This window comes from Aequorivita sp. Q41 (assembly GCF_039831855.1).
In the GTDB taxonomy this organism is placed as follows: Bacteria; Bacteroidota; Bacteroidia; order Flavobacteriales; family Flavobacteriaceae; genus Aequorivita.
Genome location: NZ_JBDPMS010000001.1, coordinates 519,043 through 576,713 on the forward strand (window position 1 = coordinate 519,043; position 57,671 = coordinate 576,713).

Annotated in this window: 53 protein-coding genes (2 of these 53 only partly in view); 34 read left to right on the forward strand and 19 right to left on the reverse strand. The window is 36.1% G+C overall.

The features are described from left to right. Positions 1 to 515 carry the beginning of a T9SS type A sorting domain-containing protein gene (locus tag ABJ955_RS02405; protein ID WP_347373008.1) on the reverse strand. The gene continues 1,039 nt to the left of window position 1, outside the view, so only the first 515 of its 1,554 coding nucleotides appear in the window; it begins with the start codon at positions 513 to 515; its stop codon lies beyond the left edge, outside the window. A gap of 162 nt (positions 516 to 677) precedes the next feature. On the opposite strand from ABJ955_RS02405, the gene ABJ955_RS02410 reads away from it, so the two are divergent. The 6 genes from ABJ955_RS02410 to ABJ955_RS02435 are packed head-to-tail and all read left to right on the forward strand — an operon-like array spanning position 678 to position 5,626. Beyond that, positions 678 to 1,430 carry a M15 family metallopeptidase gene (locus ABJ955_RS02410; protein ID WP_347373009.1) on the forward strand — a complete coding sequence of 251 codons (753 nt, stop codon included), beginning with the start codon at positions 678 to 680 and terminating at the stop codon, positions 1,428 to 1,430. Between the two features lie 30 nt (positions 1,431 to 1,460). Further along, positions 1,461 to 2,978 (forward strand): 2,3-bisphosphoglycerate-independent phosphoglycerate mutase, encoded by a 1,518-nt coding sequence (gene gpmI, locus ABJ955_RS02415; protein WP_347373010.1) that lies wholly within the window; start codon positions 1,461 to 1,463, stop codon positions 2,976 to 2,978. A gap of 3 nt (positions 2,979 to 2,981) precedes the next feature. Further along, a complete protein-coding gene (locus ABJ955_RS02420; protein ID WP_347373011.1) occupies positions 2,982 to 3,572 on the forward strand; it encodes a thioredoxin family protein in 591 nt (196 codons plus the stop codon). A 47-nt stretch (positions 3,573 to 3,619) separates the two neighbouring features. Further along, positions 3,620 to 4,027, forward strand: coding sequence for a hydrolase (locus ABJ955_RS02425; protein ID WP_347373012.1), 408 nt, complete (start codon positions 3,620 to 3,622; stop codon positions 4,025 to 4,027). Between the two features lie 4 nt (positions 4,028 to 4,031). After that, on the forward strand, positions 4,032 to 4,850 hold the full coding sequence (gene map, locus ABJ955_RS02430) for a type I methionyl aminopeptidase (protein ID WP_347373013.1): 819 nt from the start codon (positions 4,032 to 4,034) through the stop codon (positions 4,848 to 4,850). A 2-nt stretch (positions 4,851 to 4,852) separates the two neighbouring features. After that, positions 4,853 to 5,626, forward strand: a complete 774-nt coding sequence (locus ABJ955_RS02435) for a class I SAM-dependent methyltransferase (RefSeq protein ID WP_347374353.1) — start codon at positions 4,853 to 4,855, stop codon at positions 5,624 to 5,626. Here the strand turns inward: ABJ955_RS02435 and ABJ955_RS02440 are convergent. The 8 genes from ABJ955_RS02440 to ABJ955_RS02475 all read right to left on the reverse strand — a co-directional run bounded on the left by ABJ955_RS02440 (position 5,615) and on the right by ABJ955_RS02475 (position 13,164). Then, positions 5,615 to 6,622 (reverse strand): FAD:protein FMN transferase, encoded by a 1,008-nt coding sequence (locus ABJ955_RS02440; protein ID WP_347373014.1) that lies wholly within the window; start codon positions 6,620 to 6,622, stop codon positions 5,615 to 5,617. The genes ABJ955_RS02435 and ABJ955_RS02440 overlap by 12 nt on opposite strands. Continuing rightward, a complete protein-coding gene (locus ABJ955_RS02445; protein WP_347373015.1) occupies positions 6,619 to 6,981 on the reverse strand; it encodes a Na(+)-translocating NADH-quinone reductase subunit F in 363 nt (120 codons plus the stop codon). Before ABJ955_RS02445 ends, ABJ955_RS02440 begins: the two co-directional genes overlap by 4 nt. A 93-nt stretch (positions 6,982 to 7,074) precedes the next feature. Beyond that, complete coding sequence (gene nqrF / locus ABJ955_RS02450; RefSeq protein ID WP_347373016.1) at positions 7,075 to 8,385, reverse strand: NADH:ubiquinone reductase (Na(+)-transporting) subunit F; 1,311 nt, start codon at positions 8,383 to 8,385, stop codon at positions 7,075 to 7,077. A gap of 1 nt (position 8,386) precedes the next feature. Next, entirely contained in the window at positions 8,387 to 9,127 is a 741-nt protein-coding gene (nqrE, locus tag ABJ955_RS02455; protein WP_347373017.1) for an NADH:ubiquinone reductase (Na(+)-transporting) subunit E, read from the reverse strand. 76 nt (positions 9,128 to 9,203) lie between these two features. Continuing rightward, positions 9,204 to 9,851 (reverse strand): NADH:ubiquinone reductase (Na(+)-transporting) subunit D, encoded by a 648-nt coding sequence (locus tag ABJ955_RS02460; protein WP_347373018.1) that lies wholly within the window; start codon positions 9,849 to 9,851, stop codon positions 9,204 to 9,206. A gap of 3 nt (positions 9,852 to 9,854) precedes the next feature. Continuing rightward, positions 9,855 to 10,604, reverse strand: a complete 750-nt coding sequence (locus tag ABJ955_RS02465) for a Na(+)-translocating NADH-quinone reductase subunit C (protein WP_347373019.1) — start codon at positions 10,602 to 10,604, stop codon at positions 9,855 to 9,857. Positions 10,605 to 10,606: 2 nt separating this feature from the next. Then, on the reverse strand, positions 10,607 to 11,806 hold the full coding sequence (locus ABJ955_RS02470) for an NADH:ubiquinone reductase (Na(+)-transporting) subunit B (RefSeq protein WP_347373020.1): 1,200 nt from the start codon (positions 11,804 to 11,806) through the stop codon (positions 10,607 to 10,609). A 5-nt stretch (positions 11,807 to 11,811) separates the two neighbouring features. Further along, positions 11,812 to 13,164: a Na(+)-translocating NADH-quinone reductase subunit A gene (locus tag ABJ955_RS02475; RefSeq protein WP_347373021.1), complete on the reverse strand. Its 1,353-nt coding sequence runs from the start codon at positions 13,162 to 13,164 to the stop codon at positions 11,812 to 11,814. 288 nt (positions 13,165 to 13,452) lie between these two features. Between ABJ955_RS02475 and ABJ955_RS02480 the strand changes: the two genes are divergently transcribed. From ABJ955_RS02480 to apaG, 3 genes are all read left to right on the forward strand, one after another. Next, positions 13,453 to 14,712 (forward strand): DUF5103 domain-containing protein, encoded by a 1,260-nt coding sequence (locus ABJ955_RS02480; RefSeq protein WP_347373022.1) that lies wholly within the window; start codon positions 13,453 to 13,455, stop codon positions 14,710 to 14,712. Positions 14,713 to 14,774: 62 nt separating this feature from the next. Continuing rightward, positions 14,775 to 15,863: a DUF3667 domain-containing protein gene (locus tag ABJ955_RS02485; protein WP_347373023.1), complete on the forward strand. Its 1,089-nt coding sequence runs from the start codon at positions 14,775 to 14,777 to the stop codon at positions 15,861 to 15,863. Between the two features lie 4 nt (positions 15,864 to 15,867). Further along, positions 15,868 to 16,254 carry a Co2+/Mg2+ efflux protein ApaG gene (gene apaG / locus ABJ955_RS02490; RefSeq protein ID WP_347373024.1) on the forward strand — a complete coding sequence of 129 codons (387 nt, stop codon included), beginning with the start codon at positions 15,868 to 15,870 and terminating at the stop codon, positions 16,252 to 16,254. Positions 16,255 to 16,300: 46 nt separating this feature from the next. Here apaG and ABJ955_RS02495 read toward each other — a convergent pair whose 3' ends face one another. Continuing rightward, complete coding sequence (locus ABJ955_RS02495; RefSeq protein WP_347373025.1) at positions 16,301 to 17,008, reverse strand: NRDE family protein; 708 nt, start codon at positions 17,006 to 17,008, stop codon at positions 16,301 to 16,303. A 222-nt stretch (positions 17,009 to 17,230) separates the two neighbouring features. On the opposite strand from ABJ955_RS02495, the gene pruA reads away from it, so the two are divergent. Further along, positions 17,231 to 18,856 carry an L-glutamate gamma-semialdehyde dehydrogenase gene (pruA, locus tag ABJ955_RS02500; protein WP_347373026.1) on the forward strand — a complete coding sequence of 542 codons (1,626 nt, stop codon included), beginning with the start codon at positions 17,231 to 17,233 and terminating at the stop codon, positions 18,854 to 18,856. A 75-nt stretch (positions 18,857 to 18,931) separates the two neighbouring features. Here pruA and ABJ955_RS02505 read toward each other — a convergent pair whose 3' ends face one another. After that, positions 18,932 to 20,239 (reverse strand): Omp28-related outer membrane protein, encoded by a 1,308-nt coding sequence (locus ABJ955_RS02505; RefSeq protein WP_347373027.1) that lies wholly within the window; start codon positions 20,237 to 20,239, stop codon positions 18,932 to 18,934. A 161-nt stretch (positions 20,240 to 20,400) separates the two neighbouring features. Between ABJ955_RS02505 and ABJ955_RS02510 the strand changes: the two genes are divergently transcribed. Both ABJ955_RS02510 and ABJ955_RS02515 read left to right on the forward strand, forming a co-directional pair. Continuing rightward, positions 20,401 to 20,886: a TlpA disulfide reductase family protein gene (locus ABJ955_RS02510; RefSeq protein WP_347373028.1), complete on the forward strand. Its 486-nt coding sequence runs from the start codon at positions 20,401 to 20,403 to the stop codon at positions 20,884 to 20,886. A 25-nt stretch (positions 20,887 to 20,911) separates the two neighbouring features. Continuing rightward, positions 20,912 to 22,570 carry a DUF6029 family protein gene (locus ABJ955_RS02515; RefSeq protein WP_347373029.1) on the forward strand — a complete coding sequence of 553 codons (1,659 nt, stop codon included), beginning with the start codon at positions 20,912 to 20,914 and terminating at the stop codon, positions 22,568 to 22,570. 74 nt (positions 22,571 to 22,644) lie between these two features. On the opposite strand, the gene ABJ955_RS02520 is transcribed toward ABJ955_RS02515, so the two are convergent. Further along, positions 22,645 to 23,379 (reverse strand): T9SS type A sorting domain-containing protein, encoded by a 735-nt coding sequence (locus ABJ955_RS02520; protein ID WP_347373030.1) that lies wholly within the window; start codon positions 23,377 to 23,379, stop codon positions 22,645 to 22,647. 347 nt (positions 23,380 to 23,726) lie between these two features. Here ABJ955_RS02520 and ABJ955_RS02525 point away from each other — a divergent pair, with 347 nt between their 5' ends. Next, positions 23,727 to 25,412 (forward strand): Omp28-related outer membrane protein, encoded by a 1,686-nt coding sequence (locus ABJ955_RS02525; RefSeq protein WP_347373031.1) that lies wholly within the window; start codon positions 23,727 to 23,729, stop codon positions 25,410 to 25,412. Between the two features lie 51 nt (positions 25,413 to 25,463). Here the strand turns inward: ABJ955_RS02525 and rsmG are convergent, their stop codons facing one another. Further along, positions 25,464 to 26,093, reverse strand: coding sequence for a 16S rRNA (guanine(527)-N(7))-methyltransferase RsmG (gene rsmG, locus ABJ955_RS02530; protein ID WP_347373032.1), 630 nt, complete (start codon positions 26,091 to 26,093; stop codon positions 25,464 to 25,466). A 127-nt stretch (positions 26,094 to 26,220) separates the two neighbouring features. Between rsmG and ABJ955_RS02535 the strand changes: the two genes are divergently transcribed. The 4 genes from ABJ955_RS02535 (at position 26,221) to purT (ending at position 32,754) form a co-directional block, all read left to right on the forward strand. After that, positions 26,221 to 27,324, forward strand: coding sequence for an acyl-CoA desaturase (locus ABJ955_RS02535; protein WP_347373033.1), 1,104 nt, complete (start codon positions 26,221 to 26,223; stop codon positions 27,322 to 27,324). A 1-nt stretch (position 27,325) separates the two neighbouring features. Then, positions 27,326 to 28,513, forward strand: coding sequence for a pyridoxal phosphate-dependent aminotransferase (locus tag ABJ955_RS02540; RefSeq protein WP_347373034.1), 1,188 nt, complete (start codon positions 27,326 to 27,328; stop codon positions 28,511 to 28,513). A gap of 69 nt (positions 28,514 to 28,582) precedes the next feature. Next, on the forward strand, positions 28,583 to 31,495 hold the full coding sequence (locus tag ABJ955_RS02545; protein WP_347373035.1) for a GEVED domain-containing protein: 2,913 nt from the start codon (positions 28,583 to 28,585) through the stop codon (positions 31,493 to 31,495). Positions 31,496 to 31,593: 98 nt separating this feature from the next. Then, positions 31,594 to 32,754, forward strand: a complete 1,161-nt coding sequence (gene purT, locus ABJ955_RS02550; protein WP_347373036.1) for a formate-dependent phosphoribosylglycinamide formyltransferase — start codon at positions 31,594 to 31,596, stop codon at positions 32,752 to 32,754. Positions 32,755 to 32,948: 194 nt separating this feature from the next. On the opposite strand, the gene ABJ955_RS02555 is transcribed toward purT, so the two are convergent. Together ABJ955_RS02555 and trkA are read right to left on the reverse strand one after the other, a co-directional pair. Continuing rightward, positions 32,949 to 34,454: a TrkH family potassium uptake protein gene (locus ABJ955_RS02555; protein WP_347373037.1), complete on the reverse strand. Its 1,506-nt coding sequence runs from the start codon at positions 34,452 to 34,454 to the stop codon at positions 32,949 to 32,951. Beyond that, a complete protein-coding gene (gene trkA, locus ABJ955_RS02560; RefSeq protein ID WP_347373038.1) occupies positions 34,454 to 35,803 on the reverse strand; it encodes a Trk system potassium transporter TrkA in 1,350 nt (449 codons plus the stop codon). Before trkA ends, ABJ955_RS02555 begins: the two co-directional genes overlap by 1 nt. Positions 35,804 to 36,009: 206 nt before the next feature. Here trkA and ubiE point away from each other — a divergent pair, with 206 nt between their 5' ends. Together ubiE and ABJ955_RS02570 are read left to right on the forward strand one after the other, a co-directional pair. Then, positions 36,010 to 36,741 (forward strand): bifunctional demethylmenaquinone methyltransferase/2-methoxy-6-polyprenyl-1,4-benzoquinol methylase UbiE, encoded by a 732-nt coding sequence (ubiE, locus tag ABJ955_RS02565; RefSeq protein ID WP_347373039.1) that lies wholly within the window; start codon positions 36,010 to 36,012, stop codon positions 36,739 to 36,741. Between the two features lie 3 nt (positions 36,742 to 36,744). Further along, the gene (locus ABJ955_RS02570) at positions 36,745 to 37,455 is read left to right on the forward strand and encodes a porin family protein (protein ID WP_347373040.1); all 711 of its coding nucleotides are present in this window, start codon (positions 36,745 to 36,747) and stop codon (positions 37,453 to 37,455) included. On the opposite strand, the gene ABJ955_RS02575 is transcribed toward ABJ955_RS02570, so the two are convergent. Then, positions 37,442 to 38,170 carry an RNA methyltransferase gene (locus tag ABJ955_RS02575; RefSeq protein ID WP_347373041.1) on the reverse strand — a complete coding sequence of 243 codons (729 nt, stop codon included), beginning with the start codon at positions 38,168 to 38,170 and terminating at the stop codon, positions 37,442 to 37,444. The two genes, ABJ955_RS02570 and ABJ955_RS02575, sit on opposite strands and share 14 nt — an antisense overlap. A gap of 36 nt (positions 38,171 to 38,206) precedes the next feature. Between ABJ955_RS02575 and ABJ955_RS02580 the strand changes: the two genes are divergently transcribed. The 15 genes from ABJ955_RS02580 to ABJ955_RS02650 all read left to right on the forward strand — a co-directional run bounded on the left by ABJ955_RS02580 (position 38,207) and on the right by ABJ955_RS02650 (position 54,641). Further along, positions 38,207 to 40,804, forward strand: coding sequence for a BamA/TamA family outer membrane protein (locus ABJ955_RS02580; RefSeq protein WP_347373042.1), 2,598 nt, complete (start codon positions 38,207 to 38,209; stop codon positions 40,802 to 40,804). 93 nt (positions 40,805 to 40,897) lie between these two features. Next, a complete protein-coding gene (gene fbaA / locus ABJ955_RS02585) occupies positions 40,898 to 41,965 on the forward strand; it encodes a class II fructose-bisphosphate aldolase (RefSeq protein WP_347373043.1) in 1,068 nt (355 codons plus the stop codon). Between the two features lie 39 nt (positions 41,966 to 42,004). Further along, positions 42,005 to 42,880 carry an acetyl-CoA carboxylase, carboxyltransferase subunit beta gene (gene accD / locus ABJ955_RS02590; RefSeq protein WP_347373044.1) on the forward strand — a complete coding sequence of 292 codons (876 nt, stop codon included), beginning with the start codon at positions 42,005 to 42,007 and terminating at the stop codon, positions 42,878 to 42,880. A 106-nt stretch (positions 42,881 to 42,986) separates the two neighbouring features. Then, complete coding sequence (gene rpsO / locus ABJ955_RS02595) at positions 42,987 to 43,256, forward strand: 30S ribosomal protein S15 (protein ID WP_290254613.1); 270 nt, start codon at positions 42,987 to 42,989, stop codon at positions 43,254 to 43,256. A gap of 208 nt (positions 43,257 to 43,464) precedes the next feature. Next, positions 43,465 to 45,702: a polyribonucleotide nucleotidyltransferase gene (locus ABJ955_RS02600; protein ID WP_347373045.1), complete on the forward strand. Its 2,238-nt coding sequence runs from the start codon at positions 43,465 to 43,467 to the stop codon at positions 45,700 to 45,702. 269 nt (positions 45,703 to 45,971) lie between these two features. Further along, complete coding sequence (proC, locus tag ABJ955_RS02605) at positions 45,972 to 46,778, forward strand: pyrroline-5-carboxylate reductase (RefSeq protein ID WP_347373046.1); 807 nt, start codon at positions 45,972 to 45,974, stop codon at positions 46,776 to 46,778. A 15-nt stretch (positions 46,779 to 46,793) separates the two neighbouring features. Continuing rightward, on the forward strand, positions 46,794 to 47,564 hold the full coding sequence (gene proB, locus ABJ955_RS02610; protein ID WP_347373047.1) for a glutamate 5-kinase: 771 nt from the start codon (positions 46,794 to 46,796) through the stop codon (positions 47,562 to 47,564). A gap of 29 nt (positions 47,565 to 47,593) precedes the next feature. Further along, positions 47,594 to 48,793: a glutamate-5-semialdehyde dehydrogenase gene (locus ABJ955_RS02615; RefSeq protein WP_347373048.1), complete on the forward strand. Its 1,200-nt coding sequence runs from the start codon at positions 47,594 to 47,596 to the stop codon at positions 48,791 to 48,793. 157 nt (positions 48,794 to 48,950) lie between these two features. Next, positions 48,951 to 49,952 carry a hypothetical protein gene (locus ABJ955_RS02620; protein WP_347373049.1) on the forward strand — a complete coding sequence of 334 codons (1,002 nt, stop codon included), beginning with the start codon at positions 48,951 to 48,953 and terminating at the stop codon, positions 49,950 to 49,952. A gap of 49 nt (positions 49,953 to 50,001) precedes the next feature. Beyond that, a complete protein-coding gene (locus tag ABJ955_RS02625; protein WP_347373050.1) occupies positions 50,002 to 50,607 on the forward strand; it encodes a hypothetical protein in 606 nt (201 codons plus the stop codon). A gap of 18 nt (positions 50,608 to 50,625) precedes the next feature. Then, the gene (locus tag ABJ955_RS02630) at positions 50,626 to 51,171 is read left to right on the forward strand and encodes an RNA polymerase sigma factor (protein ID WP_347373051.1); all 546 of its coding nucleotides are present in this window, start codon (positions 50,626 to 50,628) and stop codon (positions 51,169 to 51,171) included. A 1-nt stretch (position 51,172) separates the two neighbouring features. Then, positions 51,173 to 51,784 (forward strand): hypothetical protein, encoded by a 612-nt coding sequence (locus ABJ955_RS02635; RefSeq protein ID WP_347373052.1) that lies wholly within the window; start codon positions 51,173 to 51,175, stop codon positions 51,782 to 51,784. A 126-nt stretch (positions 51,785 to 51,910) separates the two neighbouring features. Then, on the forward strand, positions 51,911 to 52,774 hold the full coding sequence (locus ABJ955_RS02640) for a sigma-70 family RNA polymerase sigma factor (protein WP_045080767.1): 864 nt from the start codon (positions 51,911 to 51,913) through the stop codon (positions 52,772 to 52,774). A gap of 220 nt (positions 52,775 to 52,994) precedes the next feature. After that, positions 52,995 to 53,654: a ribulose-phosphate 3-epimerase gene (gene rpe / locus ABJ955_RS02645; protein WP_347373053.1), complete on the forward strand. Its 660-nt coding sequence runs from the start codon at positions 52,995 to 52,997 to the stop codon at positions 53,652 to 53,654. A 6-nt stretch (positions 53,655 to 53,660) separates the two neighbouring features. Then, the gene (locus ABJ955_RS02650; protein ID WP_347373054.1) at positions 53,661 to 54,641 is read left to right on the forward strand and encodes a YpdA family putative bacillithiol disulfide reductase; all 981 of its coding nucleotides are present in this window, start codon (positions 53,661 to 53,663) and stop codon (positions 54,639 to 54,641) included. Here the strand turns inward: ABJ955_RS02650 and ABJ955_RS02655 are convergent. The 3 genes from ABJ955_RS02655 to ABJ955_RS02665 all read right to left on the reverse strand — a co-directional run. Then, positions 54,638 to 55,474, reverse strand: coding sequence for a zinc-dependent peptidase (locus ABJ955_RS02655; RefSeq protein ID WP_347373055.1), 837 nt, complete (start codon positions 55,472 to 55,474; stop codon positions 54,638 to 54,640). The genes ABJ955_RS02650 and ABJ955_RS02655 overlap by 4 nt on opposite strands. Before the next feature lie 121 nt (positions 55,475 to 55,595). Then, positions 55,596 to 57,059 carry a SusD/RagB family nutrient-binding outer membrane lipoprotein gene (locus ABJ955_RS02660; RefSeq protein WP_347373056.1) on the reverse strand — a complete coding sequence of 488 codons (1,464 nt, stop codon included), beginning with the start codon at positions 57,057 to 57,059 and terminating at the stop codon, positions 55,596 to 55,598. Positions 57,060 to 57,071: 12 nt separating this feature from the next. Beyond that, on the reverse strand, positions 57,072 to 57,671 hold the end of the coding sequence (locus ABJ955_RS02665; protein ID WP_347373057.1) for a SusC/RagA family TonB-linked outer membrane protein. Its footprint extends 2,613 nt past the window's final position; only the last 600 of its 3,213 coding nucleotides appear in the window; the start codon falls outside the window, past its right edge; its stop codon occupies positions 57,072 to 57,074.

Below are 57,671 nucleotides of genomic sequence, written 5' to 3' on the forward strand. Positions count from 1 at the left end.
AACATAATTTGTGAAACATCTGCTGGATTAGCACTTCCATACTCATCAAACTGTGTCCAAGAAAGGTATATATTATCATTGGTTCTGTCTACCACACTCCATTGCTTATCTTGTGCTTTACTCCCGTTTAGACCTGTAAATGTTCCACTACTCCAACTATTTCCATTATCTGTAGATTTTTGGCAAACAATACGGTCTATCCAATTACCGCTTGGCGGGTTGGATAAATGGAAATAATAAAAATTTCCATCGGTATCCACATCAAAGGTTGGATCTCCCCACACCCCGAATGGCGAGGTCATTGTTTGTTCGCTCCAAGTTAGGCCACCATCATTGCTATGGTATAGATTATTTAGATTCGCACCAGCCACTAAAATATTTGTATTCAGGGGGTTCATCATAATAGCGGGTTCATTCGGGTTGTTACTATTTGTAATCATAACATTCTGTCCAAACATGGAAGCCGTTATAAATACAGAAAACAACTTAAGTGTAAGTAATTTCTTTAAATTCATACTGTTACAGGGTTTTAGAGGTTGGTAAATGTATAAAATAACTTGAGATTTCTCATAATGAAGGTCGTTTTCAATTCATAAAATTGAATTAAAAAGAAAACAACACCCATCAACTAAATTATTTTTAACGAATTTAGTAAACTAAATAACATTATAGTACTAATGAGACGAAATGAATTTATAAAAATTACAGGTCTTGTAGGAGTTAGTATGGCGATAGTCCCACAAGTATCTTTTAAAATTTTTTCAGAAGAATTTACGCGAAATCAATTAATTGGTAAAGGGAACCCTGATATTATTGGCGAAAGTTATACCTCAAAAATGCATAAAGCCACAAAGGAAGCCTTTCAGAAAATGAAAGCTGCGGCAGCAAAAGAGAACCTAAACATCGAAATAGTTTCCTCCTACCGAAGTTTTCAACGGCAAAAAGAAATTTTTGAAGGAAAGTATAAAAAATTCACTTCCGGAGGACTTACTCCTGAAAAAGCAATTCAAAAAATAATAGAATATTCAACTATTCCCGGCACTTCACGCCACCACTGGGGGACCGATATCGATATAATTGATGCCAATGCGCCACGCCCAGCAAATGTACTAATGCCAGAAAATTTTCACGGAAGTGGCCCCTATTGTAATTTAAAAACATGGCTAAACGCTTATGCTGAAGCATTTAATTTTCATGAAGTTTACACCGATAATGGCAACCGCAAAGGTTTTAAATACGAACCTTGGCACTTTAGTTATGCCCCCGTTTCCATCCCAATGCTAAAAGCTTACAAAGAACAGATTGATGTAAAAAAGATGCTTTCTGAAGAAAAAATAATGGGAAACACACATTTTTCTAAAACATTCGTTTCAAAATATGTGTCAGAAAATATTTTGGATATCAACCCGAAGTTGCTTCCAGAAACTTAATTTCCCAACTACACTTCGTATCTTTGCACAATGAATAAAAAAGTCCTTTTAATGATTCTCGATGGCTGGGGAGTTTCTCACGACGCTTCTCTTTCTGCCATTTCGCAGGCCAATACGCCTTTTATAGATTCACTTTACAACAATTATCCACACGCCCAATTGCTTACTCACGGTATGAATGTGGGCTTGCCAGACGGCCAAATGGGGAACAGCGAAGTAGGACATATGAACCTGGGGGCTGGAAGAATTGTTTATCAGGACCTCGCAAAAATAAATTTAGCCGTTGAAAGTGGAACGTTAAGGAACGAAAAAGAATTGCAGGAAGCTTTTCAATATGCCAAAAATAACAATAAGAATGTACATTTTTTAGGCCTCGTTTCTAATGGTGGGGTGCATTCCCATATTAATCACTTAAAAGGATTACTAGCTGCTGCACAACAAGAAAACTTAAAAAACGTGTATGTACATGCCTTTACAGATGGTCGTGATGTAGACCCGCATTCTGGAAAGAATTTTATTGCAGAACTACAAAGCCACTTAGCAGAAACCGGTGGAGCACTCGCTACAATCATTGGGCGGTATTTTGCGATGGATCGTGATAAACGTTGGGAACGTGTAAAAAAAACCTATGATTTATTGCGCTTCGGAAAAGGAAACCCTTCCAAAAATGCGATAAAAAGCATTGAAGAAAGTTATGCCAATGGGATTTCTGATGAATTTATTGAACCCATTGTTATGACCAATTCTAAAGGAAAACCTATGGCAACAATTGAAGAAGACGATGTTGTAATTTTTTTCAACTTTAGAACTGACCGTGGCAGACAACTTACGGAAGCATTAACACAGAAAAACCACGAACAATTCGGGATGAAAACGCTTCCATTGTATTTTGTAACGCTTACCAATTATGATGATTCCTTCGGAAATATCCATGTGGTTTACAATAAGGAAAATCTCCATGATACCTTGGGTGAAGTGTTAGAGAAAAATGGCAAGAAACAAATTCGTATTGCCGAAACAGAGAAATACCCACACGTTACTTTTTTCTTTTCTGGCGGAAGAGAAATTCCCTTTGAAGGAGAGAAACGTATTCTTTGCCCTTCTCCAGCAGTAGCTACTTACGATTTAAAACCTGAAATGAGCGCCTACGATCTTCGCGACATGATACTTCCTGAAATAGAAAATGAAACCGCAGATTTTATTTGTTTAAACTTTGCAAACCCAGACATGGTAGGCCATACCGGTGTTTTTGAAGCAGCCATCACAGCCTGCGAAACAGTTGATATATGTACAAAAGCAATCGTTGAAAAAGCGCTAAAAAGCCATTATACAACAATTATAATCGCCGACCATGGCAATAGTGAAACCATGCGTAATGCAGATGGCACTCCAAATACAGCACACACCACAAACCCTGTCCCGATTATCGTTGTAGACCCTGAAATAAAAACCGTTAAAAATGGTATATTAGGCGATATAGCTCCCACAATTCTTGCTATTATGGGGGTTGAAATACCTGAAATAATGAGACAAAATTCTTTAATTTAAATTATGAAAAAACTAATAATCATACTTACTGCAACAGTTTTAGTTGCTTGTAATTCTTCAAAAGAAAAAAACAAAATAGATAAAAATCAGTCTAGCGAAATGGCTACTCAAAACGATAAGGAAAAACTAAATGACACCGTAGCGTATGAGGAATCAATAATGCTATTGGGAAAAGCAAATCGCAAAGGTTTTCAAATGGATGCTTTTAAAGATTGGTTTAGCACTGGTTATGAAAGCTACCCGCCAGATTCTGAGACCATTGAAGCATTAAAACCTCTATTAAAAGACGTGACCATTACTGTTTTTATGGGTACCTGGTGCGAAGACAGTCAACGCGAAACCCCACATTTTTATAACGTTATAGACGTAGCTGGTTTTGACGAATCGAAACTTACTTTAATAACAGTTTCCGATGAAAAAACTACGCCTCAAGGTTTTGAAGATGGTAAAAACATTACAAATGTGCCAACTTTTATTTTTTATAAAAACGACAAGGAATTGGGCAGAATTGTAGAATACCCAATTGAAAGTCTCGAAAAAGATATGCTTGCCATTTTAAGCGGAAAAGAATATAAACACGCATACGCGGAATAAAACTTTAGCATCGGTATAATTCTTTGTAATTTTACCAGTTGATAAAAATGATGATAAAAGAAACATTTACAATAGCGGTAGATTTTGACGGAACCATCGTTGAAGATGAATATCCACGTATTGGGCGACCCATTATTTTTGCTTTTGAAACTCTTAAAAGGTTACAAAATGATGGACACCGCTTAATTTTATGGACCTATCGCAAAGGAAAAGCACTAGAAGAAGCTGTAAAATTTTGCGAGCAAAACGGCATCGTTTTTTATGCCGTAAACAGAAGTTTCCCAGAAGAAGAATTTGACACCACACACAGCAGAAAAATTAATGCTGATATTTTTATAGACGATCGTAATATTGGTGGCCTTAAAAGTTGGGGGGAAATATACCTACAACTTGTTGGGGAGTCGTCAGAAAAACTTAAAACAAAGAAAAAAGGATTCTTTTCCTTTCTGAAATAACGTTATGATAATTCCAAAAACAAGAGAAGAAATAGAATTGATGCGCGAAAGTGCTTTGGTAGTATCCCGAACTTTAGGAATGCTTGCCAAAGAAGTAAAACCTGGGGTAACAACCAATCAACTCAATACAATGGCGGAAGATTATATTCGAAGCCAAGATGCAATTCCTGGATTTTTGGGTTTGTATGACTGCCCATCAACCTTATTAACAAGTGTTAATGAGGCTGTGGTTCACGGCCTACCAACCGATGTGCCTTTAAAAGATGGAGATATTGTTGCTATAGATTGCGGCGCCATAAAAAATGGTTTTTACGGCGATCATGCCTATACTTTTGAAGTTGGTGAGGTTTCTTTAGAAACTAAAAAACTTTTACAAATCACAAAAGAATCACTTTATATCGGTATCCGCGAGTTTAAAGCTGGCAATCGGGTGGGCGACGTTGGTTTTGCCATTCAAAACTATTGTGAAGCCGAAGGGTATGGTGTTGTGCGTGAGCTTGTAGGGCACGGTTTAGGAAGAAAAATGCACGAAGATCCTGAAATGCCAAATTACGGACGCCGTGGGCGTGGAAAAAAATTCATTGAAGGAATGACAATTGCTTTGGAGCCTATGATAAATATGGGAACGCATAAAGTTAAGCAACTTAAAGACGGCTGGACAATTGTTACTCAAGACGGACAACCAAGTGCACATTTTGAACACAATATTGCCTTAGTAAACGGAAAACCTGAGTTACTTTCTACTTTTGCATATGTGTATGAAGCTTTGGGTATCGTTAATGACGAAGAAAAGGAATTTAGGGAAAAAGAATTCGTTATATAACAATCCCACCCTTGTTCAAAAAAATATTAAATACCATTCCAAGACCATTACTTATACGGCTGAGTATTATTGGTCGTCCACTAATTGCCTTTTTTCTAAAGGGAAGTATGTATACAGACCCTATAAATGGTAAATCATATAAAAAGTTTCTTCCTTATGGCTATGAAGTAGTACGTGAAAACGTGCTTTCACCTGGAACACTTTCCTTAGAACGCCATAGATTATTTTGGCTTTACCTTAAAAATGAGACTTCTTTTTTTTCTGAAAAGATAAAAGTACTTCACTTTGCTCCTGAGCAAGCCTTTTATAAAAATTTCAGGAAAATGAAAAATCTAGATTATACAACAACAGATTTAAACTCTCCCATTGCTGATGTAAAGGCAGATATTTGCGATTTACCTTTTCAGAATAACGAATTCGATTTTATAATCTGCAACCACGTTTTAGAGCATATTCCAGACGACACTAAAGCAATGCAAGAAATATATCGTGTTTTAGCTCCTGGTGGAATAGCAATACTACAAGTTCCTTATAAAGCAGATTTGCAAAAAACATTTGAAGACGATACTATAACAGACCCTAAAGAACGCGCCAAAATATTTGGACAATACGATCATGTTCGGGTGTATGGAATGGATTATTTTACAAAACTTGAAGGTATTGGCTTTAAAGTTGAAGCCGTAGATTACACAAAAAAACTAACTACAACCGAAGTTGAAAAATACAGATTACCAAAAGGTGAGTTAATTCCTGTTTGTAGAAAATTAGTTTCCTAATCTTTTTTTAAACCCTTCAGTAACATAAACCTGATGCCTGTTTAGGGAATCGGTATAGGTTATATACGCATCTACATTGGGTAGGTTTTTTAAAAGCACTTTTGTTTTTTCTAGCCCCAAAGCCATAAATGACGTTGCATATGCATCAGCCACCGCACAAGTTGGCGCAATTACCGTGGCACTTGTTACATCGTTTTTTTCAGCCGAACCCGTTAATGGATTTAGAGTGTGTACATATCTTTTTCCTGTTGTAGAATCAACTCTAAATTTGCGATAATTACCCGAAGATGCCATCCCAACATTCGTTAATTTTACGGTTGCTTCAAAACTTCGGTCTTCCACTTCAGAATCTACCCCCTCAATGCCAACTACCCAAGCTTGTTGCTTTTCAATATTCTCACCCTTTGCGAGAATTTCTCCACCTAGTTCAATTAAATAATCCGTTACGCCTTTTGATTCTAAAAAACGTCCAATACAATCAATTCCAAATCCTTTTGCTACTGCATTAAAATCGAAATAGATATGCGGGTTCTCTTTAAAAATTGTTCCATCCCTATTTAATTTCACTTTATAAAAGCCTACATACTCCATCAAAGAATCAATTGTAGTGCTATCTATTTTTTTTAATGGTTTTACTGTTCCAAAACCATATGCATTACGTAGTACGCCTATCGTAGGGTCAAAATAACCATTGGTGCTTTTATTTACATCTTTCGAAATTTCAAACACTTCCTTAAATATAGCATCAACAACAATTGTAGCATCACCATTATTCACTTTTGAAATATCGCTCTCGGGTATATAAGTGCTCACGGAATGGTTTACAGCATTGATTACCGAATCCAATTGACTTTTAAAATCGATTTTTTTTTCGGAAAAAAACTGGATATTATATGTTGTTCCAAAAGCATCACCCTGTAAAAAAACTGGTGAAGTTTCCTGAGGGTCACAAAATACTAAAAGAAGAAAAAAAGGAATTAAGAGTAACTTTTTCATACTATTTCTTGTAAGCCTTTATAAACCATTGTGTAATCTTCATCTTTTAAAACGGGTTTGCCATAATCACTTCCATGTCCCAAACCTACTCCAGCGTAATAGGTTTTAGCTTCAAACTTTGTAGCGTGTTCTTTAATGGTTTGCATAAAAATAGGGTCATACGCATGCGCATCTTGCGGAAAACCCACAGCCCTAACAATTATAAAATGAAGAATTTTATCTTTTAAAGCCACAAATTGTGGATCTCTTTTTAATTTAGAATTGACGCCTAAAAACTCATAGCCGTCTTGCTCTAATTGTTTTCCTACAATGTTCATTGCGAGGTTGTGAAGTTCTTGTTTGGAAAGTTTTTCGCCCATAATTGGCTTAAAATAATAATTATTTTTTAATCTAAATAAAAAACCACTTTATTAAAATATAAAGTGGTTTTGAGTGCTATTTAGTGACATACATTATCCTCCAAAATCATCAAAACGAATATTTTCGTCAGGAATTCCGAAGTCTTCACCCATTTTTTGTACTGCTTGGTTCATTAATGGTGGGCCACAGAAATACAGTTCTATATCTTCAGGTGTATCGTGAAGGTTTAGGTAATTATCGATTACAACTTGGTGGATAAAGCCGACAAAACCATCTCCAGCTTCATCATGGATATCCTTTTTCACTTTCCAGTTATCCTCTTCCATTGGTTCAGAAAGTGCCAAATAGAATTTGAAATTTGGAAATTCATTCTCTAATTGTTTAAAGTGATCCAAATAAAATAGTTCTCTTTTTGAACGCCCACCGTACCAATAAGTTACTTTTCTACCTGTTTTAAGGGTTTTGAAAAGATGGTATAAGTGTGAACGCATTGGTGCCATTCCTGCTCCCCCACCTACATAAAGCATTTCTGCTTCAGAAGGGTTGATAAAGAATTCACCATAAGGCCCTGAAATAATAACCTTATCGTCTTTTTTACAATTGAAAATGTAGGAAGAAGCAATACCAGGATTAACAGACATCCATCCGCCTTTAGCGCGATCAAAAGGTGGCGTTGCAATACGTACGTTCAGCATAATTTCACGTCCTTCAGCAGGATATGAAGCCATTGAGTATGCTCTTTCAACTGTTTCATTGTTTTTCATTACCAAGGGCCAAAGTTTAAATTTGTCCCACTCCTCTTGAAACTTATCTGGACGCTCGTGCTCTTCTGGATGTGCAGTGATGTCCATATCTTCGAATTTCACTTCACATGGAGGAATTTCAATTTGAATATAGCCCCCCGCTTTGTAGTTCATATCCTCAGGAATTTTAACTACAAATTCTTTAATGAAAGAAGCAACGTTATAGTTTCTTACAACAGTAGCTTCCCATTTCTTTATCCCGAAAACTTCTTCAGGAATATGGATATTCATATCCTGCTTTACTTTTACTTGACAAGATAGTCGGGCGCCATCTTTTAACTCTTTCCGTGTAAAGTGTGGTGTTTCTGTTGGCAATGCTTCACCCCCACCAGATAAAACGTGGCATTCACATTGAATACAAGTGCCCCCACCACCACAAGCGGAAGGAAGAAATATTTTTTCACTACCCAAGGTAGAGAGTAAAGATCCACCTGAAGGCACTTCTATTACCTTTTCGTCATTAATAGTGATCTTTACTGGCCCTGAAGGAGACAGCTTTTGTTTGGTAAAAAGTAATAAGGATACCAAAAGTAATGTTAAAACCAAAAAGGCAATAACCGTTACTATAATAACTCCGAGTGTACTTACTGCTAAAAACATATTATTGCTTCGTTATAGTTGAAACTTCAACCGTTTGTACGGTTTCAATATTTTCTTGTTGAACTTGTTCGGTCTGCATCCCCACATTTTCTGGATTTCCTTCTAGTGAAGGAGCTGCATCGTCACCACCTGTTAACATACCACCAAAACTCATAAAACCAATTGCCATTAATCCTGTAATGATAAATGTAATTCCTAAGCCCCGTAACGGTGCTGGAACGTTAGAGTAGCGTATTTTTTCACGGATTGCCGCAATGGCTAGAATTGCTAAAAACCATCCTATTCCTGAACTAATACCATAGTTTAATGCCAAGCCTAAGGAAGGAATTTCTCTTGATTGCATAAATAATGATCCTCCTAAAATTGCACAGTTTACGGCAATAAGCGGAAGGAAAATCCCCAATGAGTTATACAAGGAAGGCGAAAATTTTTCAACTACAATTTCAACCAATTGCACCATAGTTGCAATGGTAGCAATAAAAAGTATAAATGAAAGGAAACCCAAATCATAGGAAGCGTATTCTTCGCCTAACCAAATTAGGGCGCCATCTCTTAAAATATATTGATCCAACAACCAGTTTATTGGCACTGTTACGGCAAGAACAAAAATTACTGCGGCACCTAGACCTACAGCTGTGCTTACTTTCTTAGATACTGCCAAGTAGGAACACATACCCAAAAAGTATGCAAACACCATGTTATCTACGAAAATCGATTTAAAAAACAATTCTAAATGTTCCATAATTATTTTTAGTATTCAGTTTACAGTTACAGTTTTACTAAGTTTTACGCCTACTTAAACTGCTTAGGGTGTACTTTTAATTTTCTTCTATTAATGCTTTGTTACGGCTGCGTTGCACCCAGATAATAATCCCCACTACTATCAATGCCATGGGAGGTAGCAACATAAAACCATTGTTCTCATATCCTAGCGCATAAAGCCCTGTTTTTTCAATAGGATCTCCTAATACTTTAATACCGAATAAAGTTCCACTACCTAATAATTCACGGAAGAAACCAACGATAATTAAAATCAACCCATACCCTGCAGCATTACCAATTCCATCAAGGAATGAGCGCCAAGGGCCATTTCCTAAAGCAAAGGCTTCAAAACGCCCCATAATGATACAGTTCGTAATGATTAACCCTATAAATACAGAAAGTTCTTTACTCAGTTCATAAGCAAAAGCTTTTAGAACTTGGTCAACTATAATTACCAAAGCAGCAACTACGATTAATTGTACTATAATTCTAATTTTTGATGGAATTATATTTCGCATTAATGATATTACTACGTTACCTATTCCAAGAACAGCCATAACAGAAAGCGCCATTACGAGTGATGCTTTTAGCTGCGCAGTAATCGCTAAAGCTGAACAGATTCCTAAAACTTGAATCGTAATTGGGTTGTCGTCTGCTAAAGGATCTAGAATTAGCTTACTGTCTTTTTTTGATAGCAATCCCATAATTTATTGATTTAATGATTTTAAGTAAGGTATGTACATTTTAACATCCTTTTTTATCATTGCCGTAACACCGTCGCCAGTGATGGTTGCTCCAGCAATAGCATCAACTTTATTGTCTGTTTTATTTTCGTTTATAGGGTCATTATTACCTTTTGCAACATTAATTCCTTTAAAAGAATCTTGGCTCATCACATATTCACCGGTAAAATCATCCATAAAATAACGTTGTTTTATCTCAGCTCCTAATCCAGGTGTTTCTCCTGCATGGTCAAAAAAGACACCTTGTACAACAAATGATTTATCTAAGGCTACAAAACCCCAAATTGCATCCCAAAGACCTTTTCCACGCATCGGAATAATGTATACCGTTTCACCGTCTTTCTCACCGATAAAAAGGGGTAATCTACGTTGATAGCCAGGGTCTTTTGCTTTAGTTTCTTCTTTTTTAATATCTATTAAATACGCCTCTGGATCTTCAGTTACTTTATCACCTTGAATAACTAACTGTTTCTTAATATTCGTAGCAAATGCTTCTTCAACTTTAGCTGTTGAAACAAAAGTAATGTCGCCATCGCCTTCATTGCCATTTACACCCATAGCATACAGAATGTTCTGCATTTTTTCGTACCGCTCATTTAGGGTTATCTTGCTTTTTAAACCTTGCGCTACCCCGGCTAATAAAGAGCCGACAACTATAACCATAACAATTGCAAAGATAATTGTATATGAATTTTTATCTGTGTTCTTTGCCATGATTACGCTGTTTTAACTTTTAAACGTTTCATTCTCTTTTTAATATTTCCTTGTACCACATAGTGGTCTATGGTTGGTGCAAATACGTTCATTAATAATATTGCAAGCATTACGCCTTCTGGAAACGCGGGATTGAAAACCCGAATCAGTACAGAAATAAAACCTATAAGAAAACCATAAATCCATTTCCCTTTATTGGTTTGTGATGCAGTAACAGGATCTGTTGCCATATATACGATACCAAATGCCAAACCACCAATTAATAGGTGATGCCAAAAAGTTTCACTCATCAAACCGTAGAAATTACTTCCGTTTTGAATCCATCCTGCATTTACCACTCCGTTAAAGATAAGCCCCATTGCTAATGAGCCCAAGATTGCAGAAACCATAATTCGCCAGCTTCCTATTTTTGTAAAAATTAAGAACAATGCACCTATTAGAATCAGAAATGTTGAAGTCTCCCCAACCGAGCCTGGAATAAAGCCCCAAAAGCTATCCCAAATACTATAAACAGGTTCGTGGTTTTGCGCTAAACTTCCTAAGATGGTTTCTCCAGAAATAGCGTCTGGTTTCCCAGCCATTTCTCTTGCGCCGTGCACCCATACTTTATCACCACTCATCCACGTTGGGTATGCGAAGAACAAAAACGCACGTATTGTTAATGCAGGATTCAAAATATTCATTCCTGTACCTCCAAAAACTTCTTTTCCTATTACTACTCCAAATATTACTGCAACCGAAAGCATCCAAAGGGGAATATCAACTGGAACAATAAGAGGCACAAGCATCCCTGTAACCAAATACCCTTCTTCTACTTCGTGGCCTTTTATTACTGCAAAAATAAATTCTACTAAAAGCCCAACCCCATAAGAGACGATTACTAAAGGCAATACAGTCCAAGCCCCCATAATAAAGTTATCCCATGTAAGAAAATTACCTAATGGATCTAAGCGCAATGTGTTGTCTATAGCTGCGTAATGTTGGTAACCAGCATTGAATATTCCGAAAATTAAACACGGAACAAGTGCCATAATCACCGTGTTCATGGTTCGCTTTAAATCATCTACCACGCGAACGTGGCTTCCGGAATGTGTTGTTTCGTTAGGTGTATACAAAAAGGTATGCAACGCATTAAATGCAGGAGCCATTTTGGTACCTTTGTATTTTTCCTTTAGCGTATGTAAATTCTGTTTCAATCCCATAGCGATTATCCTATTTCTTTATACATTAAATCAAGACCATTCCTGATGATTTGTTGATGTGGTTGTTTACTTACACAAACAAATTCGGTAAGCGCAAAATCTTCCGGAGCCACTTCATACATTCCCAAAGCTTCCATTTCGTCAAGATCTTTTACCATACATGCTTTTAGCATTTGCATTGGGTACATATCTAGAGGAAAAACTTCTTCATAAACACCCGTTACTACAAAGGCACGGTGTTCACCATTGGTATTTGTATTAAGGTCATATTTTTTATTTGGAGAAAGCCACGAAAAAGTTAATGCTCTTGAAGTAGACATTTTATTGAAAACGGGCTTATTCCAACCAAACAATTCATAATCATCACCTTCAGGGATTACAGTTACCACATTGTTGTAAAAACCTAAATGCCCTTTCGGAGAAATCTTTCTACCTGTAAGCACATCGCCATTTATTACACGACCGTCTTCATCATTCAGCCCAGAATCATACAAAAAGGTAGCTACCTCTGACCCTATACGTGTTCTATAATATTTAGGTGCTTTAACCTCAGAGCCAGACAGCGCGATAACTCTTTCCGCATTGAATTTTCCAGTTAGCAGTAATTCACCAATAATAACAAGGTCTTGTGGCGCGATGGTCCATACAATTTCACCTTTATTAACTGGACTTATTTTATTTATCTGCGTACCTACATTCCCGGCTGGATGTGGTCCTGAAACTGCATGAATAGAAACATCTTTTAATCCGTTAAGAGGAGAATTTCCGTTTTTATCAATTCCAACATGCACCTGCCCTTTCGTAAGTTTGCTAAGTGCAGTTACCGCAGCTTGCAATTCTGCTTCTTTTCCTCTTAATGAAAAATCAACATCATTGGCTAATGGAGCAGAGCTAAAAGCAGAAATAAAAATAGCCTTTGGTTCTTGCTCAGTATCTGCAATAACCGCATACGGGCGTTGCATAATAAATGGCCAACAACCAGACTCTAACAAACGGGCTTTTATAGCCTCCGCATTTGCAGCTTTTGGATCCAAGGACCCGAAATCTTTAAAAGCATCTTGCGAATCCGCTTCGATAGTTATTTCTGTGATTACACGTTTTGCACCGCGTTCAATTTTAGTGAGTGTTCCACTTACAGGAGAGACAAACTTAATAAGTTCGTTATTCTTTGAGTAGAATATGGTATCACCAGCCTGAACTTCTCCACCTTCTCTTACTACCATTTTTGGAGTAATAAGATGAAACTCTGAAGGTCTTATTGCGAAGGTTCTAGATCTCGGGGCGCTAGAAAGTGTTTTTTCTGCTTCACCCTTTAACTTAATGGTAAGACCCTTTTTAATTTTAATGTCTTTGGACATAATATGGATATTAATAATGCCTTTTTAGTACCCTTTTATCCCTGAAAACGAATGCTCGGAGAATAAGGGCGTGCAAATTTATAAATTAAAAATACCATTGCACAATAAATGATTATAATTTTCTTTCTGAACAAGGTTTAGATTGCTTCTTTAAAATGATTATAAATTAGGAAATAAATTTCGGAGCTAAATTTATTTGAAAAATAAATAAAGATTTCAGCAGCAAGAAAACCGCATCCTTATCAATAGGCACAAAATTTGTTTATCTTAGCTTTTTAAACTTGAATCATGTTAAAAACTCTTGTCACTACCTTTTTTTTATTACTAATTGTTTTTCCAACACTTGCTCAAATTGTTGAAAAAGTTGAACCTTCGTACATTAGCACCATTCAATTTCGAGGCGCAACAGACCTAAGCCAACTGCCAATTATTCAACTTGGAGATAAATTACAACTTTCATTTGACGCACTAAATGGGGAGGAAGAAGATTATTATTACACCATTACACATTATAATTTTGATTGGACACCCAGCGACCTTTCTAAAAGCGAATACCTTAATGGCTTTGATGATGTTCGCATACAAACGTATCAAAACTCTTTAAATACACTTCAAATATTTTCCCACTACCAACTTACAATCCCTAACCGAGATACGCGTGCTATTGAGAAAAGCGGAAACTATTTACTTAGCATTTCAAATGGTGACGGCGATCTTGTTTTTACGCGCAAGTTTTTGGTTATGGAAAACATTGCCAGCGTTGGCGTAGAGATTAAACGTTCCCGAGATTTAAAAACCATAAATGAAAAGCAAGTGGTACAGTTTTCAATAAATTCCCCCAATTTATTATTGATTAACCCAAAACAGACCGTAAAAACACTTGTACTTCAAAACAGCAACCTAAAAACTGCCATTACAGATTTGGTACCCCAATACACTATGGGCAATGAACTAATCTATAAATATGACAAAGAAGCTTCTTTTGGCGGCGGAAATGAATTTCTTTCATTCGACAACAAAGATGAACGCTCAGCCAGTAATGGAGTGCGCTCCGTGCAGTTAACAGATGTCTATGAAAACCAACTTTATACAAACATTCCAAGATACGACCGTCCTTACACATACAATCCAGACATAAACGGAAATTTTCTAGTTCGTAATGTAGATGCACAAAATCAAGACTTAGAGGCAGAATATGTTCGTGTGCATTTCAATCTTCAGTATTATGATGATTTGGGTGATGGCGACAAGGAATTGCATCTCTACGGCAACTTCAATAATTGGACTATTGATGGCAGCACATATATGAAGTACGACTCGAGTAGCGATACCTATAGAAATTCACGTTTGTTTAAGCAAGGTTTTTACAACTATAAATATGTGGTTGTTAATCGTGATGGTAGCATTGATGAAGGAGCTGTTAGTGGAGATTTTTGGCAAACGGAAAACAATTATACCGTTATTGTGTATTTTCGAGACTTAGGCGCAAGATACGATCGCATTATTGGTGCTGGTTATGCAAATTCAACCAATATTTCGAATAATTAATATCGTTTTAAAAAAAAAACAAATCCTATTTTTTAAACTAATTAAACATTGTTTTAGTTAAAATGAAACGCAAAAAAAAAGCGATTTCCACCAAAAGAAAGTCACTGCAATACCGCGGAACAAAATGCCTAAACTGCCAACAACCACTAGACATCAGTGATATCTATTGCCCTTATTGCTCGCAATTAAATAGCAATAAGCAACTTGCTGCAAAAGATTTTTTCGGTGAATTTATCAATAGCATTGTCGTGTATGATTCCCGCTTAAGAAACACACTAAAGGACCTTTTGCTTCGCCCAGGAACCATTACAAGAAATTATGTAGAAGGCAAACGATTGTCCTACGCAAATCCGTTTCGATTCTTTTTAAGTGTTTCTATAATTTATTTTTTACTAACTGGATTTATTGACATTTTCCAAAACAATAAAGAAACCCGAGCACTCACAACGACAGAAGACACTTCTTTTATAGATTCTTTAGCCGAAAATGTATCAACAACTACTTCCAATGCAATTAAAATTGTTGATTCCGTTAAGCAACACCTTCCCAAAACACCTCTAAAACATATTTCCGATGAAGCGTTAGACACACTACCTTTTTTAGAAAGTTATTCTAAGAGGTTTTCACTTTATACCGATTTTTACAAAACCTATAAAATTAAAAATGCAACAATAGCCCTGGATAGCCTCAACCACAGAAACTCTTCTTTTAACAGATGGATCTATTCAAAAAACACAACCGTAGATAAAATAAAAGACAACCCTACTGCATTTATAAATTATATAATCACCAAAATACCTTTTTTTCTATTTTTCTTTACGCCTTTTTTTGCCTTGTTTTTCTGGCTCATTTATTCTTGGAAAAAGTATACTTATGTGGAACATATGGTTTTTATATTTCACATATTCAGCTTTATCTTTTTGGCGATGCTCATAACCATCATTCCAGATTTAATAATTGGCAGTGAATTTCTTTTAGGGTGTCTTTTTATATTTATTGGCCCTTTTTACTTTTATAAGGCGCTTAGAAATTTTTATAAACAAAGTAGGTTGCTAACGTTAATAAAATTTGTATTTTTAAACACAGTGTTTATTATTAGTTTGTTCTTTGCTGCACTTATATTTGTAGCAGCAAGCGCAGCAGTTTATTAAAAAGATGGTGCAACAAGTAACACAAGGAATTAAAATTTCGGTAAAAACGGAGTTTGACGGCACATTTTACAAAAACCGTAAAATGCAATATGCCTTTGCGTACACTATAACAATTGAAAACCAAAGTAAAGACACAGTTCAACTTACTGCCCGCAGCTGGAAAATAAAAGATTCTCTTAGCAACACTCAAATTATTGAAGGCGAAGGTGTAATCGGTCAAAAACCGATATTACTCCCTGGCGACAAACATTCATACACCAGCGGCTGTCTTTTACTTTCTCCTTTTGGCGCCATGAAAGGACATTACAGCATGGTAAATTTTACTACAACCAGAAAATTTAGAGTTTCTATCCCGCTTTTTAATTTGAGCGCTCCTTTTTCTATGAATTAACAACTCATTGTCTTATAAACGTCTCTATGCGCCTTATGCAGCACGTTTAGGAGAAAAACGTAGTATTAATTGTTCCTAATTGCAAATCTTCGTAGCGCATTTCGACTGTTTCATTTAACCTGTTTAGTTGGGTAATGCTTTTTGTTTTTATAAAGCCACGATCCATTATAAGATTGCTTTTTAAATCGCCTTCTCCTGCAGTTTTATGAAATTCAAGGATTTCTTTATCTGATGGGCTTATGTTTTCAAATAAAAATTCAGAAAACCAGTGTTCGCGTTTCTTTTTTAAACTTTCAGGATATAATGGTGAGGAAGACCATATTTTTGGCGCAAGTGGCTCTTCAGAAAAGTGATACTTCAACCCATCCCAAACCAATTGAAACAACACCACTTCCCTTCTCCATTCAACAATAACAACCGTAAAAGGTTCTATTTCATGGAAATCATAACCACTAATTTCGTCTTTTAAATTTTCAGTTTTCAAAAGGTCTTTTACCACCAACCCCCTGCTTTTTATGTAAAAAGAATGCCGCTTATGCGCAACAAAACCTCCATTCATTAAGCAAACCACACGTTTTTTTTCGCTCACACCAATCCATGTTCCACCAGCAACCGCATCTTTTGGATACACTAATTTTAGACCTTCTTCTATATATAGTTTTGGCGAAAATGTTTCACGACCAGGCGCTTCATCACGGTTTGAAGTTAATACAAAATTGCCATTAGATTTTGGAACGAAGGTGATTGTACACATTTTTTAAGCAGTTTTAAAGATATGAAACTACAAAAGGAATTTTTAAAATACCAAATTTCAAATACCAAATTTCAAATAAATTACCAGTGCTAAAGGCGTTTACTATATTTCTAAACAATTAGCTTATAAAAAACTTACCCATTTGGAATTTGGATTTTCAAGGTTTGATGCTTCCATTTTTGTACCTTTGCAATCTTCATAAATAGAAAAAACAAAAATATTATGGGAAAAGGATTTTTTAAAGTACCAATCGCGGTAAATGAGCCTGTAAAGAGCTATGCTCCAGGATCCACAGAACGAGAAGAAGTACTTGAAACTTACAAAAAAATGTATGGTGAAAAAGTGGAAGTACCGCTATTTATCAATGGGAAAGAAATAAAAACAAACGATACAGCAACAATGTCTCCTCCACATGACCACAAACATGTGTTAGGGACGTATCACAAAGCCACAAAAAGCAATGTAGAAGAAGCAATTGCTACTGCTTTGGAAGCACGAAAAAAATGGGCTGCAATGCCCTGGGAGCAACGTGCAGGAATTTTTCTTCGCGCTGCAGAACTTATTGCGGGTCCCTATAGAGCTAAAATTAATGCCGCTACTATGTTGGCGCAATCAAAAAATATTTACCAAGCAGAAATTGACGCTGCTTGTGAACTTATAGACTTTTTAAGGTTTAATGTTCAGTTTATGACTGAAATCTATGCCGAACAGCCAGAATCTACTTCCGGAGCATGGAATCGAATTGAATATCGCCCATTAGAAGGATTTGTATATGCAATTACACCTTTTAATTTTACAGCAATTGCAGGAAACCTTCCAGCAAGTGCTGCATTGATGGGGAATGTAGTTTTATGGAAACCAAGCGATAGCCAGGTATATTCTGCAAAAGTTATTCAAGATGTTTTCCGAGAAGCAGGCGTGCCAGCTGGCGTTATAAATATGGTAATGGGAGACCCTGTTATGATTACCGAAACCGTTCTTGCAAGCCCAGATTTCACCGGAATTCACTTTACAGGATCAACGCATGTTTTCAAAAGTATTTGGCAGCAAATTGGCGTTAACATCCACAACTATAAAACATATCCACGAATTGTAGGAGAAACTGGTGGAAAAGATTTCATCGTCGCACATAAAACATCAAATCCAAAACAAGTAGCTACAGCAATGAGTCGTGGCGCTTTTGAGTTTCAAGGGCAAAAATGTAGTGCTGCAAGTAGATGCTATATTTCTGAAAGTATTTGGGAAGATGTAAAAAAATACCTTATTGAAGATATCAATTCATTCAAAATGGGTTCTCCTGAAGATATGAGTAACTTTATTACTGCTGTAATTCACGAAGGCTCATTTGATAAGCTTGCACAGTATATTGACGCTGCAAAAGCCGACAAAAATGTTGAAGTAATTGCGGGAGGAAACCACGACAAGAGTAAAGGTTATTTTGTTGAACCTACCGTTATAGTAACCCAAGATCCAAAATACACAACAATGTGCACAGAGCTTTTTGGCCCTGTTTTAACCGTATATGTTTTTGAAGACGCTAAGTGGGAGGAAACATTAGAAATCGTAGACAATTCAGGTGAATACGCTTTAACTGGCGCCGTTTTTAGCGAAGACAGATACGCCTTGGAAGTAGCAATGAAAGCCCTTGAAAATGCAGCAGGAAACTTCTATATCAATGACAAACCTACAGGAGCAGTTGTTGGCCAACAACCTTTTGGAGGTGCACGTGCTAGTGGAACAAATGATAAAGCAGGAAGCAAACTAAACCTATACCGTTGGATTTCTCCAAGAATGGTAAAAGAAACGTTTGTTTCTCCTGTAGATTATAGATATCCATTTTTAGGCTAACACATAAGCTACCTCATAAAAAAACCCATCTTGAAAATTTCAAGATGGGTTTTTTAGTTTTGAAGAGATCTAATTCTATTGGTAATCTTTACTTTGACCTATTTCAGCATGCTGAGAGTTTTTTGCAGCGTTATCTGCTTTAACAACCATAACTGCAAGGCTTAAATTGGCTGCATTATAATCTGAAGGCACATTAAATGAATATGACTTTTTAAATTCTTGGTATGCAGGAGTATCAGGAATAGGATCTCCAAATAAATCCGAAAGTGTATTTCTCAAACCTTCATTATGCTCGAAGTCCTTAATCGGGTTTCCAGCTCCTTGATATGGATGCCCTGATACATTATTAAAGTAATTTACTTGATCTGCAATAACACCGTTTTCTAATAAATAAACAACCAGTTTATCTCCAGGCTCTGAACCATTTTCATAAACTACTTTTACATCAACAGTAAGGTTTGAACCTGTAATCTGTGAATTGATAGCAATAGACATATCAGTTTCTACTCCGGCTAAAGCCATTACTGCATCGTAATCATAAGACGGTACTTTTTTCCAGTTTGTAGCTCTATCTAATTGTGTCTGCGGAAATCCGTCTGGCACACCAAACTCAGCTTGAAGCTCATCAATTCTATCAAAATGCAATGGCTCAAACACACCGCCAGATTCTTTATGAATAGCAACAACTGTTACATGATCTGTTAGAGATTTTACTGTTTCAACCGCAACGATTGCATCTAGACAAAAGCCACACCAGGTACCAGTATAATCTTCCAGAACTACATTCTTTTTAGGAATGAAAACCGAAAAGTTTTTAGTTGCAGAAGTATATTCTTCACCATTCACCATATATTTTGCATAAACTTCAAAACTTCCTTCACTAGCTGAAGAAAATGTAAAGCCTGAAATAGCTGCGCTATTTACATAAAAAGTAGCATCTGCAGCACTATTTTCTCCATTAGAATCTAGTAAACCAAAGGTTATGGTTTGATTTCTAAAGGCTCTATTTACATCTATTGTCAAGGCGCGTTGTGTTTCCGAAAGCACCTCAAAGTTTAAAATATTACTGGTTATATCGCCAAGAACTGCTTTTACAGCAAAAGTTCCTGTAGTCGTAAATGGATGTGATGCACTTGAAATCTCAACATCATTCACATAAAGCTTTGCTGTTGAAGTATAATCTACTTCATCGCTACCAGTAACAGTAAAGTTAACCATTTGACCTTCGGTAACAACTTCCAATTCTCCAGTTCCTACATCACTGGTTAAAACAATTGATAAATCTTCTACAGCTACGCCGATTGGGTCTTCTTTTTTACTACAACCAACGATTGCAATAAAAGCAAAAAATAAAAAGAGTTTAAAATAGTGGGGGTTTTTCATGACTTTGATTATTAAAATGTAGGGGGCTAATATAATCTATATTATAAAAAGAGACACGATTTTAGAATGTTAAATTCATAATTTCAGTTAAACAAAAACAATTTTTTATTAAAAAAAACTTAATATTGCTACTCTTTAACTACTTATTTAAATTCTATTCGATGAAAAAAATTTTTTCCTTCCTCCTTGTAATGGCTAGTTTTACTGCTATTGCACAAAATGATTTACCAAATGTTGATATGACTACCCTAGATGGGGAACCTATCAATTCACAAACATTATCTACCGATGACAATGTTGTAATTGTTTCTTTATGGGCTACATGGTGCGTCCCTTGTATTAAAGAGTTAGATGCTATTAGTGAAGTGTACACAGATTGGCAAGAAGAAACCAATGTGAAGCTTTATGCAATATCTATTGACGATAGCCGTGGTGTAAAGCGTGTTAAACCAATGGTTAACGGAAAAGGCTGGGATTACACCGTTTTGTTAGATACCAATAACGACTTTAAAAGAGCTGTTGGTGCAGCAACAGTACCTTTAACGCTATTAGTAAAAAACAATCAGATTGTTTATAGACACTCTGGCTATAGCCCAGGTGCTGAGATGGAGCTTTATGAAAAAGTAAAGGAATTCTCTAACAAATAAATTTCTTACCAACCAAATCTACAAAATGAAAAAAATAATACTTGGAGCATTTATGCTTATAGGTGCAATCTCCTTTTCACAGAACAACGGTTACTTTTTTGGTGGCCTTGAATCTAACATGCAATGGCTTCAACCCGACGAAGGTCTTTCTTTTCCTGAAGGAAATGAATTTGAAGTCGGTCAATTTAGAGCCAATAACTACTTCCAACTTAACTATTCTTATGGAAAATTTACAGCTGGAGTACAATATGAATCGTATCTTCCAGCTGCTTTGCTAGGATATTCTCCAATCTGGGATGGTCAAAACGGTGTAGGAACCTACTACATTAATTATAAAGACGATAAGCTTGATGTTACGGGAGGTTATTTCTACGAACAATTTGGCAGCGGTTTAATTCTAAGAACATGGGAAGACCGTCAACTAGGCATCAACAATGGCTTAAAAGGGCTTCGTGTGAAATTTAACCCTACTGCAGATGTTGACATAACAGGTGTTTATGGCCAAGTAAGAAACGGATTTGATGTTTCTGAAGGTGTAATTCAAGGTTTAGATGCAAATCTTGATCTAAGCAGTGTTTTAAATATTGATGCGGTAGACCTAAAACTTGGTGGAAGTTATGTAGGGCGCTACCAATCAAATGACGCTAACGATTCTATACCCAAAGTAGTAAATGCCTATGGCGGAAGATTGGATTTTGTAGCAAACAACTTTTATGGAGGTGTTGAAGCAATTACAAAAGATGCAGATGTTATTGTAAACGAAGGAGTAATTACTTCCCCACAACTTTTTGATGGTACTGCACTTCAAGTAAACTTAGGATATGCTCAAAAAGGACTTGGAATCAATTCTACATTTAGAAGATTAGAAAACTTTAGTTTCTACTCAGACCGTTATGCTGAAGGAAATCAATTTAACGAGCAAATCGTAAATTACATACCAGCAGTTACAAAACAGCACGATTATTTACTTTCAAACATATATGTGTATAATGCACAACCACGTTTATTGTTTAGTGATTCTGAAAAGAGAGCTGGAGAAATAGGCACTCAAGTAGATGTATATTATTCTTTCCCTAAAGAATCTGCATTAGGAAAACTTGGCACTAAAGTCGCTGGTAACTTTTCATATTGGGCAGGCTTAGAAGCTACCTTTAATGTAGCAGACCAAACGTATGACGCTAAGTTTATTGGTGATGGAAAACGTTACTTCCGTGATTTAAATATTGAAATTAAAAACCGTTGGTCTTCAAAATGGAGCACGATTGCAACATTTCAAGATGTAATTATAGATAAAGCGGTTTCTAAAGGTGGTATTTTAGGTACCGAAGGCGACATTAGAGCTCAAATTGCCGTGGTGGAAGCAACACGTCGTTTTGAAGGCGGTAAAGCTTTACGCGCTGAATTACAACACCTATGGACATCAGATGACGATAAAAATTGGGCTGCAGGAGTATTAGAATATAATTTCAACTCAGCATTTACAATTTACGCAGCTGATTCATGGAATTATGGAGGCGAAGAAGAACTTCACTACTATACTTTTGGTGGTAGCTTTTCAAAAGGCTCTACACGCTTTGCTTTAAATTATGGCCGTCAGCGTGGTGGTTTAATTTGCGTAGGTGGGGTTTGTAGACTAGTTCCTTCAAGCACTGGGTTAACAGCAAGTTTAGCCGTTACCTTTTAAGAACAATTTACAACAAAATAAAAAATGCCCCGAAGAAAACTTCGGGGCATTTTTAGTATACGAAATCTAAATAGTTACTTTACAACAATCTTTGTAGTTTGCGTAGCACCTCTTTCGTTATTAAATCTAACAATATATGCTTGTGAACTCAAATCAGACATAGCAACTGCTTGACGACCAATCTCGAAACGAGCTTGTTTTACAACTCTTCCTTGAAGATCGTAAACAACCATAGTTACTGGCTCATTCACATTTAACACTAATTCGTTAGCAACAACAGTTGATTGAATGGTTAAATTAAGCTTGCTGTTTTCATCAACACTTAATGTTGGATTGTAACGGTAAGTAAAAGTTAAAGGGGTACCTATTTCAGTTACACCATCTGCTTCATATTGGTGAAAAGCAAACGTAAAGTCCAAAATATCAGTTCCATTTCCAGGACCAAAATTTAAAAAGTGATTTCCTTCCCCTGTAGTTTCACCCACACCTATTGGAAATACCTGTGGAGCTGTAGGCAACGTTTGACCCACCGTTAAACCTGTATAGCATTGAAGTGCATAACAAAGCTCAAAAAATTCACCTGTAGCATTTACTGCGCTTACAAATTCAATTCGTGTATAAATTTCATCTGTAGGATTATCGTTTGTAACAAAGAAGTCATAATTAGCACCTGAGTTATACCCAAATGTTCCATATTCTTTAACATCACCTTCGTGAAGTTCTTCTCCGTTGTGATCAGTTACTGTAAACTGTGCATTTGCAATGGTAACTGAACCAAGTACCGTTAAAAAAAGTAATTTAAGTTTCATTTTTTTAGTTTTAGGGTTAATCTTAAAAGTTTATACTAAGTAAAGCAAAAGTAAAGATAATATTTAAAAAACATCATGTCTTTAAATATTCTATTCCAGATATTTAACATTTAATCCCCTTTAGTGTAAATAAAAATACAGCTAAACATTAATTTTATGTTTTTTTTAAAAAAAAATTATTACTTTTAAAAATTCGTTAAAGTTTTTTGATTTCAAAACCTCACAAAATTGAAGTAACAACTTAGCGATTTTAAGCTAAAAAACTGTATAGCAACGTATTAAGCTTAAAATAAAAAAGTATATTTGTAACTAACTTTAATATTCACAAACTATTTAAATCTAAAATCATGTTAAAAAAACTACCCCTTATCTTAGTGCTTGCATTATTCGCGAGTGCTACTTATGGACAAACAATTGTCTCGAACTCCCCTCAAAACAAAAATGTTGTACTTGAAGAATTCACAGGTATTCACTGTACCTTTTGCCCAGACGGACATCGAATTGCCAATGAAATATTAGCAGCTAATCCAGGACGTGTTGTATTAATCAACATTCACGTTGGTGGATACGCTACTCCAGGTGCTGGCGAACCTGACTTTAGAACACCTTACGGTACTGCTATTGTTGGGCAAACAGGTTTAACTGGGTATCCTGCAGGAACAATAAACAGACATGTTTTTCCAGGAAGAGAAAATACCTCAGGCGGAACTAGCATGTACCGAAACTTTTGGAACATCTCCTCAACAGAAACATTGGCTTTAAGCTCGCCTGTAAATGTTGCTGTGGAAGCATCAATCGATGTAAACACAAATGTTCTAACGGTTCATGTTGAAGGATATTACACCGCCAACAGCCCAGAACCTACTAACTTTTTAAATGTTGCATTATTACAAAATAACACCAAAGGGCCTCAAACTGGTGGTGGCGCAGGAAACAACTACAACCACAATCACCGTCTAGTAGAAATGCTAACTGGCCAATGGGGTGAAACAATCAACACTACTACTACGGGTACTTTTGTAGATCGTACATTTACCTACACTATTCCAGCAGACTACAATGGTGTTGCTACCGAGCTTGCTGACATGCAAGTAGCTGCTTTTATTTCAAACACGCGCCAAGAAGTTCCTAGTGGACATACCGCATACCCAACATACACAGGGCTTACTCATAATAATGATGCAAACCTTAGATCTATCTCAGAAATACCTGCTACTTGCGATACGAATGTTGCCCCGATTGTAAATGTTCAAAACTTAGGTATGGACCCTATTACAGCTATGGCAATTGAGTACACTATTAATGGTGTTGCTAACACCTACAACTGGACTGGAAACATTATGTCTCTTCATAGTGAAACAATTGAACTTCCAGAAGTCCCTTATACTATGCAAGGAACTAACAACGTAACTATAAGCCTTCCTGGAGATGACAATAACGCAAACAATAGCGCAACTACAACTTTCGACCAAGCTCCTGCTGGAACTGGAAATGTAACAATGGTAATGGAGGTTGATAGCCGTGGAAGCGATGTAAGATGGTATGTTTATGACTCTAACGGTACATCTGTTTATCGTGGTGGACCATATCCAAACGGTAGCCCTCAAACGGTTACTGAATCATTTCAGTTAGCAGAAGACTGCTACGAATTCAGAATTCTTGATACTGCAAGCAATGGCGGTGGTGAAATAACAATAACTGACAACCAAGGAACTCAGTTATACCACACGAATGGTAATTATGGCAATGGTGAAAGCTCTCCGTTCTCTAGTAATGGGGTATTAGGAGTGAACCAAAACCAACTTAATGATGTTCGTTTATACCCAAACCCTGCAACCTCAACAATTAATTTGAAAAATGCAGCGAACGCAAATATTGAAGTGTATGATATACTTGGAAAATTAATCCTTTCTGAAAACAACATTTCAATGGATGCCCAAATAAACGTTTCTCAATTACAAGCTGGAACGTACTTTATGAAGATTGCAAAAGACAATCTTTTAACTACCAAAAAATTCTTGGTTACTAAATAATAAACAGCTTTAAAATTTTAAAACCCCGGCTCGTTCGGGGTTTTTTATTTTTTAGCCTTTGTACTTTAAAGGAAGGTGCACCACACTTTTAGTCTCATAAAAATCTTCTGTAAATATTTCGCTTAGCGGAAACACGGTAGCCTTGGGGTACAGCTTTAATTCTTCGGTCAAATCGCCCCCTTTTAAATACAGAATTCCATTTTTTCGATCGTGATTACTCTTTTTAGCCACTTTTCCATTAATCCAATGCACAAATGTGTCCATCTGCGCTACGGCACGGCTCACAATAAAATCATACTTCCCAGAAACATCTTCTACACGAGCGTTGGTTGCCCTTACATTTTTAATTTCTAAGCCTGCAACAACCTCTTCAACTACTTTTATTTTTTTTCCAATGCTATCTACAAGGTGAAATTGAACATCAGGATATAAAATTGCTAGTGGAATTCCAGGAAAACCACCACCCGTACCAACATCTAATATGCTAGAACCCGAAAGAAACGGTTGAATTTTTGCAATTCCAAGAGAATGTAAAACATGACGAAGATAAAGCTCATCAATATCTTTACGAGAAACTACATTTATCTTCAAATTCCAATCTTCATATAGGCTTTGAAGCAAATTAAATTGATATTTTTGAACCTCAGTAAGTTGCGGGAAATATTTTTGTATCAGTTCCATATTTTTTTTTCAGTTGCAAAAGTAGGATATCTTCTATAAATTTATGGTTTTCAACAGTTAGTTTTACGCAAAAGATGCCTATTTTTGTAGTTTTCATGGTGCAAAATCACCGATAAACATTTTTAAATTGAATTATACAAACCTAACCTTTTCACGAATTGACAGCGCTAAGTTTTTTAGAACATTAAACAAACGCGTAAACGATTATTTTAAGGATAATAATATATCCCGCACAGGAAACTGGAGACTACACCTGAAAACTATTATTATGTTTTCAATATACCTAAGCCCATATTTTTTATTACTTACCTTAGATGTTCCTAGCTGGGTGCAATTAATACTAACCGTTATCATGGGTATAGGCATGGCTGGTGTAGGAATGAATGTTATGCACGATGCAAATCATGGAGCATATTCATCTAAAAAATGGGTAAACAAAATTATGGGAGGCAGCATGTACATACTTGCCGGAAATGTATATAACTGGCAAGTACAACACAACGTTTTACACCATACATACACCAATATTCATGGCCATGATGAAGATTTAGAAGCAGGGCGTATTCTTCGCTTTTCAAAACATTCAAAGTGGCATAAACTTCATAAATTTCAGCATATTTACAGCATTTTCTTTTATGGTTTATTAACTTTTAATTGGGTGCTAACCACAGACTACTTTCAAACTAAGAGATATTTAGCTCGCAAACTTTCCTATGGAAAATTACCAAAACCCGCAACTCAATGGAGTATTTTGGTTATTACAAAAATGATTTATTTATCACTTTGGATTGTGATTCCAATTTTATTTTTCAATATTGTTTGGTGGAAAATTTTAATCGGTTTCTTTATCATGCATTATGTTGCTGGAATTATTCTGAGTATTGTTTTTCAACTTGCACATGTAGTCGAAGGTTCAGAAATTTTACTTCCAGATACCAGCGGAACCATGAAAAATACGTGGGCAATACACCAATTATTCACTACTGTAAATTTCTCAACAAATAATAGAATCGTAAACTGGTATACAGGTGGTTTGAACCATCAAGTGGAGCATCATATCTTTCCAAATATTAGCCACATTCACTATACCAATATTTCAAAAATTGTTAAGAACACCACAAAAGAATTTAACTTACCTTACAAAGAATATAAAACTACACGCAAGGCAATTATGGCACATTTCCGTCATTTAAAAGAAATGGGGCTAAAACCAACCGTAGCTCATAATTAATATGGACAAAAGACTTTCAACACGAGTGAACGAAATGGCTACTTCAGCCACTTTGGCAATGGCTGCCAAAACAAGAGAACTAAAAGAACAAGGCATTGACGTTATCGGATTAAGCTTAGGTGAGCCTGATTTTCCAGTTCCAGATTATGTAAAGCAAGCAGCCATTCAAGCAATTGAAGACAACTATCACTCCTACACTCCTGTAGATGGATATGGCGATTTAAAAAATGCAATAATTACAAAATTTAAAAGAGATAACAACCTTAGTTATGTGCCCTCACAAATAGTAGTTTCAACAGGGGCAAAACAATCATTGGCAAATTTAACAATGGTGCTTTTAAATGAGGGAGACGAAGTATTATTGCCAGCTCCATACTGGGTAAGCTATGCAGACCAATGTAAAGTTGCCGGCGGTGTGCCGAAAGAAATAGCTACCTCAATAGAAACAGATTTTAAAGTTACAGCCGAAGCCCTTGAAGCTGCTATAACACCAAAAACTAAACTCATAATCTATAGCTCTCCTTGTAATCCTAGTGGATCTGTTTATAGCAGGAAAGAGCTTCGAAAACTGGCTGATGTCTTAGTTAAATATCCAGACATCATCGTGATTAGTGATGAAATCTACGAACATATAAATTTTGGATCAGGCCATACCTCTATGGCTGAATTTGATGATATGTATGAGCGCACAGTGGTTGTAAATGGTGTTTCAAAAGCCTTTTCTATGACAGGTTGGAGAATTGGATACATAGGTGGTCCTGAGTGGATTGCCCGAGCCTGCAATAAAATGCAAGGACAAGTAACCAGCGGAACTAACTGTATAGCACAACGCGCCACAATTACCGCCTTGGAAAACCCTCCAAGTAAAATAAAATTTATGGTGGACGCTTTTAAAGAAAGACGCACCCTAATATTGAAGCTACTTGCTGATATTAATGGTTTTAAAACCAACGTGCCCGAAGGCGCTTTTTATGTTTTTCCTGATGTCTCTTATTTCTTCGGAAAGACATTACGTGGAAAAAATATAAATACAGCTTCTGATTTTTCACTATACCTCTTGGAAGAAGCCAAGGTCGCCACTGTTACCGGTGAAGCTTTTGGCGACCCAAACTGCATACGAATTTCATACGCCACGTCTGAATCAGAGATTAAAGAAGCTATGAAGCGTGTAAAAGCAGCCTTAGACTAGGTTTAATCTATTTTTTTATCTGTATTTTAGACTTTTATCTATTTTTTAATTCTTAAACCAACCTATTCAATGAAAACTAAATTTATTTTATTTCTAGTTTTCTTCGCTTTTATTTTTCAAATACAAGCGCAAGAAAAAACAAAAGCCACGCTTGTAGGCACTGTAGGTTCGATGGTTCATGTTCCATCAATAGCATCTCAGACTAACCTAGCGCCAGCGAGAGTAAAAGAGCGCGTAATGCAAGACGGTAGAGCTTCCAAAAATTTAATTATCCCTGGAAAAGACCCCCAAATTGAAGATGACTATTTCGTAAGAAATCCTGATAAAATGGAGCAAGTTCTTAGCGGGAAAGCCCCCTCTTTAGTTTTTGATGCTGCTGCCTCAAGCTCACAACCTACCGACCCATCATTAGGTGTAGGTCCTAATCATGTGATTGTAGTGTTTAATACAGGATTCCGAATTTTTGATAAAAGTGGAAATCCATTAACGGGACAGGTTAGCCCTAACCCAACAATTTTTCCAAACGGAGGATGTTGTGATCTTACAGTTTCATACGATAACGCAGCTGATAGATTTATATTAACCTTCTTAGGAAGTGGAGCGCAAGTGGCCGTTTCTGACGGCCCTGACCCAATAAATGATGGCTGGTATGTTTACAACATCCCTCAAATTAATGACTATCAAAAACTTTCTGTATGGAGTGATGGGTATTATATGACAGACAATACTACTGCTACCAATAGAATTTATGCCATGGAAAGAACCAAAATGCTTGCGGGTGACGCTTCAGCACAAATAGTTGGCTTCCCTTTACCAGGCATTGTAACAAGTGGCTTTTATAGCCCTCAAGCTTTAAATGTAACAAATGATGATTTACCAGCTGCTGGTGGATTACCAATTATATACTTACAGGATGACGCTTGGAGCGGTGTTACTCAAGATCATGTAAAAATATGGACAGTAGACGTAGACTGGGCCACACCAGGAAACTCTACTATTTCAGCTCCAGTAGAATTAACAACTACTCCTTTTATTTCAGTATTTGACAACGGCAGCTTTGTAAATTTAGCACAGCCAGGTGGCGGTGCTTCAATCGATGCCCTTCAAGCTACTATAATGAATCAAGCGCAATTTAGAAAATTTGGAAGTCACAACTCAGCAGTATTCAACTTTGTGGTTGACACAGATGCAACAGCTGGTGAACTTGCTGGGATAAGATGGTTTGAACTTCGACAAGCTGGCGACGGACAACCCTGGTCAATATACCAAGAAGGAACCTATACTTCCCCAGATGGAAAACACGCTTGGCATGCAAGTATGATGATGGATGTACAAGGAAATATTGGTATGGGTTATACTTCAATGGCTGGACCAACTACCCCAAATCCAACAACTAAAAGAGTAAGTTCATATTACACAGGTCGTTTTGCAAATGACCCCTTAAACACGATGACCATTAGCGAAGAATTAATTGCTGAAGGAAATCAAAATATTCCAGGAACACGTTATGGAGATTATAGTAAAATAGACCTTGATCCAGTAAATGGAAAGGAATTCTGGTTTATAAACGAATACATGAACAGCGGGAGAAAAGATGTTGTTGGTGTTTTCCAAATTGCTCCTAATTTTAATGATGATGTAGGTGTAGTAAGTATAGATGCCCCAGTAACAGGAACACTTTCAAATAGTGAAACCGTTACCGTTACTATTTTTAATTACGGTCAAAATAGTGCCTCAAACATCCCAGTTACCTTTCAAGTGGATGGTGGCCCAGTTATCTCTGAAACATTTACAGGAACAATTGCTTCCGCAGCAACGGCTCAATATACATTTACTGCAACTGCAAATCTTGGCACTGTTGGTCAAACGTATTCAATAACGGCTGAAACAAATATGGTTGGTGACGAAGACACAACAAATGACAGCCGTACAAAATCAGTTACTTATTTACAACCAAACGATATTGGCGTAACCGCTATTTCATCTCCAGTTTCTGGAACTGATTTAACAGCAACTGAAGACATCGTAGTTACAATAAACAATTTTGGTGGTGCTTCACAATCAAATTTTGATGTTTCTTATGATTTAGACGGAACAGTAGTTACTGAAGTAGTTGCAGGACCATTAGCTGGAAACTCATCAACTACCTATACTTTCACTCAAACTGGAGATTTCTCTGCACTTGGAACCTATAATTTAAGCGCTACCACTTCCCTACCGGGAGATAGCGACACTACCAACGATTCAACTTCAGCTGTAATTACAAAACAAAACTGCCAGCCCTTTGGCGACTGTTCGTTTGGTGATGGTTTTAGACTGTTTCAAGTTACAGATATAAACAACTCTTCTGCTTGTGAAGGATATGGTGATTTTACACATCTTATTGCTGGAATGGAGCAAGACTCAACTAACGACTTAACTATTACAACAGGTTATGGCGATCAGTTTATCCGTGTTTGGATTGACTTTAATGACGATTTTATCTTCACAACAGATGAAATCGTAGTCGATAATATTGAAATTGCTTCCGGGCAAGGTAGCGGCACATTTACAATAACAACAGATTTAGTAATTCCAGCAGGTGCAGCACTTGGCCAACATTTAATGCGTGCAAAATCTAACTGGGACGGACCTGTACCAAATGATGCATGTGAAGAAACTGATTTTGGTGAAACTGAAGATTACACCGCGCAGATTGGAACCTTAGGCGTTGACGACAGCATTTTTGACGAAAACGGCCTGACAGTTTTAACATTAGAAAATAATAACTTCGACATTAGCTTAAAAACAAAAAACTATTCAGAGTCTATGACCTTAACAGTTCATAATACGCTAGGACAAAGATTATTATTCACTAAATTAGAGAATAATGGCGATGGCTATAGCTACAAGCTAAACATGAGCTATGTAGCCAAAGGAGTTTATTTGGTTCGCATAGGAAACAAAGAAAACGGAAGAGTAAAACGAATTATCGTGAAATAATCTCGCAATATTTTCCTTTTTTAAAAAACCCAAAGCACTTTATATTGCTTTGGGTTTTTTCATGAAATCAATTGCTGTATTTTTACAAAAAATATAAAATGGCAAAATTTTTAATACTAGGAAGCGGAGAATTAGGCAAAGAATTCATCATTGCAGCTAAACGAATTGGACAAACAGTTATTGCTGTAGACAGCTATGAAAATGCGCCCGCAGCTCAACTTGCAGATTTTTCGGAAGTAATAAACATGCTCGATGGAAAAGCGCTTGATGCTATTGTTGAAAAACACAAACCAGATTATATTGTTCCAGAAATTGAAGCAATCCGCACAGAGCGGTTTTATGAATATGAAAAACAAGGTTATAAGGTAATCCCTTCAGCTAAAGCGGCAAATTTTACAATGAATCGAAAAGCAATTCGCGATTTAGCTGCAAAAGAATTAGGGCTTAAAACAGCTGCATATCGGTACGCAACCTCAGCCGAAAGCTTAAAAAAAGCCGTTGCAGAAATAGGAATCCCCTGTGTTGTAAAACCCCTAATGTCTTCCAGTGGAAAAGGACAAAGCACTATAAAAACTGATGCTGACATTGAAAAAGCCTGGAAGTATTCACAAGAAGGCTCTAGGGGTGATGTTGCAGAAGTAATCGTGGAAGCCTTTATAAATTTCAACTACGAAATAACACTGCTCACTGTAAGCCAGCGCAATGGAAAAACACTTTTTTGCCCCCCAATTGGTCATAGACAAGAACGAGGCGATTATATGGAAAGTTGGCAACCAGCACCTATGAAAAATGACGTTTTGAAAGAAGCTCAACAAATGGCTGAAAAAGTAACCACAGCACTTACTGGCTATGGAATCTGGGGCGTAGAGTTTTTTGTAGCAAATGATGGGGTTTATTTCTCTGAACTTTCACCGCGACCACACGATACCGGCATGGTTACATTAGCTAACACACAAAATTTTAATGAATTTGAGTTACATCTTAGAGCCATACTTGGCCTTCCTATTCCAGAAATAACGCAGGAACGCATCGGAACTAGCGCTGTAATTTTGGCTACAAGCCATGTTGAAAACCCAACTTTTAACGGACTCGAAATACTAGCAGCTTCCCCAAAAACAGATTTTCGGATTTTCGGGAAACACACTGCTAGACCTTACCGACGCATGGGCGTTGTTTTAACCTACGATACTTTGGATGGGAATATTTTAGAAGTAACAGAAAAGGCTAAAAATTTAGCTTCAAAAGTGAAAGTAGTGTAGGCAAGTAAACCGTTATGAACTAAAAAGAGCCAAGACTAAAGAGCAATAACATCAGACACCAATCACTCACCTCTCATTGCTCACCACTAAATTCCATACACCTGCTGAAAGAATAATCAAAAACCCAATCTGCAGAGCAAACACCATTGATGTATATTTGATTTTTTTTTAATTTGGCACTTGGAATTTCTCCTTTACCTATTTCTCCAGAAAAAAGGAGTGAGCAAAATAAGGACTGTAAATAACTCCAATCTCCCAATAAGCATTAAGAAACTAGACCACCATTTTGCTGCATCGGGAAGGCTTGCATAATTATTTACTGGTCCCAGATCACCTAAAGCCGGACCTACATTTCCTAGGGTTGAAGCGGCTCCACCAAGAGCAGTTTTAAAATCCAATCCCAACCATGAAAAAACCAAAGTTCCCACAATAAAAGAAAGCATATAAAGAATAAAGAAGCCCAAAATATTAAAAACAATAGGTTGTGGCACCGCTTTACTATTATACCGAACAGGCAAAATAGCATGTGGATGTAATGTGCGTTTAAACTCCAACACCCCATTTTTTATCATAATCAAGTGTCGCATTACCTTAATACCTCCAGCTGTGGAACCAGCACAACCACCCAAAAACATCATCCCGAAAAAGAAAATAGTTAAAAAGGGGGTCCATAAAGTGTAATCTGCACTCACAAAACCAGTTGTGGTGATAATACTAAGCACTTGAAATAGAGAGTGACGAATAGCACTCTCAAAGGGCCCCCAAACCATTGGATGATTTATAGCCGAAAGTGAAACATTAGCTTCAAAATAAATTAAAAGCGCTGCAATAAGTGTAAGACCAAGTATAAAGAAACTATAAAGCTTAAATTCTTCATCTTGAAATATTTTCTGAAATTTTCTTTTAAAGGCGAAATAACTTAACACAAAATTACTCCCAGCCAAAAACATAAAAAACATTATTATGTATTGAATTATGGGGCTGTCATTCCAGTAAGCAACACTAGCGTTTTTAGTTGAAAAACCACCCGTACTTAAAGTTGCTAGTGAATGGTTTATAGCATCGAAAAAACTCATTCCAGCCAACTTTAATAAAAGGGTTTCCGCTAAAGTATAACCAACATAAATTAGCCATAATCTTTTTGCAGTATCTGTTATTCGCGGGTGTAGCTTATCACCACCTGGGCCTGGTGCTTCTGCTGCAAAAAGCTGCATACCTCCAATACCTAGTAATGGTAAAATTGCTATCGCCAAAACAATTATACCCATTCCACCAATCCAATGTGTGATGCTTCGCCAGAAAAGAACACCTCTAGGCAAAGCTTCAATATCGGTTAAAATAGATGCACCTGTGGTGGTGTAACCACTCATGGTTTCAAAAAAAGCATTAGTGAAATTTGGAATCGCGGCTGTAAAAATATAAGGAAGTGTCCCTATTAAAGCCATAAAAACCCACCCAAAAGCAACAATAATATACCCTTCTCTCTTTTGAATTTCTTTACGATGATTCTTTGTTAAAAGCATAACAACTCCTCCAACACCAAGAGAAACTGCGCCAGCCAGAAGCATTTCGTTTAAAACTCCATCTTTATAATACCAACTTACAATAGCTGATAAAAGCATAAACCCCCCATTAACCATTAAAAGCAGCCCCATTAAATGGCAAATGATCTTAAAATTTAGCTTGGCAAGAGATTTCATTATATAAAGAGTTTTTCAACTTTTCCGATGGATTGCGGAAGACAGCAAACCACGACTCTATCTCCGCTTCTAATTTCAAAATCGCCTAAAGCTATAATACCTTCACCGTTTCTAACGATACCCCCAATAATAGCTGATACAGGAAACCCTAGGTCTTTAATTTTTTTGTTACAAACTTTGGAGTGTGAGGAAACCATAAACTCCAATAATTCGGCATTCATATTGTTTAACTTCGTCATGGCTACAACCTCACCTCGACGCACATAGCGAAAAATATTATTAGCCGCCAGTAATTTTTTATTAATAAGGGTATCGATACCTATGGAATGTGAAAGCTGAAAATAATCCATATTTTCAACCAAAGCAATTGCTTTTTTCACGCCTTTAGATTTTGCAACCAAACACGACATAATATTCGTTTCACTATTTCCCGTTACTGCAATAAAGGCATCCATATCTTCTATAGATTCTTCAGATAATAAATCTACATTTCTACCATCCCCATTAATCACCAAACATCCTGGAATATCGTCTGCAATTTCAAAAGCCTTGTCTTTTATACTTTCTATAAGCTTAACATTGAAACGACTTTTACATAAGTCTTTAGCTGTTTTATAGCCAATTTTACTTCCGCCAAGAATCATAACATTTTTAATTTCCTGTTTACTTTTTCCAGAAAGTTTAAAAATTTGTTCGTCTCCTTTTTCAACGGTTGTAAAATATACTTGATCTCCTTCTTTAAACTGTGTGTCTCCTCTAGGAATTATAGTATACTGCGTTCCAAAACGCTGTAAGGCAATTGGCACAAATTGGAGTTCTGGATAAATTTTAGCTACTTCTTTTACAGATTTCCCTACAAATGCAGATGTTCTTGAAAGGTTGAGTCCAATCATGGTTAAGGCGCCATTTTCAAACTCATAACTTTCATTGAATGCACTCTGACTAAGCAGCAATGCTATTTCGTTTGAAGCTAGAGATTCTGGAGAAATCAATTCATCAATTCCAAATTTTGTAAAACCCACTTCATCTTTTCTATCAATAAATTCGGTGTTGGAAATTCTAGCAATGGTACGTTTTGCACCCAATTGTTTTGCAAGCACACAAACGGTAATATTTGTAGTTTCACTAGAAGTTACCGCAATTAGAAGATCTGTTTCACTTACACGAGAATCTTGTAACACAGAAATAGAGGTAGCATCGCCACGCACTACACGAATATCCAAGTGTGTATCTGCATTTGCCAAAGAGTCGCGATTGGTATCTATTAAAGTAATATTTTGCGATTCAAAGGAAAGCAATTTTGCAAGATGGAAACCAACTTCGCCGGCGCCCGCAATAATAATCTTCATGGAGATTCTATTTTAATTCTTCTAAATATTTTAAGAAATAAATTCTTAATGAGATGCATTCAAAAACATATGCGATGGCAAAGATATAGAAATTAAAGGCACAGAATTGAAAATCATATTTTACAGCCATTTTTTATCAAACTTTGAAACTTTCATAAAGTAGATATCAGCTCTTAAAAAATATGTAGTTTTGCAAATGCAAATTTATGGAAAAGAAAATAACACCTTATAAGGAATCTTCGGACGGAAAAAAGAAACAGGTTGAACAGATGTTTGATACTATTTCTGAAAATTATGATGGGCTAAATCGCTTTATTTCGCTAGGTTCAGATATAAAATGGCGAAAAAAAGTAATAAAAATGGTTGCGGATAAAAACCCAAAAACCATTCTAGACATTGCTACTGGAACCGGAGATTTAGCAATTCAGTTTGCTGAAAATACTACTGCAGAAAAAATTGTAGGTTTAGATCTTTCAGAAGGTATGCTATCTGTAGCTCGAAAAAAAATTTTAGGAAAAGCGATTGCAGAGAAAATAGAATTTGTGCAAGCAGACTCGGAAGCCTTGCCTTTTGAAAACGATACATTTGATGCAATAACTGTTTCTTTTGGGATTCGAAATTTTGAAAACTTAGAAAAAGGACTTTCTGAAATTTTTCGCGTCCTAAAAAAAGGAGGCGTTTTTGTGGTTCTTGAAACTTCAGTACCTACTAAATTTCCATTCAAACAGGGATATTATTTTTATTCAAAAGCTATTTTACCTCTTGTTGGCAAAGTGTTTTCCAAAGATAAAGTGGCTTATACGTACTTAAGTGAAAGTGCTTCTGTTTTTCCTCACGGTGAAAAACTCAACAATATTTTTCGCAAAATTGGGTTTAATGAAGTGATAAATAAACCGCAAACTCTTGGTGTAGCGACAATCTATAAGGCTACAAAATAATATATGAAGAAACTTTTTTTTATTCTGGCCGTTTTATTCATTGGGCATGCTGCAAATGCACAATGGTTTTTTAATAAAGAACGCATTGCCAATCTGGAAAATTTTGACAAGAAACGTTTTTCATGGGGCTACTATTTAGGGTTCAACAGTTACGATTTTAAAATTGATTATATAGACCAATATGCTGATGATAATACCGATATACAAGTAGCACGTTCTGCAGGTTTTAACGTGGGGTTAATTGGCGATATGCGTCTTAATGAATACCTAAACCTTCGTTTGGAACCAGGCTTGTATTTTACCCAAAGAGATCTCACTTTTCCTGGATTTACAGAGCCGAAAGACTATCTACGCGAGGTTAAATCTACGTACATTCACCTTCCTTTATTATTAAAAGTATCAACAAAACGATTGAATAACATAAAACCGTTTGTGGTGGGTGGTGTTTCAACATCTATCAACCTTTCTAGCAATGAAGCGAATCCCGAGGATAATGAGCAAGGAAAATTCCGGATGACAAAAGGAACAAATTATTATGAGCTAGGTTTTGGTATTGATTTTTACCTCTATTATTTCAAATTTACACCTTCCATACGAGGTGTATTTGCGCTAAATGACGAACACGTTCCAGATGATGACCCGAACAGTCCGTGGACCGGAAATATTGATAAAATGGCTACACGAGGTATATTTATAAACTTTACATTTCAGTAAAACGTCTAAATTCACTTAAAAGAATAGCGGTTGCTGTAGCTACATTAAGACTTTCTGTTTTTTTAGTTTCTCCAAAACGCGGAATGGTAATTTTGTGTGTTATTTTTTCAATAATCGCATCCGAAATTCCGTTCGCCTCATTCCCCATAACTATTATTCCATCCGTAGGCAGCTTTTCAGAATAGACATTTCCTCCATCCATAAAGCCACCATAAACAGGCATTTTTGTTTGGTTAAAATATTCAATCAAAGACAAATAATGCACCTGAACACGGGCTAATGAGCCCATTGTGGCTTGTACAACCTTAGGGTTAAAACAATCTGTAGTATCCTCAGAACAGATTAATTGTTTTACGCCAAACCAATCACACAACCGAATAATAGTTCCCAAATTTCCTGGGTCGCGTACCGCATCTAAAACTACAATTAACCCAGAGTCAGTAATTGGTTTTGGTTTTGGTTTTTTAAAAACCGCCAAAGAAGTGTTTGCCGTTTTTAAGAAACTAATTTTTTTTAGCTCGGCTACATTTAGCTGAAAATGATTTTCGGCAGTAATCTGAGAAGCAGCTGTCGAAAAAAAAGAATGAAGTAGTAAACCTTCATTTAGCAATTCAGCAATAACTTTAGGCCCTTCCGCCACAAAAAAACCCGTTTGATCTCGGTACTTTTTTTGTTGAAGACTCGTTATTAACTTTGTTTGACTTTTGCTGACCAAAATATAGTATTTTTGAAGTTGATTAAAATAGCACACTTGACGCACTACATCACAAAAATATCATTAATTATAGTATTAATCAGTTTGTTTTTTTCCTGTAATGCAGTGAAACGCGTTCCCGATGGAAAATATTTACTTACAGAAAACACCATTATTGTTGATAGTATAAAAATTAAAGACGCAGGTGTATATAGCCAGTTAGCACAAAAACCAAACCCTTCTATTCCTGTAATTGGAGTTCCGCTAGGGCTTCATATATACAATCTTGCGGATCCACAACCAGATTCTACCTACTACAAATGGCTTCATAAAAACCCAAAACGTGAAGAAAGACTTATTCGTTTACTTTCAAAAAGGCAAGTGGATCAAATAGACAGTAGTTATGTAGGGTTTAATAAGTGGCTGCAAAAATCTGGAGATGCACCTGTTGTAATAAGCAAGGATAGAATAGCCAAATCGCTTGAACGATTAAAGCGCTGGTATGCTAGCTATGGCTATTTTAATGATGAAGTTTCTTATGAAATTGAACCAAGTGAAAAAAAGAATAAAAGAGCAAAAATTATATATTCCGTAAAAAAAAACACCCCTTATTTTGTAGGAGATTCAATAATTGAAAAAATAAGCTCTCCCGTTGTAGATTCCCTTTTTCAACGCACTAAAAAAAGTTCGTTTATTGTTCCTGGGAAACAATACGCAGCAAATGATTTTGTAAATGAACGCGATAGACTTACTATTCAGCTTCGAAATTCTGGGCTATATCATTTTGAACAAGACTATGTGGGCTTTGAAGCTGATACTGTAAATACAAACCACAAAGCAGATATAACTTACATTATTCCAAACCGAAAAATCACAAAAGGCGATAGTACGTACACCGAACCTTTTAAAGTTCACCACATTAATGAGGTTCGGATTATTACAGATTTTTCATTTGAAAACAAAGACAAACAATTCCAGGATTCATTAAGTTATAAAGGGTACAAGCTTTTCAGCTATGGAAAAATGCGATATCGTCCTAAGGCAATTACCGATGCCATTTCAATTACTCCAGGCAATATTTACAAGGATATTGATAGAACCTTAACGTACAATCAAATTAGTGATCTTCGAATTTTTAAATACCCAAACATTAGTTATACCGAAGTTGCAGCAGATAGCACCAATAACTTATTAAATTCGACCATACTGTTAAGCCCTCAAGATCGTTTTACACTGGGTGTAGATTTTGATTCCTATACTTCAACAATTCAACAATTTGGAATTAGTTTTAGTGGAAATATGATTTTCAGAAATATTTTTCGTGGGGCCGAAATCCTTGAAATTTCTGCCCGCGGAAGTCTTGGCTCCTCAAAAGATGCCGCTGATAGTGACAGTAGTTTTTTTAATATTTCAGAATTTGGCGGCGATGTAAAACTTACTTTTCCACGTATTATTTTTCCTTTAAACACTGAAAAACTTATTCCTAAGTATATGTCGCCAAGCACCGGGATTAGCTTGGGTGCAAGTGCTCAGAACAATATTGGTTTGGATAGGCAAACCGTTAGTGGAATTTATAATTACCGTTGGAAACCTTCAAAAATTTTATCGTATCAACTGGATCTACTAAACCTTCAGTATGTAAAAAATTTAAATACTGGTAATTATTTCAACGTGTATAAAAATTCTTTTGAGCAATTAAATACAATTGCTCAAGATACGGAAGGCAATACTCCAGGAACGATCAATCCAGATTATTATAATTTGGATGAAAGCAATAATTTACAATTACTCATTCCTACTGGTGCTGACGGCTTTATAACAGATGTAAAAAACGGATCGATAGTTCCTTTTCTATCCGATGGCGATGCTACAACAGACGTTAATAATATAGATGAACGCAAAAAAAGGCTAACAGAAGATAATTTAATTTTTGCAACAAACATAACGCGTACGCGTGATACACGTGAAAATATTCAGGACAACAACTTTTCTAGAACACGCTATAAACTAGAATTTGCAGGAAATTTACTTTCTGCTGTTTCCAATCTTGTTGGAGCTCAAAAAAATGAGGATAACAATTACAATGCTCTTGGAGTTGTTTTTTCACAATATGTAAAAGGAGAAGCTGAATACATAAAACACTGGGAATTAAACGGAAATAATGTATTGGCTTTTCGTGCTTTTGGTGGGATTGCTGTGCCGTACGGAAACAGTAAAAGCATCCCGTTTACACGCAGTTATTTTGCCGGTGGCGCCAATGATAATAGAGGTTGGCGAGCATACGACCTCGGGCCTGGTAGTAGCGGAAGCACAGATGAATTTAATGACGCAAACCTAAAAATTGCACTTAATGCAGAATATCGTTTTACTATTTTAGGAGCCTTTAAAGGTGCGTTTTTTGTAGACACAGGAAACATTTGGAATGTACTAGATAATATTGAAAATGAAGCCTCTGTTTTTAATGGAATTACAGATATTAAAGAGCTTGCCGTTGCCTCTGGAATAGGCTTGCGGTATGATTTTGGATTTTTTGTATTTCGTTTCGATGTAGGTTTTAAAACCCATAATCCTGCTAGGCCAGTGGGTGAACGCTGGTTTAAAGACTATAACTTCTCCAAAGCAGTTTACAACATAGGCATCAACTATCCCTTCTAAACCAGTAAAATTTGTTATTTTTGCTACTTTAAATTCAACAAAAGAAACCTTTTTTTGAAAAACTAACTTTAACAATAACAATCAAAAATAGCTATGGGTCATGGAATTAAGCCCGGTGTTGCAACCGGAAAAGAAGTTCAAAAAATTCACCAATACGCCAAAGAGAAAGGCTTTGCTATGCCTGCCGTAAATGTTGTAGGATCGGATAGTGTAAACGCGGTTATGGAAACTGCAGCCGCATTAAACGCTCCTGTAATCATTCAATTCTCTAATGGTGGCGCTTATTTTAATGCAGGGAAAGGACTTTCTAACGAAAATGAAAAAGCTGCAATTGCCGGTGGAATAGCCGGCGCAAAGCATGTGCATGAACTAGCAGAAGTTTATGGGGCTACGGTAATACTTCACACCGACCATTGCGCAAAAAAATTATTACCATGGATTGATGGTTTGTTGGATGCAGGTGAAAAATTCTATAAAGAGAACGGAAAGCCACTTTATAGCTCACATATGATCGACCTTTCTGAAGAGCCTATCGAAGAAAACATTGAAATTTGCAAACGTTATTTAGAACGTATGAGCAAAATAGGAATGACCCTTGAAATAGAACTTGGAATTACTGGCGGGGAAGAAGATGGAGTGGATAATACCGATGTAGATTCCTCAAAATTGTACACTCAACCTGAGGAAGTTGCCTATGCTTACGAAGAGCTTTCAAAAATAAGTGATCAATTTACTATTGCAGCCGCTTTTGGAAATGTTCATGGCGTTTACAAACCTGGAAATGTAAAATTAACTCCGATTATCCTGAAAAATTCACAAGAATACGTTCAGAAAAAATTTAATACAGGTCCAAACCCAATAGATTTTGTTTTTCACGGCGGAAGTGGTTCTACTCTTGAAGAAATACGTGAAGCAATTGGGTATGGCGTAATAAAAATGAATATCGATACAGATATGCAATTTGCATTTACCGAAGGAGTACGTGATTATGTTACCAAAAACATTGACTTCTTAAGAACTCAAATAGGAAATCCAGAAGGCGATGACCTTCCAAATAAAAAATATTACGACCCAAGAAAATGGCTTCGTGAAGGCGAAATCACTTTTAAGAAAAGGCTAGAAAAAGCCTTTAAAGATCTAAATAACGTTAATTCGTTATAAGCCTAAATAGGAAATAAGAAATTAAACAAACAATCGTTTATGCCTTGGTTTAAAAGAACAAAAAAAGGAATACAGACTCCAACTGAAGATAAAAAAGACGTGCCAAAAGGACTTTGGTACAAATCTCCAACCGGAAAAATTATTGATAGCGAAGAGCTTGAAAAAAATTTTTACGTAAGTCCAGAAGATGGATATCATGTACGTATTGGCAGTAAAGAATATTTTGAAATTCTCTTTGACGATAATAAATTTAAAGAATTCGACAAGAACCTTTCGTCTAAAGACCCTTTAAAATTTGAAGACAAAAAAAAATATACAGACCGCTTAAAAGAAGCACAAGAGAAAACCGGATTAAAAGATGCAGTCCGTTGTGCCGTGGGCAAATCGAATGGTTCAGATTTGGTAATTGCGTGTATGGATTTTAGCTTTATTGGAGGCTCCATGGGAAGTGTTGTAGGTGAAAAAATTGCACGGGCAGCAGATTATTCTTTAAAAAAGAAAATTCCGTTACTAATAATTTCTAAAAGTGGTGGGGCTCGTATGATGGAAGCTGCTCTTTCATTGATGCAACTTGCAAAAACAAGTGTAAAACTTGCACAGTTAAGCGAGGCTGGCATTCCATACATTTCATTATGTACAGACCCAACAACAGGGGGAACAACAGCTTCATTTGCAATGCTTGGAGATATAAATATTGGTGAACCTGGTGCGTTAATTGGTTTTGCGGGTCCTCGTGTAGTACGCGATACTACAGGAAAGGAACTTCCTGAAGGTTTTCAAACTGCAGAATTTTTATTAGAACACGGCTTTTTAGATTTTATTACACATCGTAGAGATCTTAAAAGAAAAATTAGTTTATACCTAGACTTAATATTAAACAGACCCCTTTCTGAAAAAACAGTAAAGTCAGCTTAATATTTTCACAAATAAAAACATTGTAAATCAATAACTTTTATTACTTTTGCACCCTTGATTATCAAAATGGTAGTCAGTACATAAAAATCATTTTAACAATATTGGCATGTATTTATCACAAGAAGTAAAAGAAAAAATTTTTGAAAAACACGGTAAGTCAAAGACCGACACTGGTTCTGCAGAAGGACAGATCGCTTTGTTTACACACCGTATCGAGCACTTAACAAAACACTTAAAAGCTAATCACAAGGACTACAACACAGAGCGTTCTTTGGTTATGTTAGTAGGTAAAAGAAGAGCTCTTTTAGATTATCTAACTAAAAAAGATATTCTACGCTACCGTGCTATCGTAAAAGAATTAGGATTACGTAAGTAATATTTTAAAGGGCTCTTTTGAGCCCTTTCTTTTTATTTCCCACAAAAGTGGATTCTTTTAATTCTGAATAATTATTATTTTCAGAACACATAGAAAAGCTACCCTAGGTTTTTCATTGGTCAACCACAACAACACAACAACACACGACTGATATACAGTCGTTGACCATTTTTAACCGTACGCCAATGGCGTACAAAATGAAAAACAAATGATACCTAAAGTATTTAGAGAGGTCATAGACCTTGGTGATGGAAGAGAGATTTCCATCGAAACCGGAAAGTTAGCAAAACAGGCTCACGGCTCTGTCGTTGTTCAATCCGGAAAATGTATGCTACTTTGTACGGTAGTTTCAAACTACAAACAAAGTGATGTAGATTTTCTACCATTAACGGTAGATTATCGCGAAAAATTTGCTGCTTCAGGACGTTATCCTGGGGGTTTCTTTAAGAGAGAAGCTAGACCAAGCGACGGTGAAGTGTTAACCATGCGTCTTGTAGACCGTGTTTTACGCCCACTTTTCCCAAAAGATTATCACGCAGAAACACAAGTAATGATTCAATTGATGAGTCATGATGATGATGTTATGCCTGATGCAATGGCAGGTTTAGCAGCTTCGGCAGCTATTCAACTTTCAGATTTCCCGTTTGAATGTGCTATTTCTGAAGCCCGCGTAGGAAGAATCAATGGCGAATTCGTAATCAACCCTTCAAGAGCACAATTGGAAGAATCTGACATCGATATGGTGATTGGAGCTTCTGCAGATTCTGTAATGATGGTTGAAGGCGAAATGAATGAAATTTCAGAAGAAGAAATGGTGGAAGCCATTAAATTCGCACACGAACACATCAAAAAACAATGTGAGGCACAACTAAGGTTGGCGGAAGCATTTGGCAAAAAAGAAGTACGTGAATATGAAGCGGAACGTGAAGATGAAGATCTGATGAAGAAAATTCACGATATGGCATACGACAAGGTGTATGCTGTAGCAAAAGCTGGTTCTGCAAAACATGAACGAAGCGCTTCTTTTTCGGAAATTAAAGAAGAAATAAAAGCTACTTTTTCTGAAGAAGAATTAGCAGATTTTGGCGCTTTAGTTTCTAAGTATTACAATAAAGCTGAAAAAGCTGCTGTTCGTGACCTTACCTTAAACGAAGGATTACGCTTAGACGGTAGAAAAACGGATGAGATTCGCCCTATATGGTGTGAAGTTGATTATTTACCTTCTACCCATGGGTCTGCAATTTTCACAAGAGGAGAAACACAAGCTTTGGCAACAGTTACTTTGGGAACTTCAAGAGAAGCAAACCAAATTGATATGCCATCATTTGAAGGCGAAGAAACATTCTACCTTCATTACAACTTCCCTCCTTTTTCAACTGGGGAAGCACGCCCAATTAGAGGAACTTCCCGAAGAGAAGTTGGTCACGGAAACTTGGCACAACGCGCATTAAAAGGAATGATTCCTGCAGACTGCCCTTACACAGTTCGTGTGGTTGCAGAAGTATTGGAGTCTAACGGCTCTTCTTCTATGGCAACCGTTTGTAGTGGAACAATGGCGTTGATGGATGCTGGGGTGCAACTTAAAAAACCTGTTTCTGGGATTGCAATGGGATTAATTTCTGATAGCGAAACTGGAAAATACGCTGTCCTTTCAGATATTCTAGGTGATGAAGATCACTTAGGTGATATGGACTTTAAAGTTACAGGAACGGCAGACGGAATCACGGCTTGCCAGATGGATATTAAAGTTAAAGGACTTTCGTATGAAATTTTGGTGAACGCTTTAAAACAAGCTTCAGCAGGTCGTTTACACATCCTTGGAAAATTAGTTGAAACAATTTCAACACCTAACCAAGACGTTAAGCCACACGCTCCAAAAATGGTAACCGTTACTATTCCAAACGAATATATTGGTGCATTAATCGGTCCTGGAGGAAAAGTTATTCAAGAGCTTCAAAAAACAACAAAAACTACTATTGTTATCAATGAAGATCCAGTTACCGAAGAAGGTATCGTGGAAATTCTTGGAACAAATCAAGAAGGAATTGATGCCGTATTAGCGAGAATAGATTCGCTTACATTCAAACCTGAAGTAGGTAGCGCTTATGAAGTAAAAGTGATAAAAATGCTTGACTTCGGTGCTGTCGTTGAGTATGTAGACGCTCCAGGAAATGAGACGTTGCTACACGTTAGTGAACTTGCTTGGGAACGTACCGAAAACGTTACCGATGTAGTAAATATGGGTGATGTGTTTGATGTGAAATTTATTGGTTTCGATCCTAGAACGAAAAAAGATAAAGTTTCAAGAAAAGCACTTTTACCTAAACCAGAAGGATACAAAGAACGACCACCACGCGATGACAACCGTAGCGGTGGGCGTGACAATCGTGGACGCGATAACAACCGTGGTCGTGATAATCGCGATAGAGATAGAAAAAGAGATTAATTTGTTTCTTGAATTTACAAAACGCCTTTCATTGCTGAAAGGCGTTTTTTTATGCCATAATTGCAGGATTTGACTAAAAAACAGAATTTCCCGACACATTAGCAAGGGCTAGGTATTCAAATTAAATTTTAACAAAATTTTAGTGAATCCCGCCCCCCACTTTAGCCATTGCGCTACCACCCTTTTATTTTTTTTAAATGACTCATTTAGAGGCAGATTCATTTTCCAGTACAATACTTGTGGTATATATGCCAAACAAAAAACTAATTATGAAAGTACTAATAATTGGCGCAGGCAATATGGGCTTGGCGTATGCCGAAGGAATGGCAAAATCTCCGTATTTAAATCGTAGAAATTTAATGATTTATGATGTTTCCGCAGAAAAAACATTAGAGTTAAAAGCAATTCCAAATTTTAATGTTTATGACACTATTTCTGAGTGTCTCCCAAAAGCAGATGTCGTTTTTATAGCTGTAAAACCCTACCATAGCGATGAATTATTTAAAACGGTGAAAGAAATGGTAAATGAAAACCAGCTGTTTATATCGATTATGGCTGGAATTAGCATCGGTGCCATCCAAGAAGGCTTAGGCATAAAAAAAGTAATACGCGCAATGCCTAACCTTCCAGCAAAAGTAGGGTTGGGAATGACATCATTTACAGAATCAAAAGAAGTAAGTAAAATTGAATTAATAATGGTTCGCAACCTTCTTGGTACAACTGGAAAAGCAATTCATGTTAAAAACGAAAACTTTATCAATGCCTCAACAGGTATTTCTGGCAGTGGACCAGCGTATGTATTTTATTTTATGCAGTCTATGATGGAAGCAGCATTAAAAATGGGGTTTTCACAAAACGATTCAAAAATTTTGGTCACCCAAACATTTGAAGGTGCCATCGCATTATTTAATGATTCAGACCTTTCACCTCATGCATGGATGGACAGAGTTGCCTCAAAAGGAGGAACAACCCGCGCCGCTTTAGATTCAATGGAAAACAATAATGTAAAAGAATTAATCAAAGAAGCTGCCTATGCAGCATTTGACAGAGCAACAGAACTTGGAAAAAAAATTTAAATACAACTTTAAAATATGGATAGAAAACGAGTGGTTATAAAAGTAGGAACCAACGTTATGACAAATAGTGACAACCGAATTGTAGGACCGATACTAAATGAATTAGTTCGACAAATTGCTGAATTATATGAAAATGGATATATGCCTGTTTTAGTTTCTTCAGGATCTGCAATTGCCGGCAAAGAAGTTTTAGGCGATTGTATCGCTAAAGATGATGCTACACGTAGACAAATTTATTCATCAGTTGGGCAACCCCGAATGATGCGCCATTATTACAGTTTATTTCATGATTACGGAATGCGTTGCGCACAAATTCTAGCTACAAAACGCGATTTTGACCCAGGTAAACACAGAGAAAACATGATAAATTGCTATGAAGGATTGCTCAATGAAGGTATTGTTCCAATTGCAAATGAAGATGATGCTGTATCACTAACACTTTCAATGTTTAGCGATAATGATGAACTAGCCAGTTTGGTTGCAGAACTAATAAATGCAGAGGCTTTGATTATTTTAACAGATACTGATGGCCTATTCACGGGACACCCAGACGATATTAATTCTAGAAAAATTAACGAAGTACACCACGGAGAAAAAGTAGAACAGTATGTTCAAAAATCTAGAAAAGGGGAAGGTGAAGGTCGCGGAGGCATGAAATCGAAATTGAAAATTGCCAAAGAAACTGCGCGAAAAAACATACCTACCTATATAGCCAATGGAAAACAGACTAATGTAATTGTAGATATTTTGAATGGTGAAAAAATTGGTACAAAATTCTACGCATAACCGATAACTTAAAATTGAAGAGAGCTACTATGAAATTGATAAGCACAGAAACAAAAAACAATGTCTTGGATACTATGATTAAAAACATAGACCAGAATAGAACTAACATTTTAGAAGCTAATAAAAAAGACTTGAAAGCTTTTAATAAGGACGATCAAGCATTATACGATCGCTTAGTTTTAGATGATTCTAAAATTGACGGAATGATAAAGGCAATTTCCGAAGTACGCGCACAAGAAGACCCTGTGAGCCAGGAAATATCGAATGTTAAATTAGATAACGGCCTTTCTATAATTAATAAAACTGCTCCTTTTGGCACCATCATGATTATTTATGAGTCAAGGCCAGATGTAACAATAGAGGCTGCCGTATTAGCATTTAAAGCAAATAGCAAAATTTTATTAAAAGGAGGCAAAGAAGCTTCAAACAGCAATAAAGAATTGGTGGCGTGTTGGCACCAATCACTTATAGCTAATGGACTGGAGAAAGATTGGGTACGCATGCTAGAGCTAAACCGAGAAGAAACACAGGTATTTCTTAAAAACCCAGACGAGCAACTGGACCTTATCGTTCCCAGAGGTGGCGAACGGTTAATTAATTTTGTAAAGGAGCATGCTAAATGCGCGGTTTTAATTAGCGGTAGAGGAAATAATTTTATGTATATAGCCGAAGATGCCAATTGGAAAAAAACAATTCAGGTACTTTTAAATGCAAAAACCGATAAAATATCAGGCTGTAATGCCTTAGATAAAGTTTTAATAGATAAAAATCTTCCAAATTTTGAAACCCGACTTCAAGAGTTAAAAACTGTTTTGAAACAAGCGAAAGTAGAAATTTTGGTAGATGAAGATATAAAAAGAGTTCTTTTAGATGAAAAGCCTATTCCGAATAAAGCCACGTGGAGCGAAGAGTTTCTAGCACTTAAAATTGTGCTAGGAAAAGTAGCTGGAATGGATAAAGCTATTTCAAAAATAAATAAGTATAGCGGGGGTCATTCTAGCGTAATACTTACTGAAAGCCCTGAAAAAGCTCAGCACTTTATGGAAAATGTAGATAGCGCTGCCGTATACCATAATGCTTCGACCCGTTTTACAGATGGCGGCCAAATGGGTGTTGGTGCAGAACTTGCTATTAGCACAGACAAATTACACCACCGTGGCCCTTTAGGCTTAAAACAACTTGTTACCAATAAATATTATGTATTTGGCAATGGCCAGGTTAGAGTTTAAATAAAAAATCTAGAATTCTAAAAACGTTTTTAATCCCATACTTTTAGGATTTAAAAACGTTTTTTTGTTTTCACGCAACCTTCTAAAATTTTTCAGACTATAGGGTATAAACTAAATTGAAAACATGAAAAATATTTGGATAATACCGCTTCTACTTATGTTCGCATTTTTCATTTCATGTGAAAATGAACCTCTTGGCAAAATTGACTCTTCAAAAGTTATTCAAGTAAATTCTGAGCTTTTTAATTTATTACAACGAGCTGCAGGAAATGATTTTGAAAATGAAATTACATGTATTGATTTTAATTACCCATTCACATTGGTTGTTTATAATGAAAACATGGATGTTTTCGGCTACCAAAATATAAATAGCGATATAGAATTCAGTGAGTTTTTAGCTACTTTGGAAGAAGGAAAATCCATTAGCTTAAGTTATCCAATAACCAGTATTTTACAAAATGGACAACCATATGCTATCAACACTAATAAAGAATTAAAAGAAGCAATAGACATGTGCTTAAAGGCAGATACTATTACAACTTGCAACAACATTCTTACAGAAACCGCTTGTATCTGGAAGGTAAATCATTTAGACGGACCAAATACTAAATATAACGACTCTTATTTTGAAGTTAGCAATTACGGAAACGCAGGCTTCTATTTTCAGGCAAACTCCTTTGGTGGAACCTGGGTTTCCTATTTTATAGAAAACGAATTACACCTTAACATATTTTTAGTTGGAGAAGAGGAAATCAGCGATGACTGGAATTTTGACTGGAAAGTGATTCTTTTTGATGAAACACAAATGGAAATCACCAATGGAATAGATACCTATCGCCTATTAAAAGACTGCCAACAACCTTGTGTAAAATTTCTATTTGAAGAATGTGAAAACGAGTCAGGGTCTCAACGAGCAATATTTGACTTAGAAAGTTATTTTGAATGCTTTTTCCCGCTTACAGGAATAGATAATCCAGAAACAGTAGTTGCAAGCTATTATGAAACCTATGAAAATATGCTTTCTGGCACAAACCCCATTACAATCTTACACTATGAGAACAGTACAAATCCTCAAATTATTTATATTAGATTTGATGATATAAATACAGGGATGTTTGTTAGCTCAGTACCTATAATTTTAAAAGCTATTAATTGTTAATTTATAAGTCATGAAAAAATATCACCTAAAATCTTTCCTCAATTTATTAATGGTAGTTTTGTTATTTACTGCTTGTAGCAAGAATGACGATACTCCCAAAGAAGATCTTCTATTAGAAATTGGTCAAGAATATCAAGGAGGAATAATATTCTACTTGGACGACACCAAGGAACATGGATTAATTGCATATAAGTCCGATCTTGCAGATGCGCCTTGGGGATGTTTCAACCAACCAAACCCAGTGCCTCCAACAGCTCCAATTGCACAAAATGATGGTATCGGCTTTGGCAAACAAAACACACTCGCTATCGTTAACTTTTGTGACGAACCTAATATTGCAGCAAGACTTGCCTATATGTTAGATGGAAATGGATATACTGATTGGTATCTGCCTTCAATTGATGAATTGGCATTGATTTATGAATATAGAGATTTGATAGGTGGCTTTCCAGATTTGAACAATGATCCAAATGTAGAGCATATCATTTACGCAAGTTCATCAGAAGGCTGGGGTACAAAAGATGGAAATGGAGGTTTTTTATATTTAAATTATCAAGTGTATGAATTTTCAGTTACTACTGTAATTCCAGATTCAAGAAAATTATTTACAGGAAAAGATAATGCTGTGAAAGTTAGACCAGTCAGATCATTTTAAAAAATACCCAAAACGTATTTGAAAATAGAGGAATTAATAAAGCAGTGTACAAAAAACAATCGGATAGCTCAAAACGAGTTGTTCCGGAGGTATAAAGACACCCTATATTTTACTTCTTTAAAGTATTGCCGAAATGAAGTTGATGCCGAAGACAACCTACATGATGCGTTTATTGCAATTTTTCAAAAAATAAAGACCTACAAAAACAAGGGTTCTTTTGAAGGTTGGATGAAACGGATAACCATTTATAAGGCTATTGATAAATACAAGACTAAAAAACATACAAATATCGAACTCAAAGATGATATTCTTGAGGAAGTTGTTGTTTTTGAAGAAGAACCAAATCTATCTCTTGACCAACTTTTAAAATTAATTCAGGAATTACCAGACCAATATAGACTTGTTTTCAATCTATATCAAATGGACGGTTTTTCACATAAAGAAATCGCTTCAGCTTTAAATATTTCTGAAGGAACTTCAAAGTCAAATTACCACCGTGCAAAGCTAACTTTACGCGATAAAGTGATTGAAATAAAAAAATCACTTAAACCAAAAGAAGATTAAAATGGGACAAAAGAAAGATATAGGAACACTGTTTAAAGACAAGCTGAATGACGGAAAAAAAGCTCCCACTGAAAGCCTTTGGAAAAAAGTAAATACAACACTCGACAAAGAAAAAAACAGAAAAAAAAGAATCTTTTTTTATTGGTTTACAGGAGTCAGCCTTTTTCTTTTGTTAGGAATAGCATTCCTTTATAGGAATGGATATTTCAAAAATACAATTTCAGAAAACCAGCTTCAAAACAACAGTAAAATTGAACAATCTACAACTCCTGCAAATGTAGTGACTCGTGAACAACTTTTTAAAATTTCAAAAAAAGATTCAACGATAGTTAAAAGTGAAATTAAAGAAAAAATAGTATTGGCAGAAACAACACCTCAAACTTCTAAACAAACCAAACTTATAGAAACTGATTCTAAAACAAAAAATAACTCTTCAAAAAATAGCATTATTGATGAAACAACTATTGTTTCAAGAAAGTACTATTATTATAGTAGCAATGATGGCAAACAATTGGTAACGGATAGTAAAGAAAAAATTGACAGTTTGCTTTCAGGGAAAATTAAAAATACCGACACTTTAAATGTAAAAAAAATTGACAGTCTTAATCAGTAACTATTTCATTCATAGGCAAAAGGTAGTTTTACATTAAAAAGCCTAACTGTTTTGTAACCTTTTTTAGGTTTCTTACGTATAATCCAGTACACAAGTTTAAACCTTAACTTACAGGACAAACCTTAAATGAGACAACTTAAAATTACAAAGCAGGTAACCAACAGGGAAACTGCTTCATTAGATAAGTACCTTCAAGAAATTGGAAAAGTTGACTTAATCACCGCAGACGAAGAAGTAGAATTGGCGCAACGCATCAAGGCGGGAGACCAACGCGCTTTAGAAAAATTAACCAAAGCAAACCTACGTTTCGTTGTTTCGGTGGCTAAGCAATACCAAAACCAGGGACTAACACTTCCAGACCTTATTAACGAAGGAAACCTTGGACTTATAAAAGCCGCACAACGTTTTGACGAAACACGTGGTTTTAAATTTATTTCGTACGCTGTTTGGTGGATTCGCCAGTCTATTCTTCAAGCACTTGCTGAACAATCACGTATTGTTAGATTGCCGCTAAATAAAATTGGAAGCATCAACAAGATAAATAAAATGTACGCTTATCTTGAACAAGCGAACGAGCGTCCACCTTCTGCAGAAGAAATTGCAAAAGAATTAGACATGACTATAAACGACGTAAAAGAGTCTATGAAAAACTCTGGGCGTCACGTTTCAATGGATGCTCCATTAGTGGAAGGTGAAGATAGTAACCTATACGATGTACTACGAAGCGGCGAAAGCCCAAATCCAGACCGTTCTTTGCTTCACGAATCACTTCGTACAGAAATTGAGCGTGCTTTAGAAACATTAACACCTAGAGAAGCAGACGTTATTCGTTTATATTTTGGCCTGGGAGATCAGCATCCAATGACATTAGAAGAAATAGGTGAAACCTTTGATCTTACTCGTGAGCGTGTTCGCCAGATTAAGGAAAAAGCTATTCGAAGACTAAAACACACTTCAAGAAGTAAAATATTAATGACATATTTGGGATAACATTTTCACTACACAACAACCTAAAATGAATCATTGTGTAGTGTAAGTAAAGGTGATAATCCCTAAAGGCAACTTACAGTATCAGTTTCTCAGCTTGTCTGAGAAAATACTGTTCGTTTTTTGATTGATGAATGAACCCTCGGCTGATTACCGAGGGTTTTTCATTGTATAAAACTCAATACCCCATCAATAATTCCTATTTTTGTAAAAACTTTTAAAAATGAGCCACACCCTAATTGCACCCTCCGTACTAGCAGCCGATTTTGCAAACCTTCAACGCGATATTGAAATGGTTAATAATAGTGAAGCCGATTGGTTTCATATTGACGTAATGGACGGCGTATTTGTTCCAAATATATCATTTGGAATGCCAGTTATAAAAAGTATTGCTACCCATGCAAAAAAAACCTTGGATGTACATTTAATGATTATTGACCCAGACCGCTATATAAAAACTTTTGCAGATTTGGGCGCAAACATTCTTACAGTTCATTATGAAGCTTGCACACACCTTCATCGCACACTACAAGCAATAAAAGCAGAAGGAATGCAAGCAGGCGTTGCCCTAAATCCACACACCAATGTTTCCCTACTAGAAGACACTATCAATGATATTGATTTGGTGTGCATAATGAGTGTAAATCCAGGTTTTGGCGGACAAAGTTTTATTGAAAACACTTATAATAAAGTCGCTCAACTTCGAAAAATGATTGAAGAAAAAGCTGCAAATACTAAAATTGAAATTGACGGTGGAGTAACTGATAAAAATGCAAAGCAACTAGTAGACGCAGGTGCAGATGTGCTTGTTGCAGGAAGCTATGTTTTTGGAGCTACAAACCCTACAGAAACCATTCAAGGGCTAAAAAAAATTGTGCAATAAATCTACATGGTTAGTAATTCAATAGAAAAATTGCTCGATGTATTAATTATTGGCGCAGGTCCGATAGGGCTTGCTTGTGCTTTGGAATGCAAAAAAAAAGGGTTGAATTATCGTGTTGTTGAAAAAGGAACGCTCACCAACTCACTATACAACTACCCCTTGAATATGACTTTTTTTTCTACTTCAGAAAAACTGGAAATAGATGAAATTCCCTTTATTAGCAACAACCCAAAACCTACCAGAAACGAAGCACTTGAGTATTATAGACGTGTCGCAACTTCAAACAAACTTCACATTAATCTTTATGAAAAGATACGTTCAATTGAAAAAAATGGAACTTTTTTTAAAGTAGTATCTAATAAAAAAGCATATAAAGCCAAGAACCTCATTGTAAGTACTGGCTTTTATGACATTCCTAAAATGCTTTCTGTTCCAGGGGAAAACCTACCAAAAGTAATGCATTATTACAAAGAAGCACATCCGTTTGTAATGCAGCAAGTACTAGTTGTTGGTGCAAGCAATTCGTCTGTAGATGCAGCACTAGAAATTTGGCGAAAAGGCGGTGATGTAACAATGATAGTCCGGGGGGCTGAAATTGGAGAACGTGTAAAATATTGGGTAAAACCAGATATTGAAAACAGAATAAAAGAAGGCAGTATCAAAGCATATTTTAATTCAGAAATAATTAAAATTACTGAAACCGAAGTTTTAATAAAAACCCCAAATGGCGAAAAAACTTTAAAGAATGATTTTGTAATAGCACTAACAGGCTATCAGCCAGATTTTGAGTTTATTAAAAATCTAGGGGTTCATATTTCTAAAGATGGAATGCAATTTCCACATTATAATCCGGAAACTATGGAAACAAATATTAAGGGATTATACCTGGCAGGTGTTATTTGTGGTGGCTTGGAAACCCATAAATGGTTTATTGAAAATTCACGAATACACGCAAAGATTATCGCTAAACATATTGCAGAGTCTTAATAGCCTATAAAGTTGAAGTTAAGAAGCTTCTTAGTATGGTCATATAATTTCGGAAAAATCTCTTTAAAGTCTTTTGGCGACTCAAAGAAATACTCTGCCAGCACAGCCATAAATTCATATTGATTTGTAAAGGCATAGGCACGAAAATATTTGGTTTTATCCAATTGGTCTTTCACCTCTTGCTTTGCAATTTGTTTTAAAATATTATGAAATTGTTTTTTAAAACGTATTGAATCAGCATCAGTACTATGTTTTGTTTCCAATTGCATAGCGTGCATAAATTCATGAATTCCTACATTTAAGTTATCATCGACAATTTTAAAACCTTCTTCAAAATCTTTCCAAGAAAGCACTAAAGCCTTTTGTCTTGGATTAAATTCCCCTTTGTGATAAGTATTATTAACCTGGCTATAAAACTCCTTAGGATACACTAAAATATAATCTATCAATGTGTAGGTATAATTCTTTCTTCCGAAACTAAGCATACAAGCAATTGAAGCAATTAAAACCTGTACTTTATCTGTAATTTCTAAACCCTCTCTCCCCACGAAGTTTTTGGCAGCAAGAAAGTGAGCTACTCTATGTTCAAACTCTCTTTTATGTTTAGGAGAAAGTTTTTTATAGAACCCAAATTCATTTTCAAGAATTCTTTTCTGAGAAGTTGATAGTTTTTTGTAAACTAAATAATGCCGAAAAAGCGGTTTGTTAAATAAAGAGGCATAGCTATTTTCAAAAAAACGGAATAAAAACAAGCAAATCCCTAAAATTACAATTCCATAGGCATAGGGAGCAAGCCATGGGGCATAGGGTTCAGGTTGAAGGTTTATAAACATACTGTATTGAAAGATCTAGTTAGTATAAGGTTCTTGAAATCAAATATTTCTCTATGATAAACAAAAAATCCCCGACATTACTGCCGGGGATTTTAATAAATATAAATAACGATTACTAATTTTAGAAATCGAAAGTATAGAATTTATCCCAGAATAATTGAGTTTCTGGTGCATCCCCTCCAATTGCTGAAGCAGCTGCATCATAGTTTGTTCCATTTAGTGTTTGCTCACCTACTGGATACGTATATCTCACTGGGTAACCTGATTGAGCACTAGTTGGTTCAACAAGAATTGGGTAATCTAATCTTCTAACAGAAAGGTATGAAGCAAAAGATCTGTTGTAAAGACCTAACCATGCTTGAGTACCTATAACCATTTTCCATTTTGGAGTAGAAGTACTAGCAGCGATTGCAGAAGCATAATCAACTTCTGGCTTTGCTAAGTAAGATGCTACATCTCCAACATTCCAAAAATCGAAAGATGCAGTGATAGCAGCTATATAGTGACTTTCAGCGTTACCACCAACAGCATATCCTCTTTCAGCAGCTTCTGCTAATAAGAATTCTACTTCATCATAAGACATGATCACACCTGGCTCAGAAGGGTTAACGATACGATCAGATACATGAGAATGAGTTGCATAAGAAGATCTACTTCCTATTACACCACCTACATAAACACCATCTACATCTGTAAAGTAAGCAGGTCTACGTGGGTCTTCAAGAGCATTCATCATATCGATAATAGTTGCGCCAGCAACATAATCATTACGACCACTCAATACTAAGTTGTTGTTCATAGGATTGTTGTTTGGAGCAGCATTTCTGTATTTGTATGTTGCATTATCAGCATTACTAGCAAATACACCGCTTGTATAAGCAGACTCTACTGTTGACTTAGATAGTGCAGCATTCTCATCAGCAATCATGATTCCCATACGTAGTTTTAAAGAGTTTGCAAACATTTTCCATTTTGCAACATTTCCAGAGTACATAAGGTCTTCAGAATTTTCAAAACTATTTAAACTAGTATTCATCGTATTAATTGCAACATCTAATCTTGCAAGTAAATCATAATATACAGTCTGTGCATCGTCATACTTAGGCAATAGATTATCGATATCTAAAGCTTCAGAGTAAGGAATATCACCATACGTTTCAACCAAGTTACTATATGCGTAAACAGTTAAAACTTCAACAATTGCTTGCTTATTAGGCTTTCTTCCGTTTAACTCATCTGTAAGGTATGTAGTACCCTCAATAATTTTAGATGCTTCATCTAAATCTTTTAACACATCACGATAAAATACTCTCCAATGGTTATCAGGAATAGAACGTGTTACTTGATTGTATCTACTTTCGTCTGTATAAGTAGTTTCCTGTAATTGTTGCGTCCACAACCTTAGGTTGTTTAAGTTAACGTTAGGAGTAACTACCTGATCAGCAAGTTGCTTTTGTGCGGAAGCGAATAAACTTTCCCCACTCACACTTGAAGGATCTTTTACATTCTCATTCAGATCTTCAAGATTATCTGAACATGACACGGCCATAATTGCCGCTGTTAATATTAATATCAGTTTCTTCATTTTTTCTATATATTAAAATTGTGCTTTAATGTTAAACCCGTAATCTTGGGTAGTTGGCAATGCACCAGTACTATAACCTTGTAAGTTACCTGAGCTCAAACCTGATTCTGGATCAGCGTATGGCATGTTTTTATCGATAATCCAAAGGTTAGAACCTGAAACGCTAAACTGAAGTCCAGTCATAAAAGTGTTCTCTAAGAATTTAGATGGCAACGTATAAGCTAAAGATACTTGACGTAGTTTAATATAACTAGCATCGTACACAAACTCTGAGTTTGGTAAAGCAGCATATCCAAAACCACTAAAACTGTTAGCATCTGTTCTAGTTGTGTTTACTGAGCCATCAGGATTAACACCTGGGTTAATGTAACCACCACCATCTGCTAATGTATTTCTTACTGGGTTTCCTAAATCATTTATGTATGAAGTATTGGCGTATACACCAGTAGCTTGGCCATAATATTGATCTAACGAGAATACACTTCCACCTTCTTGAATATCGATAAGGAAGCTAAAAGAAAGGTTTTTGTATGTAAAAGTATTTGTAATACCTGCTAACCAATCTGGGTTAGTATCCCCGATAATGTTATTTGAAGTAGCTGTTGGAATGTA

Bases quoted from the DNA above. Each gene is read 5' to 3' on its own strand.
- ABJ955_RS02510 (WP_347373028.1), top strand. From the start codon at position 20,401: ATGAAAAAAATTTTTTCCTTCCTCCTTGTAATGGCTAGTTTTACTGCT.
- trkA (WP_347373038.1), bottom strand. From the start codon at position 35,803: ATGAAGATTATTATTGCGGGCGCCGGCGAAGTTGGTTTCCATCTTGCA.
- ABJ955_RS02485 (WP_347373023.1), top strand. From the start codon at position 14,775: ATGAAACGCAAAAAAAAAGCGATTTCCACCAAAAGAAAGTCACTGCAA.
- ABJ955_RS02620 (WP_347373049.1), top strand. From the start codon at position 48,951: ATGTTCGCATTTTTCATTTCATGTGAAAATGAACCTCTTGGCAAAATT.
- nqrF (WP_347373016.1), bottom strand. From the start codon at position 8,385: ATGTTTTTAGCAGTAAGTACACTCGGAGTTATTATAGTAACGGTTATT.
- ABJ955_RS02640 (WP_045080767.1), top strand. From the start codon at position 51,911: ATGAGACAACTTAAAATTACAAAGCAGGTAACCAACAGGGAAACTGCT.
- gpmI (WP_347373010.1), top strand. From the start codon at position 1,461: ATGAATAAAAAAGTCCTTTTAATGATTCTCGATGGCTGGGGAGTTTCT.
- ABJ955_RS02445 (WP_347373015.1), bottom strand. From the start codon at position 6,981: ATGGGCGAAAAACTTTCCAAACAAGAACTTCACAACCTCGCAATGAAC.
- apaG (WP_347373024.1), top strand. From the start codon at position 15,868: ATGGTGCAACAAGTAACACAAGGAATTAAAATTTCGGTAAAAACGGAG.
- purT (WP_347373036.1), top strand. From the start codon at position 31,594: ATGGCAAAATTTTTAATACTAGGAAGCGGAGAATTAGGCAAAGAATTC.
- ABJ955_RS02475 (WP_347373021.1), bottom strand. From the start codon at position 13,164: ATGTCCAAAGACATTAAAATTAAAAAGGGTCTTACCATTAAGTTAAAG.
- ABJ955_RS02545 (WP_347373035.1), top strand. From the start codon at position 28,583: ATGAAAACTAAATTTATTTTATTTCTAGTTTTCTTCGCTTTTATTTTT.
- ABJ955_RS02495 (WP_347373025.1), bottom strand. From the start codon at position 17,008: ATGTGTACAATCACCTTCGTTCCAAAATCTAATGGCAATTTTGTATTA.
- ABJ955_RS02520 (WP_347373030.1), bottom strand. From the start codon at position 23,379: ATGAAACTTAAATTACTTTTTTTAACGGTACTTGGTTCAGTTACCATT.
- ABJ955_RS02465 (WP_347373019.1), bottom strand. From the start codon at position 10,604: ATGGCAAAGAACACAGATAAAAATTCATATACAATTATCTTTGCAATT.
- rpe (WP_347373053.1), top strand. From the start codon at position 52,995: ATGAGCCACACCCTAATTGCACCCTCCGTACTAGCAGCCGATTTTGCA.
- pruA (WP_347373026.1), top strand. From the start codon at position 17,231: ATGGGAAAAGGATTTTTTAAAGTACCAATCGCGGTAAATGAGCCTGTA.
- map (WP_347373013.1), top strand. From the start codon at position 4,032: ATGATAATTCCAAAAACAAGAGAAGAAATAGAATTGATGCGCGAAAGT.
- ABJ955_RS02525 (WP_347373031.1), top strand. From the start codon at position 23,727: ATGTTAAAAAAACTACCCCTTATCTTAGTGCTTGCATTATTCGCGAGT.
- ABJ955_RS02655 (WP_347373055.1), bottom strand. From the start codon at position 55,474: ATGTTTATAAACCTTCAACCTGAACCCTATGCCCCATGGCTTGCTCCC.
- proC (WP_347373046.1), top strand. From the start codon at position 45,972: ATGAAAGTACTAATAATTGGCGCAGGCAATATGGGCTTGGCGTATGCC.
- ABJ955_RS02470 (WP_347373020.1), bottom strand. From the start codon at position 11,806: ATGGGATTGAAACAGAATTTACATACGCTAAAGGAAAAATACAAAGGT.
- rsmG (WP_347373032.1), bottom strand. From the start codon at position 26,093: ATGGAACTGATACAAAAATATTTCCCGCAACTTACTGAGGTTCAAAAA.
- ABJ955_RS02540 (WP_347373034.1), top strand. From the start codon at position 27,326: ATGGACAAAAGACTTTCAACACGAGTGAACGAAATGGCTACTTCAGCC.
- ABJ955_RS02440 (WP_347373014.1), bottom strand. From the start codon at position 6,622: ATGAAAAAGTTACTCTTAATTCCTTTTTTTCTTCTTTTAGTATTTTGT.
- ABJ955_RS02650 (WP_347373054.1), top strand. From the start codon at position 53,661: ATGGTTAGTAATTCAATAGAAAAATTGCTCGATGTATTAATTATTGGC.
- ABJ955_RS02460 (WP_347373018.1), bottom strand. From the start codon at position 9,851: ATGGGATTGCTATCAAAAAAAGACAGTAAGCTAATTCTAGATCCTTTA.
- ABJ955_RS02625 (WP_347373050.1), top strand. From the start codon at position 50,002: ATGGTAGTTTTGTTATTTACTGCTTGTAGCAAGAATGACGATACTCCC.
- proB (WP_347373047.1), top strand. From the start codon at position 46,794: ATGGATAGAAAACGAGTGGTTATAAAAGTAGGAACCAACGTTATGACA.
- ABJ955_RS02615 (WP_347373048.1), top strand. From the start codon at position 47,594: ATGAAATTGATAAGCACAGAAACAAAAAACAATGTCTTGGATACTATG.
- rpsO (WP_290254613.1), top strand. From the start codon at position 42,987: ATGTATTTATCACAAGAAGTAAAAGAAAAAATTTTTGAAAAACACGGT.
- ABJ955_RS02480 (WP_347373022.1), top strand. From the start codon at position 13,453: ATGTTAAAAACTCTTGTCACTACCTTTTTTTTATTACTAATTGTTTTT.
- ubiE (WP_347373039.1), top strand. From the start codon at position 36,010: ATGGAAAAGAAAATAACACCTTATAAGGAATCTTCGGACGGAAAAAAG.
- fbaA (WP_347373043.1), top strand. From the start codon at position 40,898: ATGGGTCATGGAATTAAGCCCGGTGTTGCAACCGGAAAAGAAGTTCAA.
- ABJ955_RS02570 (WP_347373040.1), top strand. From the start codon at position 36,745: ATGAAGAAACTTTTTTTTATTCTGGCCGTTTTATTCATTGGGCATGCT.
- nqrE (WP_347373017.1), bottom strand. From the start codon at position 9,127: ATGGAACATTTAGAATTGTTTTTTAAATCGATTTTCGTAGATAACATG.
- ABJ955_RS02635 (WP_347373052.1), top strand. From the start codon at position 51,173: ATGGGACAAAAGAAAGATATAGGAACACTGTTTAAAGACAAGCTGAAT.
- ABJ955_RS02505 (WP_347373027.1), bottom strand. From the start codon at position 20,239: ATGAAAAACCCCCACTATTTTAAACTCTTTTTATTTTTTGCTTTTATT.
- ABJ955_RS02425 (WP_347373012.1), top strand. From the start codon at position 3,620: ATGATGATAAAAGAAACATTTACAATAGCGGTAGATTTTGACGGAACC.
- ABJ955_RS02660 (WP_347373056.1), bottom strand. From the start codon at position 57,059: ATGAAGAAACTGATATTAATATTAACAGCGGCAATTATGGCCGTGTCA.
- ABJ955_RS02420 (WP_347373011.1), top strand. From the start codon at position 2,982: ATGAAAAAACTAATAATCATACTTACTGCAACAGTTTTAGTTGCTTGT.
- ABJ955_RS02410 (WP_347373009.1), top strand. From the start codon at position 678: ATGAGACGAAATGAATTTATAAAAATTACAGGTCTTGTAGGAGTTAGT.
- ABJ955_RS02600 (WP_347373045.1), top strand. From the start codon at position 43,465: ATGATACCTAAAGTATTTAGAGAGGTCATAGACCTTGGTGATGGAAGA.
- ABJ955_RS02555 (WP_347373037.1), bottom strand. From the start codon at position 34,454: ATGAAATCTCTTGCCAAGCTAAATTTTAAGATCATTTGCCATTTAATG.
- ABJ955_RS02515 (WP_347373029.1), top strand. From the start codon at position 20,912: ATGAAAAAAATAATACTTGGAGCATTTATGCTTATAGGTGCAATCTCC.
- accD (WP_347373044.1), top strand. From the start codon at position 42,005: ATGCCTTGGTTTAAAAGAACAAAAAAAGGAATACAGACTCCAACTGAA.